This window comes from Sphingobium cupriresistens (genome assembly GCF_004152865.1).
GTDB lineage: Bacteria > Pseudomonadota > Alphaproteobacteria > Sphingomonadales > Sphingomonadaceae > Sphingobium > Sphingobium cupriresistens.
Window position 1 is genome coordinate 113230 of the sequence record NZ_SEOO01000001.1, and the last position, 56291, is coordinate 169520.

The following is a 56291-nucleotide window of genomic DNA, read 5'->3' on the forward strand; positions in this document are numbered from 1 at the left end:
GTCGGGGGCGATCTTCGTGCTCTATTGGGCGGTGACGGCCAGTCGCGCGACGATCGACGTGCCGCTGTCGGTTCAGAAAAGCCTGTCCGACGATTATGAGATGATGGCGGGCAGGAAGCCCGATGCGCAGGCCAAGGCCAAGCTGATCCACGATTATGTCGCCGACGAACTGCTGTTCCGCGAAGCGGTGGAGCGGGGGATGCACATGACCGACAAGACCACCAAGCAGCGGCTGATCGATCGGGTCCGTTTCATGATCGCGGGCGCGCCTGCCGAACCGAGCGAAGACCAGTTGATGGGCTATTATGCCGGTCATCGCGATCTCTATCGCGCCGAACCGCGCATGTCGCTCGACCATGTCTTTTTCGAGCGGAAGCCGGCGGATGCGCCCGCGATGCTGGCGACGCTGCGCGCGGGCGGCACGGTCAAGGGCGATGATTTCTGGATGGGCCACGACCTGCCCAACTACGGCGAATCCATGGTGCGCGGGATGTTTGGCCAGCCCTTCACCGATGCGCTGAAAAAGGCGCCGGCCGGGGCGTGGATCGGCCCGCTCCAATCGACCCGTGGCTGGCATTTTGCGCGGGTGCGCGATCGCGGCCCGTCCGCGATGCTGCCCTATACCGATGTGCGCGATCAGGTGAGCCAGGACTATCTGGCCGCGGAAACCGGCGCGCTGGTCGAGAAGGAAGTGCGCAAGCTTGAAAGCGCCTACCGCATCCAGGTGGAGCAATGATGGTGCGCCGCCTGCTGCTGATCCTGACGCTGTTCCTGGGCTTGGCCGCCCCGGCGCAGGCGGACGTGTTCCGCGTCGGCGATTTCAATATCCAGCAGGGCGCGGACCCCGGCAGTTTCGAATTGAGCGCGTCGGTCCCGTCGGTCCTCGCCAGCGACAAGCCGCTCGGCCTGCCCGAAGGGTGCCGCGAAACCAGCCGGGAGAGGCTGACCGAAACGGTGATGACCCGCTATGCGATCGGCATCGCCTGCGACCGGGCGCTGGGGGTCGACGATGCGATCGTTACCCCCTGGGCGGTCGATGGCGGCACATTTCTGTCCACCGCCACCGGCGCGCGGGTGCAGCAGGCGCTCCAGCCCGACGGCGACAGCCTGTCGCTGCCGATCGGTGAGACGGCGGCGCGGACGCGCGCCCTGCCCGAAATCGCGGTCGAATATACGGGACAGGGCATCGTCCACATATTGGGCGGCTGGGATCATCTGGCCTTCGTCCTGTGCCTCTGCCTGCTGGCGCGCGGGCACTTCCTGCTGGGGTTGGTGACGACCTTCACCATCGGCCATTCGCTCAGCCTGGCGCTGGCCTTCTTCGACATCGTCACCGTGCCGGTTCCGCCGGTGGAGGCGGTGATCGCGCTGTCCATCGCGTTCATGGCGCGCGAAGCGATCCGCGCGAAAGAGGAGGACAGGGCCGATCCGGCCAAGCGTCGCCGGCAACTGACTGTCGTGGCGGGCTTTGGTTTGCTTCATGGGCTGGGCTTTGCGACGGTGCTACGCGAACTGGGCGTCGCGCCGCAGGAAAGGCTGTCGGGGCTGCTCTTCTTCAACGGGGGCGTCGAGCTGGGGCAGTTGATCTTCGTCGCCTGCGTCCTGGGCGCGCTGAAGCTGGCGGCGATCTTCGATCGCGACCAATGGGTGCGGCAGGCCGCGCTTTATGGCGCCGGGATCGTCGGTTGTTTCTGGGTGATGGAGCGGGTGGCGGGCTTCACCTTGGGGATGGCATGAGCCTGGAGGCGCTGACTCGCGCGGCGCTGGCGCGGGGCGATTTGACCGCTGCGGCGCAGGCGGCGCAACGCCTGGCGATGGAGCAGCCCGAACGCCCCGCCGGTTTCTTCCTGCTGGGCATGGCGGCGGCCGAAGCGGGGCAGATGGCCAAGGCGCTGCCTATGCTGGAACAGGCGGTGGCGCGGGGTGGGCAGGCCGAGCATCTCGCCCAATATGCGCGCCTGCTCATCCTGCTGCGGCGCGATGGCGAGGCTGGCAGGGCGGCGCGCGATGCGTTGGCGGCAGCCCCGGACGATGCGCTGACGCTCGATACGATCGGCTGCGTGCTGGCGCGGCTGGGCGATCATGCGGCGTCGGTTGCGCCGTTCGAGGGGGCGGTGGCGGCCGAGCCGGATAATCTGAGCTATCGCTACAATCTTGCTGCCGCCTGCGGTTTCACCGGGCGGGTCGATGCGGCGCGGGATCATTATGAGGTGATATTGCGCGCCGATCCGGGGGACGCGCGGGTCCATTATGCGCTGGCCATTCTGTCGCGGCAGAGCGTACAGGCCAATCACGTGCCGCGACTGGAGGGGGCCTTGGCGAAAGCGCAGCGGTCCGAAGACAGGCTGCGCATTCGCTATGCGCTGGCCAAGAGCCATGAGGATATAGGGAACGCCGCCGACGCTTTCGCCCATCTTGCTGCGGCCAATGCTGCGCACAAACAGGCGATCGGCTATGATTTTGCGGCCGATGCGGCGATCTTCGACGCGATCGAACGGTTGTTTGCGGACGGCGCGCCCAAAGGTTGGGGCGCGGGACTGGACGATCCTGCGCCGATCTTCGTCACCGGTATGCCGCGCACTGGCACGACCTTGGTCGATCGCATCCTGTCGTCCCACTGCCAAGTCGGGTCGGCGGGCGAGTTGCAGGCGATGCCGCTGGCGGTGAAGCAATTGTCTGGCACGCGATCCCGGCTGGTGATCGACCCGGATACGATCGCGGCGAGTGGGGGGGCAGACCCGCTAGCGATGGGACAGGCCTATATGACGCGCGCCAGCCATCATCGGCCCGACGGGAAGGCGCGCTTTACCGACAAGCTGCCGGCTAATTTTCTTTATGTCGGCCATATCCTGCACGCGCTGCCGCAGGCGAAGATCGTCTGCCTGCGCCGCCATCCGATGGATACGCTGTGGAGCAACTATAAGAATCTCTTCGCCAGCCAGTCGGCTTATTACGCCTATAGCTATGACCTGATGGACATTGCGCGCTATTATGCGCGCTTCGACCGACTGATGGCGCTGTGGGATCGACTGTTTTCCGGCCGGGTGCTCCAGTTTTCCTATGAAGCATTGGTCGCCGATCAGGAGGGCCAGACGCGCCGCCTGCTGGACCATTGCGGGCTGGAATGGGACGCAGCCTGCCTGTCCTTCCATGAAAACAAGGCGGCGGTCGCGACGCCCAGCGCGGCGCAGGTGCGCCGTCCGCTCAATGCCGATGCGGTGGCGCGCTGGAAACGGCATGAAGGGGCGCTGGTCCCGGTCCGCGACTGGCTAGTGGCGCAGGGCATCGCCGTGGCCTGAGCGGCGCAGTCTCGGCGATCTTTCCAACATCGTTTTTGTATGTCAGGCACGGCGTGGACGGGACCAAAAAAGGGCGTCTTCCAATCTGGAAGACGCCCTTCTCCTATCCTGTAAACCGCGATCAGAACTTCAGGCGGCTTTCGACGCCGATCACGCGCGGCTGCGCGACCGACTGGGCATAGCCGCGATAGATGACGCCGTCGTTGACCAGGCCATAGCGGGTCAGGTCGTTGCCAATGCCCGTGATCGCATATTTGTCGAAGATGTTGTTGGCGAACACCCCGATTTCATAGGCGTCGGTCTTGTAGCTGATGTTCGCGCGGCTCATTGTGTAGGCCGGGATACGCTCGCCACCGCCACGCAGGCCCGGACGGCTGTAGATGCCGCCGGTGTAGGTGGTGGTCCAGCCCAGCACCAATGCGTTGTCACCCATGGGAATATCGTAGGTGACGCCGATGGCGCCGCTGTTCTTGGTCGAACCCGGCAGGCGGTCGCCAGCGAACACATCGACCAGATCGCCGCCCTGGACTGACAGAAGCTGTGGCACATCCTCGGTCAGCTTCGCGTCGAGATAGCTGTAGTTGCCGCGAATGGAGAGGCCTTGGATCGGCCGCGCATCGAAGGAGAATTCGATGCCCTTCGATTCCGCCGCGCCGCCATTGGTGATGATGCCGATCGCGCCATTGGCGGTCTGGCCATCCAGCTGGATACCGTTCCATTTGATCTTGAACGCCGACAGGCTCATCGACAGCTTGCGATCGAACAACTGGGCGCGAACGCCGATTTCGGCATTCTTGACCGCGTCCGGTCCATAAGACAGTTCGTTTTCAAGTGCGCAGAGATTCTGGCCAGGCGGCAGCGGCAGGACGCAGGGCGCGACGCGATTGACACCCCCGATGCGATAGCCCTTCGAATAGGTGCCCCACACCATCAGGTCCGGTGTGATGTTGTAGGAGCTGTTGAACTTCCAGACCGTGCCGTCCTTGCCGGTCGAACCGGCGCGCGAGCGGAAGTTGATCGCAGGAAAAGTTTGGAACAGTGGCAAGGCGGTGCCGCCCAGCACGTCGGCGGCATATTTGAAATAGCGGATGCCCGCCGTCACCTGCCATTGCGGCGTGATCCTGAAGCTGCCTTCGCCGAAGATCGCTTTCTCGTCGAGCTTGGTCTTTACATAGGACGCATACTCGACTTCGTCAGGCCGATTGATGCCCGCATAGGCCGGGTAACCAGGCACGATCTCACGATAGTCGGAATTGGTGCTCTGCCGATTCCAGAAGCCGCCCAAGACCCAGCTGAACGGGCCGCCATGGGTGGAAACCAGCCGCACTTCCTGATTATATTGCTCGTCCGTGCCACGCGATTGGGTATAGCCGGAGAAGGCCGGGAACAGTTCGTAATCATAGTCGAGGTCGAGCAGCAGATCGGTCACGTCGATCGAGCTGCGGCGTTTCTTGTTGGTGTATGCCGACACGAAGATCGCCTGCGCCACGTCGGCGATATTGCCCTGCACTTCGAGCGAAACGAGCTGCGAGGTGCGCTTGGACGGCTCGGCGGAGCGCCATGGCGCTTCATATCTGCCTTCGCCAATCACATTGCCACCGGTCGCCTGGCGGCCCTGGGTCTTGGTCTGCTGGAAGGCGTAAGTGAAATAGGCCTGGAAATCCGCGCCCGTGAAACCGAGCTGGTTGCGGCTGGTGAAGGTCTTTTCGGAGTTCAGATCCTTGCGGCCCGCGAAGTTCGCCGCCTTGTCGGCATCGGTGCCGGTGGGGTTGGCGACGCTGCCCGGTTGGGGCAGGGACGTGCCGGGCGATTTGAGGATGAACGGATAATCGATGAAGCCGGGATCGTAATAATAGCCGGTGACGGTACGGAAGGCGATCGCGTCCTTGACGATCGGGACGTTGAGCACGCCGTAACCAACATAGCCGATGCCCTTGCTATGGGCGACGTCATAGGCGCGGCCATAGACTTCGCCGCTGAATTGGGTCGGATCGGGGCGGTTGGGGATATAACGGATCGCGCCGGCCAGCGTACCCAGACCGTAAAGCGTGCCCTGTGGGCCGAGCAGCGTTTCGACGCGCTCCAGATCGATCAGCTTGTAATCGACATAGAGCGGCACATCGCCCAGATAGATGCCGATCGCGGTATCGCTGTTGCCGCCGGTGGAGCTGGTGTCGCTGGCCGAAAGACCGCGCATCACGATGTTGGCTGCGCCATAGGGGCCAGTATCGGTGATGGTGATGCCCGGCGTAAAGGCGGCGATGTCGCGGATGTCATCGATCTGCTGGCTGGCCAGCTGCTCGGCGCCCACGGCCGAAATATTGATCGGCGTTTCCATCAGCGTGGTGCTGCGGCGGGTGCCGGTGACGACGATGACGTCGCCGTCCGCTTCGGCCGCTGTAGCGGCGGGCGCGGTCTGGGCCATGGCGGGCATGGCCGCCGCGGCGCTGGATATGATCGTCGCGGACAATAGTCCCAGCTTGAGCTTTGCGCGATACGACATGGTGTTCCCCTTCTTTTTGCAATTCTTCCCCGGTCGTAATCCTCTGCCTGGATCGGCCATGGCGTGCATGTGACGCAGCCATGGCGCGGCGGGCGGCATGACCTGCCGCCTCTTGGCTTTTGGCATGGCGCAGAGGCTATGGAGCGCGCAGGCACTCAAACATGGGGCATTTGACGTAGCTTGTCCGTCTATCCCGCCATGGCGCGGTCCTACGTCAAACGCCCTATTGGGATCGAGGGGGCGGACCGCCTACCCATCGGGTCGAAGGCGGATTTTCCGCCCCCTTCCTGATGCCTATGCCCGCTTGCGGGGCTGGAGACTATGCATGTCGTCAATGACCGCCATCACGGGATGGAGCATGGCCGGGATCGCGGCGATGGGCGCTGCGATAGCGGGCGTGCCCGATCGCAATGCCGGCACCCCCGCGATGCAGACGCCGCTGGAAGATGATATGGGTCGGCCCAAGCCGCTGGAGCTGCCCAAGGATGTCGAGGCGAAGCTGGCGGGTGTCGATCAGGCGAAGATCGATTTCCTGAAAAGCGGCGTCACTGGCCGCTATGTCGAAAAGGACGCATTGTTCGACCGCATCCGCAAGGGCACACCGGAAGAGATCAGCGCCTATATCGATGCGATGCAGGCGCTCCACGCGCAGGTGGAATATAAGGCCGGGCGCGATCTGGCCGCCATTCCGCTCGACACCCGCTCGCCCTGGTTCAACGCCTGGAAGGCGAGGCGATCGGGCGCGCTCGATCCCAAGCGGGCGGCCGGCCCGATCGAACTGACCCGCTATGTCGGCGGCTGGGGCGGCGGCTTTGCCACCTTTGCCGGCGCGCCGGCGGCGATGACACCGGACGATCTGGTTGCGGGCAAGGTGGACGTCGCGATCGTCGGCGCGCCGCTCGACATGGGATCGGGCTGGCGCAACGCGATCGACGGGCCGCGTGCGATGCGCATGACCGGCGGCGCGGCCGGCAACGACATGTATTCGATGATCAACCCCAACGCCGCGCTCAAGATCGTCGACTATGGCGACATCGCCATCGACCAGAACAGCACTGAACGCAGCGTCGATCATGTGCGCGACATGGTGGGCGAGATTGCCAAGACCGGAGCGATCCCGATCGTCATTGGCGGCGACCACAGTCTGGAATATCCCAATGTCGCGGCAGCCGCAGACGTGCATGGGAAAGGCAATGTCAGCGTCATCCACTTCGACAGCCATTATGATATCGGGCGCGGGCGCGTGCATCTGCTCGATCATGGCCAGCCGGTCTATCGCGTCATCAGCGAAGGCCATGTTCGCGGCAGCGACTATATCCAGGTCGGCCTGCGCGCCCGTGGTCCCGACCTCGAAACCTTCGGCTGGATGCGCAACAAGGGGATGCGTTATCACACCATGGTCGAGGTCGAGAAATGGGGCTGGGACAAGGTGATGGCCCGCGCGCTCAAGGAAGCGCGGGAAAAGGCCAAGAAGCTGTGGATCAGCTTTGACGTGGACGTGCTGGACCCCGCTTTTATGCCCGGCACCGGCACGCCCGTTCCCGGCGGCCTGACGATGCGCGAAGCGCAGCCGATCATGCGCAACCTGTGCGCCCAGAACGACATTGCGGGTATCGATATCGTTGAAGTCGCGCCCTATCTCGACACCAGCTACAAGACCGCGCTCAACAGCAATTTCCTGCTGAACGCCTGCCTGGCCGGCATCGCCATGCGCAAGAAGGGGCTGAAGCCCGGCTATCTAAACCCTGTTTCGGTCGATCACGGGCTGGACGCTTATTATGGGAAGAAGAACTGATGGCACGCTCCATCCTGCTGGCGCGCAGCGCCGCCGTCTGCCTTGCCTTGGCGACGCTTGCCGCGCCGGCGCTGGCGCAAGGCAGCGACCCGCTCGCCAGCCTTTCGCCGGAAAAGAAAGCGTTCCTGTCCGATCCCGCAACGCTGGAACGGTTCGGCCTGACGCCGGAGAAGTTGCAGATCGCGCTGGCCGGCCGCCCGGCCGCCGACGTCGATGCCTATGCGACCGCGCTGATGGCGGTGGTGGAGGACAGCAAATATAAGGCAGGCCGCGATCCCGCGGAAATCGCGCTCAACCCGCAGGCGCGCGGCTGGAACGCCAGCACCACGGTTCGTCCCAAGATGTTCGACAAGCTGGCGCGTGAAGACGGCCCGTTCAGCCTGAAACGCTATATGTTTCAAAAGGGCGGTATCCCGACCTTTGCTGACGCGCCGGTGGCGATCCGCAAGGAAGATCTGGTCGCGGGCAAGGTGGAGGTCGCCTTCGTCGGCGTGCCGCTCGACTTCTCGTCGGGCTGGCGTGACGCGAAACATGCGCCGATGGCGCTGCGCGGCATGGATGGCCTGGTCGGAGCGGATGCCGATGGCGGGGTCGATCCGGGCCTTGTCCTCTCGATCGCCGATTATGGTGACCTGACCCCCGATTATATGGCGCCCGACCGGGGCCTGGACCATATCCGCGCCATGATCGCGGAAATGGCCAGTGTCGGCGTCGTTCCCTTCATCGTCGGCGGCGACCATACGATCATGTTCCCCGATGTCGCCGCGATGGTGGACGTCTATGGCGCGGGCAAGGTCGCGCTGGTCCAGTTCGACGCCCATGCCGATGCCGAACTGAACGGCGATCATCTGATTTCCGATAACCAGACGCTGACCCGCCTGCTGGAGCAGAATCTGCTCCGCGGGAGCGACGTGACGCTGGTCGGCCTGCATGGCCGCGATGCTGGCCCGGCGACGCAGAAGCGATTGACCGACGCAGGCGCGAAGATCGTGCCGACGGCGGCGATCCAGGAAAAAGGCTGGCAGGCGGTCACGACCGATCTGATCGCGGGCCTGAAGACGGGGCCGGAAAATGTCTTCGTCTCCTTCGACATGAGCGTGCTCGATCCGGGCGATGCGCCCGCGTCCGGTCGCCCGGTGCCGGGCGGCATAACGATGCGGGAGGCCATTCCGATGGTCCGCCAGATCTGCGCCCAGACCAAGGTGGTGGGCTTCGACCTGCTCGACGCCGCGCCGATCCTGGACCCGACCTATGTCAGCCGGATGAGCGCCAACTACATCCTGCACGCCTGCCTGAGCGGCATCGCGATACGCAAGACGGGCGCGACGTCGGTCCAGACCGCCAAGCGCTGAACCAGGGAGAACCGCCATGCCGTCGATCAATGCGATAAGCGGATGGGGCATGGCGGCGGCCGCGGCGGCCTCCGCCGTGGTGGCGGGCAATGGCTTCGACACGCCCAACCCGCCGCCGCCTTTGCCGCAGGAAGATATCATGGGAGAACCCAAGCCCATCGAGATTCCCGCCGATGTCATGGCGAAGCTTTCTGGCATTGCACCGGAGAAAGTGGCCCTCATCAAGCAGGGGCGCACCGGCCGCTATGTCGAGAAAGATGCATTGTTCGGCCGCATCCGCACCATGCCGGCGACCGAACTGGCCGCCTATATCGATGCGATTGCGGCGCTCCATGCGCAGGTCGAATTTCAGGAAGGGCGCGACGCCAGGACGATCCCGCTCGACACCCGGTCGGCCTGGTTCAACGCCTGGAAGGCGAAGCGGCCGCTGGTGATGGACCCCAGGCGCGATGCTGGCCCCATGGACCTGGGCCGTTACATCGGTGGGCGGCGTGGCGGTTTTGCAACCTTTGCGGGCGCGCCGGTGGCGATGACGCCGGAAGATTTGAAGGCGGGCAAGGTCGATGTCGCGATCGTGGGCGCGCCGCTGGACATGGGATCGGGCTGGCGCAACGCGATCGACGGGCCGCGCGCGCTGCGCATGACCGGCGGCGCGGGCGGCAACGACATGTATGCGATGATCAACCCCGGCTCCGTGCTGGAGATCGTCGATTATGGCGACATCGCCATCGACCAGAACAGCACCGAACGCTCGGTCGCCCATGTGCGCGAGATGGTGCGCGAAATCGCCCGCACCGGCGCGATCCCGATCGTCATCGGCGGCGATCATAGTCTGGAATATCCCAATGTCGCGGCGGCGGCGGACGTCCATGGCAAGGGCAATGTCAGCGTCGTCCATTTCGACAGCCATTATGATGTCGGGCGCAACGGCGTTCACTGGATCACCCACGGCTCGCCCGTCTATCGCGTTCTGCACGAAGGCCATGTCCGGCCGCAGGATTATATCCAGGTCGGCCTGCGCGCGCGCGGCCCGGATCTCGAAACCTTTGGCTGGATGCGCAACAAGGGGATGCGCTACCACACCATGGTAGAGGTGGAGAAACATGGCTGGGACAAGGTGATGGACCGCGCCATCGCCGAAGCGCGCCAGAACGCCAAGAAGCTATGGATCAGCTTCGACGTCGACGTGCTGGACCCCGCTTTCATGCCCGGCACCGGCACGCCCGTTCCCGGCGGCCTGACGATGCGCGAAGCGCAACCGATCATGCGGCGGCTCTGCGCCGAAAACGACATCGCCGGCATCGATATTGTTGAAGTCGCGCCCTATCTCGACACCAGCTACAAGACGGCGCTCAACAGCAACTATCTGCTGAACGCCTGCTTGACCGGGATCGCCATGCGCAAGAAGGGCCTGCCGCCCCGCTACTGGAATCCGGTGTCGTCCGAACATGGGCAGGATGCCTATTACGGTCCGAAAAAGAAATCGTGACACTCGTCAAGATTCTGATGGCGGATTGCGCAGCCGCCATACGTCATTTGGGCAATAGCGCCGTTCGAGCGCCTGCTTAGGCTTCGACATCCGCCCAAGGCAAATGGCTGGGCGCCAAGGGGGACATACAGGGTGAAGCGGCTTCCCGTCACGAAATTTGGCTTGGTTGCGCTCTTTTCCGCGTCGGTCGTGTTCGCCCAGGCGGATGGCGGCCCCGATGGCGCGACGATGAAGGAGACGGAAGCGGGCATCCCCGTCACCGATCCGCTCGTCACCGAAAAATGCAGCGCCTGCCACACCGCGGACGCCAAGGGCAATCTGTCGCGGATCAGTTGGGTCCGCACCACGCCGGAGGGCTGGGCGCAGGCGATCAAACGGATGGTGCGCCTGAACGGTCTGGCGATCACGCCGGAAGAAAGCCGGGCGATCGTGAAGTCGCTCTCCGCCTCGCACGGCCTTGCGCCCGAAGAGGCCCGTCCGGTCATGTATCTGCCCGAAAAGCGGATGCTGGACGAAACGATCATCCCCAACGAAACCATGCGCGGCGCCTGCGCGAGTTGCCACAGCTATGCCCAGCCCCTGTCCTGGCGCCGGTCGAAGCTGGAATGGAAGACGTTGCAGGACTTGCACGTCGCCCTCTATTCGCAGGCCGACGCCCAATATCGTCGCCCGGCCGAAGATGCCGAACAGCCTGTCGGACGCGATCCCAAGGACAAGCTGACCCGCGGCGACTATGCGCTGACCTATCTGCCCAAGGTCGCGCCGCTGCACACCCCCGAATGGGCCGCCTGGAGCGCGCGCCAGCGCAATCCGCGCCTGGCTGGCGAATGGCTGGTCGTCGCATCGGTGCCGGGCAAGGGCCGCTATGTCGGCGAACTTACCGTGGCGCCGGGCAAGCAAGCCGACGAATTTACCACCAGCGCGACGCTGCGATCCCTGACGGACGGTGGCACGATCGGCCGCACCGGCACTGGCATCGTCTATGCCGGCTATAGCTGGCGCGGGTCGTCCACCGGCGCAGGCGCTGCCAAGCCCGATGACCTTGGCAGCGCGGCGCGCGAAGCGATGTGGTTCGCGCCCGACCAGCAGAGCGCGCAGGGCCGCTGGTTCTGGGGCGACTATCAGGAATTTGGCTATGACGTGAAGCTGGTCCGCGCGACCGCCGCGCCCGCGATCCTGGCGGTGACGCCGGGGCCGGTGAAAGCTGGGAGCAAGGGCGTGCAACTGCGCATCCTGGGCCACAACTTGCCCGCTTCGCCCAGCGCCGCCGATATCGATCTGGGCGCAGGCGTGACGGTCGCCAGAATCGTGTCGGCCAGCCCCAAGGAACTGGTCGTCACCGCCGATGTCGCACCCGGCGCATCGTCCGGTCAGCGCGACGTCGCGATCGCCGGCGCGGTGCTGGAGCAGGCCTTCCCGGTATTCCACAAGATCGACTATATCAAGGCGACGCCTGAAACCGCGCTGTCGCGGCTGGGCGGCATCAAATTCCCCAAAGGCTATCAGCAGTTCGAGGCGATCGGCTACGAAAACGGCCTCGACGGCAAGCCTAACACGCCCGACGACATCGCCGTTGGGCCGGTTGCCGCCGAGTGGGCGATGCAGGAATTCCTGTCGGTCTATTATGACGACGACACCAAATATGTCGGGGCGCTCAGCCCCACCGCCTTCTTCACCCCCGCCGAGGAAGGGCCGAACCCGGCCCGCCGCTTTGGCCGCAACAATTATGGCGAAGTCTGGGTCGTCGCGACCGCCAAGACGGAAAAGGACAAGTTCGGCAAACCGCTGAGCGCCCGATCCTACATGGTGGTGACGGTGCCCGCCTATCAGAAATGGGATCAGCCGGAGGTGTCGCGATGACCGTCATGCAGGCGCCCGCCTATCGCCGGGCCGAATATCACGGCTTCCAGGCGGGCGGCGGCCACTTCGTCTATCTGGTCAGCGCGGGCGCGATCTTCGAGATCGACGCGGATGTCCGCGCGGTGTTGACCCGGTTGGATGGACAGGAACTGTCCCATGCTGCGCTGGTGCGCGAATTGTCGAGCGACGGGACCGATCCGGCCGATGCCGAAGCGCTGGTGCGCGAACTGCGCGCCGCCCGCCTGATCCAGCTTGGCGCAGCCGCCCCGGTTATGCCGCAGGCGCCACCGGCCGATTTTCCGCTCCAGGCGCTAGTGCTGAACGTCACCAACCAGTGCAATCTGGCCTGCACCTATTGCTATGAATTCGGCGCGGACAAGATCGCGACGCCTGCGGGCAAGCCCAAATATATGACGTTGGAAACGGCGCAGGCTTCGGTCGACCTGCTCATCAGAGAAGCGGTTGGGCGCAAAGCGGTGCATATCACCTTCTTCGGCGGCGAAACGCTGATGAACTTCAAGCTGCTGCGCGACGTGGTGGACTATGCGAACGCGGCCACGGCGGCGGCGGGGAAGGCGATCACCTACAGCCTCACCACCAACGCCACGCTGCTGACGCCGGAGATCGTGACATTCCTCTCCGATAATCGCATCGGCGTCACCGTGTCGATGGACGGCCCGCCGGAGTTGCAGGACAAGCATCGCGTCTACAAAAATGGCAAGGGCAGCTATGCGGTGATCGAGCCGCGCCTGCGCACGCTGATCGCGCACCACAAGACCCGCGCCATCACCGCGCGCGTGACGCTGACCGAAGGCGTCACCGACGTCGTGCGCATCTTCCGTCATCTGAAGGACGATCTGGGCTTCCACGAAGTCGGCTTCGCGCCAGTGACGACGGGCGAGGAAAGGGCCTATTCGCTGGATGACAATGGCATGGACAGCGTGCTGGCGCAGTTCAGCCTGCTCGCCGACGAATGGCTGGAATATGCGCTGCGCGGAGAATCCCACGGGTTCACCAATGTCAGCGAGACAATCAGCGAGCTGATTTCCGGGGTCAACAAGTCGCATCCCTGTGGCGCGGGTCTGGGTCTGATGGGGGTCAGTCCGTCGGGCGACCTGTCCCCCTGCCATCGCTTCACCGATGCCGACACGCACAGCATGGGTCATGTCTCCAGCGGTATCGACCGGGCCAAGCAGGGCGATTTCCTGGCCAAGGGCCATGTCGAGGCGAAATATGACTGCCAGAGCTGCTGGGCGCGTCCGCTGTGCGCGGGCGGATGCCATCATGAGGCGTTCGTGCGCTATGGCGACACCGGCCACGCCAACCTCCATTATTGCGACTGGATCCGGCAATGGACCGACACCTGCCTGCGCATCTACGGCGTGCTGGCCGTAAAAAATCCCGGCTTCCTCGAACGCTTCGCTGAACGAAAGGGCCTGTCATGAAGCATCTTCGTGCCATCAACAAAAAGGCGCGCGCGATCGGCGAAGCGGTGGCGCAGGTCGAGGCGGCGTCCGCCGGAACGCCTGCCGATATGGATGAGGATGTCGTCGCCCTCCAGCAGCAGCCGCGGCCCCATGTGCCGATGGGTTGCACTTTATCCTTTTCGCCCGGCTGGGAAGTCGATGCGGGCGGCGGCACGGCGGGCCTTTGCCAGCCGGTCGAGCGCGACATATACGACTGCTACGTCACTTGCTTCTGGCCCGTCCAGGTGCCCGACCATGTGAATTACTCGCCCGACTGGGCCAGCAACTGCGCCACCGCCACCAAGGATTGGCGCAGTCTCGATCTTGTTTTTCCATGAGGCGCGCCATGTCGATCCATCGCACCATCGTCGCAGCGGGGTTTGCCGCACTGGCCGCGCTCCCGGCGTCCGGCTCCACCCTCTTCATGGGGTCCTATCCCGACCAGCTGCTGATCTTCGACGAAGGCAAGGCGGCGGTGACGGGCAAGATCAAGCTCGACACCGGCCTGCCGACATCCATGCTGTTGTCCGACGACGGCAAGCGCATCTATGTCACCACGATCACCACCAGCGGGATCGAGGTGATCGACACCGCGACGCGCAAGGTGATCAACAAGTTCAGCCTGAACGACGGCGTCACCCGTTATCGCTTCTGGGGCGGGGCTGCGGACCCGACCGGCCGCTATTTCTACACCGTCATCAGCCGGTTCGACAAGGAAGCGGATCGCTACAAGGTCAGCAAGCCAATGTACAGCGTGATCGACTTGAAGCTGCAAAAGGTCATACGCACGGTCGATATCGACAAGGAAGATGAAAAGGCCGGTGGCTATCGCGCCGCCTATAAAGTGTCGCAGGACGGCAAATATCTCTACATCTTCGGCGACAAGGTGCTGATCCTGACCGTCGCCGACATGAAGGTCATCGACCGCATCGACCTGGCCAAACCCGAAGGGACGGGTCTGGAAAATGTCGGTTTCGGCGGCGCGATCGACACGATCCGCACGCCCGGCCAGTTCGTGTCGCTGTTCAACGCGGCGGACCCCTATATCCACAACAAGATGTTCGGCCTCGCCCGTTTCGACCTGAACAGCCGCCAGTTCGATTTCACGCCGATCGGCCCCGCGCCGGACAATATGGCCGGCCTGCAAATGACGCCCGATGGGAGCCAAGCCTACACCGTCGTGACCAACGGCAAGCTTGGCAACAAGCGCTGCGAATTCTGGCACATGGACATGAAAAGCAATGCGGTCGTCGACAAGGCGGAGTTCCAGTGCCGATCCCGCTTCCGCTTCGGCATGTCGATGGATGGGACCAAGCTTTACATTTACGGCGCCAGCTATGATGTGGAGGTTTATGACGCCAAGACGCTGAAGCTGGAAGCGACCTGGGATCTGGGCAACGACACCACCGGCGCGGGCATGGTCGCGGTGGAATGAGAATAGAGATTATCTGTTCCCCCTTCCTTCGTTCACTTCGAGCGAAGTCGAGAAGCAGCAAGCGCCGTGTTGGCGTTTCTCGAAACGCTCGAAACGAACGAGTGTCGCCACGATGACCATCATCGCCATCCGGGGCAGCGGCATCGCCGCCACGGGATGCGCGCATATATTGGCTGGCGCGGGCTTTCGGGTCGCAATCGAAGAACGCCGCCGCCCGTCCGTGCCGACGATCATGCTGAGCGATCCGGCCCTGCGCCTGATCCGCGGCGTGTTCGATCGGCCGGACCTGTTTGCCGACCAGCCGCGCGTGAAGCGACGGCTGGTCGCCTGGGGCGGGGCGCCGGTCATGCTGCCCCATGACGCGGCGCTGGCATCGGAGGAGCAGGTCCAGGCGGCCTTGCCATCCATCGCGGCATTCGAAGCAGGGCCGATCGATTTCACCATTCATGCCGCGTCGCCCGCGCCGCTGGGGGACATGCACATCTTTGGCGAACGCAACGCGATCGCGGCTAAGGTGACATTGCGCGATCCCGCCTGCATCGAAGAGGCGCGGATCGAGGCCGTGGCGGCGGGCTGGCTCTATCTGGTGCCGGCCGAACCGGGCTTTGGCTGGCTGCTGGGCGTGGGTGGCTCGGTAGATGGGTTGCTGGGCAAGAGCGCGCTGATCGCGCCGGTCGTGGACGCGATCGGCGCGACATCCACGGCTTTTCCGGCTGCGCCCCGCCTGCAATTGCCGCTCCATGGCGATGACTGGCTTGCCTGCGGCACGGCGGCGCTGGGCTTCGACCCGATTTGCGGCGACGGCGCGGCGCAGTCGGTGCGGGAGGCGATATTGGCCGCGGCGGTCGTGATTGGCATGGTCGATGGCGGGGATCGCGCCGCGCTGCTCACCCATTATCGATCGATGCTGATCGCGGCGATGCGCCGCCACCTGCTGCTGTGCGCGCAATTTTACGCCAATGGCGGGCAGGGTGACTGGTGGCGTGTGCAGCATGACGCGCTGATGGAGGGGCATCATATATGCACCGGCCTGCTGGCCAGGCTCCCCGAACCGCGCTTCCTGCTCGACGGTTTCCGGCTGGCGCCCCGGCAGGTGGCGGCATGAGCGCCCCGACCGCGCCGCCGATCGCCAATTGGGGCGCCTACAAGCGCCTCACGCCCTTCCTGCGCCCCTATCGCGGCGCGTTGCTGGCCGTGCTGGCGACCAGCCTCGTCTCGACCATGCTCGGCCTCGCCCAGCCCTATCTTTCCAAGCTGATGATCGATCAGGCGCTGCTCAAGCGTGATATGAGCGCATTGGTCGACATTGCGGCGATCATGATCGCCGTCACCATCGCGGGCTTCGCGGTCAACATCCTGGCCAGCTATCGTTATGTCGCGTTGTCGGCGGCGATGCTCTACGACATTCGCGCGGCGTTGCTGCGCCATCTCCAGACACTGTCGCCGCGCTTCTATGGCAGTTTCCGCCTCGGCGATCTCGTCTCCCGCATGAACAGCGACGTCAGCGACGTGCAGCGTATCGCCTCCGACACTTTGCTGTCCGTGGTCAGCAATTTGCTCTTCTTTGTTGGTTGCGTCGCGATGATGCTCTGGCTCGACTGGCGGCTCTTCCTGGTGAGCGTCGTGCTGGTCCCGGCCAGCCTGGCGACGTTCAGTTACTATCAGCGCCGCCTGACCGCGCTGACCCGCGACATGCGGGAACGGGGGGCGGACCTGGGTAGCCTGCTGGTCGATACGGTGATGGGGATGCGCGTCGTCGCCTCGCTCCGCGCGGGCGAGCATGAAGTGGGGCGTTTCAAGACCAAGAACGACGCCTTCGTCGCGTCGATGCTGCGGATGCAGGTGGCGTCCTTCATGACCGGGGCGCTGCCCGGCACGCTGATGACGGCGGCGACCTCGGCGGTGATCCTCTATGGCGGCTGGCGGATCATTCATGACGGGATGAGCATCGGCACGCTCGTCGCCTTCATGACCTATCATATGCGGCTGCTCTCGCCGATCCAAACGCTGATGGGGCTAACGTCCGGGCTGGCGTCGGCGCGGGTGTCGCTGGGGCGCATCTTCGAACTGTTCGACACAAAGCCTGATGTCATTGAGCGCAGCGATGCGCTGCCCATGGCGCGGGCGGGTGAGATGCGCTTCCAGCAGGTCGCGATGCGCTATGATCGCGATGCGGTGCTGCGCGATATCGACCTCACGATCCCGGCGGGCAGCCTGTGCGCTATCCTTGGCCCCAGTGGCGTCGGCAAATCGACCATGGCCGATCTGATGGTCCGCTATCTCGATCCCGACAGCGGGCGCATCACGGTCGATGGCCGCGACCTGCGCGACTATCGTCTGGATGATCTGCGGCGCGAGATCATCCTGGTCGATCAGGCGCCCTATCTGTTCAACGACACGATCGCGGCCAATATCGGCTTCGCCATGGCCGATGTGTCGCCCGATGCCATCGCGGCGGCGGCCCATGCAGCCGGGCTGGACGGCTTCATCGATAGACTGCCGGAAGGCTACGCCACGCGCGCGGGTGAGCGCGGCATGGCGCTGTCGGCGGGCGAGCGGCAGCGGGTGGTGCTGGCGCGCGCCTTGCTGCGTCAGCCCAGCATCCTGATTCTCGACGAGCCGACATCGGCGCTGGACGGGGACACCGAGCAGCTTGTGGCGGGACGGCTGCGCGATGCGCTGCCCCACGCCACGATCATCGTCATCACGCATAAGCCCGCGCTGGCGCGGATGGCCGACAGCATCATCACGCTGGAGCAGGGACGGGCGCAGATGACGTCGCGCGCAGAGCCGGTTGATGCCTGATCCGATCCATATCGCCGTCATCGACAGCGGCGCCCATCCCGATCATCCGCATATCGATCCCGCCCGGTTGTTGCCCGGCATTGCGATCGCGGGCGACGGCGCGATCAGCGAGTGCGACACCATCGACGCCCTTGGCCATGGCACCGCCGTCACCGCTGCCATCCAGGGGCAGGCGCCCGATGCGCTGTGCCTGCCGATCCGGGTGTTTCACGATGCGCTGCGCACCACCGCGCGCGCCTTGATGACCGCGATCGATTGGGCCGTGGCGGCGGAGGTGGACATCATCAACCTTAGCCTGGGTACGGTGAACCCGGCGCATCGCGAGTTGTTCGCGGGGGTCGCTGACCGGGCGCTATCTGCGGGCGTGCTGATCGTCGCCGCGCGGGAGGCGGAAGGAACGCCCTGCTATCCCGGTAGCCTGGCCCAGGTGCTGGGCGTGTCGCTCGACTGGCATTGCCCGCGCGATGATCATGTCGTGCGCGACGGGATCATCTTCGCCTCCGGCCATCCCCGGCCGATCCCCGGTGTGCCGCAGCGGCGCAACCTTCATGGTGTCTCGTTCGCTGTCGCGAATATGAGCGGCATCGTGGCGCGGGGCGGGCGACCGGCGATAGCCCGCTATCGCGATCAGGCGATGCCGAACCCCGCGACCCGCTCGACCATCCAGAAGCAGCCGATCGCGCCGACCGCATAGAGCGCGGCGACCCGCACCGGCGTTGCCAGCGACACCGCGCGTAATCCCGCCAGCGTCGCGACGATCGCGCCAACGAAGATCAACTGTCCCGCTTCCACGCCGATGTTGAAAAAGACCAGCGCCGGCAGCTTCTCGCCCGCCTGCACGCCCAGTTCGCCCAGCGCCGTCGCAAAGCCCAGACCATGGAGCAGGCCGAACAGCGATACGACGATCGCCTGCCGCCGGAAAGCGAAGGCCTGCTTGCCCTTGCCGATCAGCAGCGCTTCACGCGCCATGAAGGCGATCGACAGGGCGATGGCGGCCTCCACCGGCGGCACGGGCACGCGCACCAGTTCGAAAAAGGCGATGGCGAGCGAGATGGAGTGGCCGGCGGTAAAGGCGCTCACCAGCCAGAGCAGGTCGCGGCCGCGCGCCAGCAGCGCCAGACAGAGGACGAAGGCCAGATGATCCCAGCCCAGCCAGATATGCCAGACGCCCTGGGCCAGAAATTCCGGCGCGATCCGGGCGATCGGCCGCGCCGTTGCGGCGGTTTCGCCGACCGGCACGGCGATGCCTTGCGCGTCGCCGGTCAGGCTGCGATCGACCTGCGCGCCCATGACATTGGTGACGAAGCGGCCGCCATCGGCCTTCCACGGCGTCTGGATGACGTCGCCAGCGGCAAAAGGCCGGTCGCACGCCAGCTCAAACCCATATTGCGCCCGCCCGCCGCCGGTCTGGCGGCTCATGCCGGTCTGGCGGCAGCCGTCGGGCAGGATGAGCGGTGCTGGCTGTCCCACGGCTTCGGGAACGGCGGCGGTGAAGTCATAGGTGTTCGGGTCTTCGCCGCGCGTCAACGCGAAGTCGGCGGACAGGAAGATATCGGCCATCGCCGTGCCGGGCGCCAGCGCCGCCAGCGCGAGCAGCAGCAAGGCGAACAGCTTATTCTTCGACATCGAACTTCTCCTTCAGGCCCGCCAGCGCGTGTTGAATGGCGGCGTTGCTGTGGGCGATCATATAATCCTGCCGCACCTGATCCCTGATCGCGGGAAAGGGGATCATGGCGGACGCGATGCTCTCGCTCTTTTTCACGAAATGCCAACCGCGCGGGGATGCGATCGGGCCGATCCAGCGGCCTTCGGGCGCGGTCTTGAGCGTGTCGACGAAAGGCTGGCCGAAAATGCCGCGCACCATGGAATCGCCATAGCGGGGGAAGTCGCGGCCCAGCCAGAAATCCTCGCCGCCGATCGTCTCGCCCGCATTGAGCTGGGCCAGCAGGACGTCGGCGTCATCGGGCTTTTGCTGGCGGAAAATCTGGGTGAAGCTGGTGCGCGGTTCGGCGCGATACAGGTTCAGATGGTTCGAATAATGATCGACCAGTTGTTCTTCGTTCGGTTCGGGCGGGGCGCCGGCGATCAGGTAGCGGACCTTGTCGACCAGTCGCTTGCGGGTTTCCCCGTCGGTCAGGTGCATGTTGCGGTCGATCGCCTCGCGGAACAGCAATTCCTCGGCCAGATATTCGGCCTTCAGCCGGGCGCGATCCTGCGCCGTCGCCTTGCGTCCGGTCAGCGTCTCCATGTCCGCGACCTGCGCCTGTTCGATCTCCGCCGTGAAGATGACGGGCGGCTTTTCGAAATGCTGGACGACCTGATAACTGCCGAACAGCGCCACGCCGGCCAGCAGAAAAGCGAACAGCGGATCGCGCGCCACCCGGCCGATCCCCGACATCGGATTGCGCCATTGCCGCGGCGACGTCGCCGCCTTGCATGTCGCCATAATATCCATGGATTCCGCCCCGTTCGCCATGCCCGCAATATTAGGGGGAAGCGCATCGCCATAGCCTACGTCAAATGACGCATACGGGCGCTAGGCGGCTTTCCATAGCCTTTAAGCACGAGATTGCTGCAGCGCCGCATTCGGTCCTGCCCCAGGGAGACCTTCACATCATGATCCGTTCCAGGCTGCTTTTGCTTGCCACTTCCGCCTGCGCCCTGGCGCTCACCGCATGTTCGGGCGGCAACGGCAACGCCAGCGCGCCTGCGGGCGATACTGTCTCGGTCGGTGTTCTCCAGTCCCTGACCGGCACCATGGCGATCAGCGAGATCACGGTGAAAAATGCCGAGATGCTGGCGATCGAGGAGATCAACGCGGCCGGCGGCGTGATGGGCAAGCAGATCAACGCCCTGGTCGAGGACGGCGCGTCCGATCCTTCCACCTTCGCGCAGAAGGCGTCGAAGCTGATCGAGAGCGACGGCGTTTCGACCGTTTTCGGCGGCTGGACGTCGGCCAGCCGCAAGGCGATGCTGCCGGTGTTTGAACGCACCAAGAACCTGCTCTGGTATCCGGTGCAGTTTGAGGGCAATGAATGTTCGCCCAACATCATGTATTCGGGCGCGCAGCCCAACCAGCAGGCGCTGCCCGCGCTGGAATGGGCGATGGCGCAGGGGCATAAGAGCTTCTTCCTGGTCGGCTCCGACTATGTCTATCCCCGCACCGCCAACCTGATCCTGAAAAAACATATCGAAAAGCAGGGCATGAAGGTGCTGGGCGAAGCCTATGTGCCGCTGGGCGGCACCGATTTCTCCGGTGTCATCGCCAAGATCGCGCAAGCCAAGCCTGCCATGATCATCAACACGTTGAACGGCGACAGCAATGTCGCCTTCTTCAAGCAGTTGCAGGCCGCGGGCATCAACACCAAGACGATGCCGGTCATGTCCTTCTCGATCGGCGAGCAGGAAGCGCAGGCGATGGGCGCCGGCCTGGTTGAGGGCAGCTATGCCGCCTGGAATTATTTCCAGAGCCTGCCCGGCGACGCCAACGCCAGGTTTATCGCCGCCTATAAGGCGAAGTTCGGCAAGGATGCGGCGATCACCGACCCGATGGTCCATGGCTATCTCGATGTCTATGCCTGGAAGGCGGCGGTGGAGAAGGCCAAAAGCTTCGACCCGCAAGCGGTGCGCAAGGCCGCGGCGTCGCTGGGCGGCTTCGACACGCCGATGGGCAAGGTCAGCTTCGCGGCCAACCAGAGCCTGGTGCAGAAGGCCTATATCGGCAAGCTGAAGGGCGACGGGCAGTTCGAGATCATCGCCGACAGCGGCAAGGACATCGCGCCGGAGCCTTATGACGTGCTCGCCTTCCCCGGCAAGACCTGCAAGCTGTAACAATGTCCCACAACCCCGTTCGGGCTGAGCCTGTCGAAGCCCTTCATCGAATGGAGCGAGATACCTTCGCTTCGCTCAGGCAAGTCCTTCGACTTCGTTCAGGACGAACGGATTTTTAAGCGCATGGATGCCCTTTTCCTCAACCAGCTGTTCAACGGCGCCTCGCTGGCTTCGCTGTATCTGCTCGCAGCGCTCGGCCTTGCACTCTCCTTCGGGCTGATGCGCGTCATCAACATGGCGCATGGCGAAATGCTGATGCTGGGCGGCTATCTCGCCTGGATGACGCTGCTCGTGGTGCCGGGCGCGCTTGGGATCATCCTGGCCATTCCGGTCGCTTTCGTCGGCGCGGCGGCGATGGGCGGCTTCATTCAATCCACCCTGATCCGTCGGCTGTCGGCGCGGCCGCTTGATACTTTGCTCGCGACCTGGGGCGTCAGCCTGATCCTGCAACAGGGCGCGCGCGACCTGTTCGGCGCGGTCGGGGTGGAGGTGCGCGCACCCGAATGGCTGACCGGCAGCTTCGTGGCATTCGGCGTCACATTGCCATCGGCGCGCCTGTTCATCATCCTGATTGCGGCGCTTGTGCTGGGCGGCCTGGCGCTGTTGCTGCTCAAGACCCGGATCGGGCTGCTGGTCCGCGCCGTCAATCAGGACCGGATGATGGCCTCCGCGTCCGGCATTGATGTGAAGCGGGTGGACTTCGCTATCTTCTGCTTGGGGTCGGGCGTCGCGGGCCTGGCGGGCGTGATGCTGGCGCTGCTCGGTCCGGTCACGCCCAATGTCGGGCAAAGCTATATCATCCCGGCCTTCCTCGTCGTCGTGATGGGCGGCCTGGGCAGCATAGTCGGCACGACCGCCTCGGCCATCATCCTTGGCCTATTCGCTGCGCTCGCCCAGATTTTCGTCGATGTCAGCGTCGCGCAGATGCTGCTGCTCGTCTTCGTCATCCTCTTCATCCAGGTCCGCCCGCAAGGGGTGATCGCCGTAAAGACCCGCCAACTCGATGCCTGACCTGTCCCGCCTTGATCCGCTGAAGCCTGTCCTGCCCTGGCTGCTGCTGGCGCTCGGCCTCGTCGCGCCCTTCGCGCTGTCGGCTTATGACCTCAACCTGCTCGCCCGCTTCATGGCGATGGGCATTCTTGCGCTCGGCCTTGTCCTCATCTGGGGCCATGGCGGCATTTTGAGCCTGGGGCAGGGGGTCTTTTTCGGCCTGGGCGGTTACGCCATCGCCCTGCATATGAAGCTGGCGGACCTGCCTTCGGGCGAAATCCCCGACTTCATGGTGTGGAGCGGCCGGGACAGTCTGCCCTTCTGGTGGATACCCTTTTCCAGCCCCGCCTTCACCATCGCCGCGATCCTGATCGTGCCGACCTTGGTAGGCGCGCTCTTCTCCTGGGCGGTGTTCCACCGGCGCGTCGGCGGCACTTATTTTGCGCTCATTACCCAGGCGCTGGCGCTGGCCTTCTCCACCCTCATCATCAGTCGGCAGGATGTGACCGGCGGCTTCAACGGCCTCACAGACTTCTATTCCGTCTTCGGCTTCGGCCTCTCCAGTCCCGGCACCGGATCGGGCCTCTATTGGGTGACGCTGGTGGTCCTGTGCATTGCCTTTGTGGCGTTACGCTGGCTGCTCGCGTCGCGTTTTGGCATATTGCTGCGCGCTGCGCGCGATGGCGAGAATCGCGTGCGCTTCCTTGGCTACAGCCCCACGCCCTTCAAGGTCGTCGCCTTCGCCATCGCCGCGATGCTGGCCGGGATCGGCGGTGCGCTCTTCACTCTCCACGCGGGCGTCGTGTCGCCTGCCTTGATCGGCGTGGTCCCCTCGATCGAGATGGTCGTCTGGGTCGCGATCGGCGGCCGCTACAGCCTGGCGGGGGCGATCGTGGGCGCGCTGCTCGTCAATCTGGCGCGCGATGCCGTGTCGAGCGCCTTCCCTGAATTGTGGCTCTATCTGATGGGTGTGCTCTTCATCTTCGTCGTCACCCTGTTGCCACGCGGCCTTGCCGGGCTGGTCCAGGGGAAAGCGGCATGAGCGGCTCGGCGGTTTCCGACCTGCTGCTCAGCGTCGATGGCGTCACCATCGATTATAGTGGCTTCAAGGCGCTCGATAATTTCAGCATGACGCTCAATCGCGGTGAAACCCGCGTGGTGATCGGTCCCAATGGCGCGGGTAAATCGACGCTGTGCGATACGATCATCGGCCGCGTCCGCCCCAGCCAAGGGCGCGTCCTGTTCAAGGGCGAGGAAATCCAGCGCCTGCCCGAACAACAGATCGTCGCGCGCGGCATCTGCCGCAAGTTTCAGGCGCCCGGCGTGTTGCCGACGCTCAGCGTGCGCGACAATCTGGGGCTCGCCGCGCGGAAGGACCGGCGCTGGTGGAAGAGTTTTGGCGCAGGCATCCCGGCGGACGAAAAGCGGGCGGTGGAAGAAGCGCTGGAAAGCGTCGGCCTGACCCATCGCGCCGGGGTGGAGGCCGGCACACTCGCCCATGGCGAGAAGCAATGGCTGGAGATTGCGATGGTCATGGCGACCGGCGCGGAACTGTTGCTGCTGGATGAGCCGACCGCGGGCATGGGCCCGGCCGAAACCAGCCGCACCGCGCAGTTGATCCTGGGGCTGGGCGACAGCCGCACCGTTCTGGTGATCGATCATGACATGAGCTTTGTCGAACAACTCGCCGCGCCCGTCACCGTCATGCACCAGGGCAAGTTCTTGAAACAGGGTAGCATTGCCGAAGTCCGCGCCGACGCAGAAGTCGCCGCCGTCTATCTGGGCCACACCGCATGAGCGCGCCGCTGATCGAAATCGCCGCCCTGTCCAGCGCCTATGGACAGAGCCAGGTTTTGTGGGACGTCGATCTGACCTTGGAGCGGGGACAGGTGATGGCGTTGATCGGCCGCAACGGCGTCGGCAAGACGACGCTGCTGCACGCGATCATGGGCACGCACCCCACGGTTGGCGGCACGATCCGTTTCGACGGGCAGGAGATTGCGAAGCTGCCCGCCCACAAGCGCTCGCGCGCCGGCATCGGCTTCGTGCCGCAGGGGCGGCATGTCTTCCCGCAGCTGACCGTCATGGAAAATCTGGAGACGGGCCGGTCCGCGCTCGCTGGGAGGGGCAAAGGCGCGGCAAAAGTGCCCCAGCATATCTTCGACTTGTTTCCCAAGCTGTACGATATCCGCGGCCGCGCCGCCGGCTTCCTGTCCGGCGGCGAGCAGCAGCAGCTCGCCATCGGTCGTGCGCTGGCCGGGGAGCCCAGCCTGCTGCTGCTGGACGAACCGACGGAGGGCATACAGCCCAATGTCGTGCAGCAGATCGAGGCGGCGCTCGTCCATGTCCGCGACGAACTGGGCATGACCGTGCTGGTGGTCGAACAATATCTCGACTTCGTCTGGCGCTTCGCCGACCGCTACTGCGCTATGCAGAACGGCCGGATCGTCCGCCAGGGAAGCATCGCCGAAGAGAGCGCGAAGGATGTCGCGCATCTGGTCCAGATTTAGCGGACCGGTGTCCAGGTCTGGGTCTTGCAGAAGAAGGCGATGCAGCCCTGCACCTTGAGCGTGCCGTTGCCGTTGCGGGTGAGCTTGGACGTATAGCTTTTACCGCTTTCGGGATCGTAGATCGTACCCTTCCAATGATCGCCGGCATCCTCGAACCCCGACAATAGCGCCAAGCCGACGAGCGGCTTCGATCGTAGCGCGGGATCAGGATTCTTGATGTCAGTGTGCGGCCGACCCGGTGTGGGCTTGACGATTTTTTCGATCCTGCCGCACACATCCCCGCCGCATGGCGCAATCTGGACGATCGCCTTGCCATCCACGGTTGCCCATCGGCCGGTAACCGGCTGGGCCGCCTGCGCGGGCATAGCGGCAAAGGCGGCGGTCAGGGTTGCGGTGGCGAAAATGGCCAGTTTCATGCGATCCACTCCTTGTGTTTGATGCAAGGATAAGCATGAAAAAGCCTGGCCGCCACCGCCTTTTTGAGGCGTGGCGGGCAGGCTTTTCGGGCGACGCTACGGCAGCGTCTGTCCCGCTCTCCAAAGTTTTTAGAATGCGGTGCTGATCGAACAGGCCGCCGGACCCAGGATGACGACGAACAGGGTCGGCAGGATGAAAAGGATCAGCGGCACCGTCATGATCGCGGGCAGGCGCGCGGCCTTTTCTTCGGCGCGCATCATACGTTCATGGCGGAATTCGGCTGACAGCACGCGCAGCGCGGAGGCGAGCGGGGTGCCGTATTTCTCGGTCTGGATCATGGTCGTGACCACGCCCTTGATCGCGTCGAGCTTCACGCGGGTCGCCAGATTTTCGAATGCCATGCGTCGTTCGGTCAGGAAGCTCAGCTCGATCGCCGTCAGCTGAAACTCGTCGCCCAGTTCGGGATAGGCCTTGCCCAGTTCGCGCGACACGCGATTGAAGGCGGCATCGACGGTCAGGCCCGCTTCGGCGCAGATGACCAGCAGGTCAAGCGCGTCGGGCAGCCCTTTGCGGATGGCGGCCGAGCGCTTTTGAACCTTGTTGTTGATATAGAGATCGGGCGCCTTGTAGGCGAGCAGCAGCGCTGCTGCGAAGGCGAAGAAGCGCTTCATCGGACCCCATTCGGGTTCGATGCCGACGCCATAGAGCATGATCGCGGCAAAGCCGCCGATCACGATCGGCAGGATCATCCGGCCGAAGATGACCGCGACGGCCCAGTCCTTGGATCGGATCCCGGCCTGCGCCAGGCGGATCTGCGCGTCTTTCAGTTGGTCGTCCTGGAGAACCTTCAGGCTCGACAGAAAGGACCGCATATTATCGGTCGTCTGATTCTTGCGGACCAGTTTTGCGCGGCGCTTGGCCGTCGATGCGGTGATGCCCGCTTTCAGCTGTTCGCGCCGATCGTTGAGCGCCTTGACGCGCTTGGCCATGGGGTCGCGCACGGTCATGACCGCATAGAGCGCGAACAACACGGCCAGGGTGGCCAGCGCGGCCAGCAGCGTGCCGAAATCGGTTGCCGTCAGGCCAAAGAGCGTGCCGGCTGGGGCAGGGGCGTCCATATTTCTTATCCCTTCCCGATCAGATTTCGAAGTTGACCATCTGCGCCATGATAAAGGCGCCGATGCCCATCCAACACATGCCGCCAATGCCGATCACCTGCATCGTTCCTAGCCCGAAAATGCCCGCCGGATCGGGGGTGAAGAAGGGACTCATATAGTTGAAGTTGATGTAGCAAATCATGCCGAACACGAGGAAAGGCAGTACGCCGATGATATAGGCGGACGCCTTCGATTCCGACGACATGGCCCGGATCTTCAGCTTCATCTGCGCACGCTGGCGCAGCACTGTGGCCAGGTTGGAAAGTGTTTCGGCCAGGTTGCCGCCCGTTTCCCGCTGGATCGCCAGGGTGATGACGAAGAACTGGAATTCGGGCGTGCCCAGACGGTCAGCGGTTTCCTGGAGCGCCTGCTCCATGGTCCGGCCGATCTTGATGCGTTCAGTAATCAGCTTGAATTCCTCGCCTACCGGTCCGGGAATTTCGCTTGACACGATGCCCAGTGTTTCGGCGATCGGCAGACCCGACCGCAAGCCGCGGGTCAGCAGTTCCAACGCATCGGGAAATTTGGCATTGAATTTCTGGACGCGCTTGTTGATCAGCCGCCCGACCCACCAGTGCGGCAGGCCAAGCCCGGCGGCGAGGCCGAACATGACGGCGAACAGGAAGGGGAAGCCGCGAATCATCAGCAACGCCGACAGCAGCAGGAATATGCCTGCGCTCGCCGTCATATATTGGCTGAGCGTCCATTTCTTGCCGGTCATCTTCAGACGCTTGGTCAGATTTTCCGGGTTCGGGATCAGCGACACCAGCATCTTGGCTTCGACGCCGGTCGCGCGATTGGAAATGACCTTGCGCATCCGCGCTTCCAGCAGCGCTTCGGCGGATTCGCTGTGACGGCCGCGGATCATCGCGACGCGGCGTTTGCGCGCCTTGTCCGGCGACGGACCGGCGAACGCGACCACGCCCAACCCCAGCAGGGTCGCGATCAGCACCGTTATCAGGATGAAATTACCGTCCATCTCGTCGCCTGTCTTTTAAGAAGCCGCGCCGCCGATGAGCGGCGGCGCACGCGATCAATTGTCCAGCGCAGCTTTTTCCTTGCGGCGCGACGGCATCATCGACCGGAAGTCGCCGATCTTGCCGAGCAGGGAGTCGCCCTTCCTGCGTGCGCCCTTCGGCGCCGCGGGCTCATCCTCGCGGTCGGCAGCGCCGAGCACCTCGTCCAGCAAGCTGGCGCAGGCCGCACCGACCTTGCTGCCCTTGGCAGTTTCGGCCAGCGTCTTGCCCAGCTTCGCCGCCTGCGATGCGATCCGCAGGTCGAACGGCACGATCACGTCCACCTTGCGTTCGATCGATTGCTCGAAATCCTTGCGGCTGATCTCAGGCGCGCCGGGATGGACCCGGTTGGCGACTACCAGCACGCGCGTCTGCGGCGCGTTGGTCTTCAGCCAGGACAGAATGCGAATCGTGTCGCGCGCCGCCGCCAGCGTCAGTTCCGTCACGACCAGCGTCACGTTGACGTCGGCCATCAGGTGCGGATGCTGGATCAGCATGTTGCGCGGCAGGTCCATGACGCTGCATTCGAAGGCGAGGCGGAATTCTTCCAGCAACTGGTAGAAAGCGCCGCCATCGGTCATCATCGGCTGGCTGATTGGCGCCTCTGCCGACAGGATCGCCAGCGTGTCGCTCGCCCGCACCATGGCGCGTTCGATGAACAGGCCGTCGATGCGGCTTGGGTTTTCGATCGCGTCGGTCAGGCCGCGGCCCGGCTCCAGGTCCATGGCCAGCGCATTGGTGCCGAAATGAACGTCGAGGTCGAGCAGCGCGGTCGGGCGCTTCTTCTTTTCCGCCAGCATCCAGGCGAGCGAGGTTGCGATGCTGGACGCGCCCACGCCGCCGCGGGTGCCGATCACGGCCATGGTGGCGTGCGGGCGTTCCGGCGCGGCGTCGCGCGGCGCCATGAACACGGCCTGCGCCTGCGCCAGCGCGTCGCGGAGCTGGTCTGCACCGAAGGGCTTGAGCAGATAGTCCTGAATGCCGCTGGCGACGAGGTCGCGATAGAGGCGCACGTCATTGACCTGCCCCGCCGCGATGACCACCGTGCCGGGCTCGCAGACTTCCGCGAGGCTGTTGATATCGTTCAGCGGATCGCCGCTTTCGGACATGTCGACGAACAGAATCTGTGGGCTGGCGGTGATTGACAGGCTCTGCACCGCGTTGCGCATTCCGCCCTTGTTCACCTTTTCCGGCGCCCAGCCCAGTTCGGCGGCGACGGCGCGCAGCATGTCGAAGCTATGATCGTCGCAGACGAAGGCATGGAAGGGGTCGCGTGGCCCGGTAGCGCCGGGTTTCCAGGGTGCGTTCATCTTATTGCCCTCCCGCCGTCATCTGCTTGAGGTCGCCAGCGCCGGTCGGCGCCTTGTCGCGATATGTAGAAATGGCGCGGTTCGATGTCGCCGTGCGCAGGTCGCTGTCGGTGCCCTGGCCACGGACCAGATCTTCGGGATTGGCGACCATGGCGGCCAGGTTGCTGTTGACGCCGCAGCCGAAATTGGAGCTGGTGCCGAGACTCGGATCGGTTTCCTGCTTGCCGCTCCAATCGGGGCAACCCGGCACGCTGGCCGTGGCGCGGCGAACGATCAGGCGGACGCTGCCTGCCGGCGCGGCGCCGGCGACGGCCGAACTGTCTTCGGTCACCAGCAGGCCGTGGCGGGCGACGACATCGGCGACCCCATCCCGCATCGTCGGACTGAAATAGGCGCCGTCGGTGACGATCGCCACCTGGTCGCCATAGCCAAGGCCGATCGAGCCGAACCAGTCGTTCAAGCGGCGCGCTTCATAGGCGGTCATGCCGCCGTCCGATCCCGCCTGCACATCGAACGTGTAGGCGGCGTAGCTGACGACCGGCTGATGAAGCGATTCCACGCTGCGGTTCGGCGTGTCAGTGACGCATCCGGCGAGCGGCAAGGCCAGAACGGCCAGGGCGCTCAGCATTTTCATGGATAGACGGGTCTGGAGATGGGAGGTCATGTCGTGTCGTCCTTCCGTCAGAAACTGAAACCGGGGGCCACGGCGCCGGGCTTGCCCGGTTTGGCGGCGACCGGGGGCAGGGCGGCGGCGGCTTGCGGGCCGGGCGTCGGCATCGGCGAACCGGGTGCGCGGGTCGGCATCTTGCCGCGTGCGCCGCTGACGCCATCGCTGCCCTGCTGGATGAACAGGCCTTGCGCTTCGGTGGCGGCGCGGAAGCCGTCTGTCGGCAGGCGCACGTCCGATGCATTCATCGGTTTGACCAGATAGGGGGTGACGACGATGACCAGTTCGGTTTCGGACCGCTGGAAGCTGCGCGATTTGAACAGGCTGCCCAAAATCGGCAGTTCGCCCAATAATGGCACCTTATTGACGGTGTTGCCCGTTTCGTTGTTAAGCAGGCCTGCGATCATGAACGCCTGACCCGAACCCAGCTCGACGGTGGTTTCCGCAGTGCGGCTTTTGAGCGCGGGCACGTCGGTGTTGATCGAAAAGTCCAGGCTCGACACGGTCGGGCGGACCCGCAACGAAATGCGGCCGTCAGCCAGCACCGTCGGCGTAAAGGCCAACTGCACGCCATATTGCTTGAATTCAATGCTGTTGCCGTTGTTGGCGCCATTGTTGATCGTGTAGGGATATTCGCCGCCGGCCAGGAAACTGGCGGTCTCACCCGACAAGGATGTAAGGTTGGGCTGCGCGAGCACCGTTGCAAGGCCGCTCGATTCCGCGAGGTCCAAAGCGCCGGCAATGTCCAAGCCAAACAGCCTCGCCACGCCGCCCAGGCTGTAACCACCGTCGGCCGGCGTCGTGAAGGTTCCGCCGCCATTTTCGTTAAATTCAACGAAATTGCGCGAGCCGCCACCGATAAAGCCAGCGGTACTGCCGCCGCTGCGGTCAATGCTTGAAAAGTTGGTGCCGATCTTGTGGCCGATATCCTTGCTGACTTCGGCGATCTTGACCTGCAGCATCACTTGCAAGGGGGTCGCCATCCGCAGGCGGCTGACCACGGTCACTTCCTTGCCGACGAAGGCCTGCGTCAGACGCTCGGCCTCAGCCGCGTCTTCCGGCGCCTTGATGGTGCCGGTCAGCAGGACCATGCCGTTCATCTTGTTGACCGCGATGTTTGCGTCGGGCATCGCCAGGCGGAGCATATCATCGATGCTGGTCAGGTTATTGCCGACGCGGACCGTCCCCGAAAACAGCACCTTGCCGTTGGGCGCGGTGGCGAAGACGGTGGTTTCTCCGGCTTTCTTCGCGATCAGATAAAGCTGGTTCTGCGAACGGACATGAACGTCGACCACATCGGGGTCGGCGATCACCACGTCCGACATTTTGGACGGCAGGTTGACGACCCGGCTGCCACCGACCGACATCAGGATCGCATTGTCCTGATTGCTGGACGGCGCGGCGTTGAGGGCCGTGGTGGGCGCTGCGATCGTAGCGATCGCAAGGCCAAAGGCGATCGCGGGAGCGGCAAGCCGCGGAGCGCGATTGTGCAGGCTCTTCATCTTACTTCCCCCCGACCGGAACTTCGGTCACGTTAGTGCCGCGGGCCACGCGGATCACCGGCCCCTTGAAGGCGACGGTGCCTATGGGCGCACCATTGGCGGCCACCATCGGCGACATCGGCGCTTCGGCCTTTGCCGGGACCGAGCTGCGCTGGTAGCGCGACACGTCGGCGCCGGTCGAATAGGTGGAGCCGCGATCGACGGGGCGCGAGGCGAGCTTCGCAATGATCGATTTTTCGGCATTGGGATTGGCGCCGTCGGGCAGATCCACGTCGGTTCCCGCAATGGCGGCATCCAGATCCGACGCGGTGTCCGCGATCGACCGGAGCGACATCGACAGCGATCCGATGGTCTGCGAAACCGCGATCTTCTCGGCGATCTTGGGCGTCACTTCGATGGTGACGTTGGAATAGGTGCGCACTTCGGGTTTGCCGTCGGCGCCCATCGCATCCATGCGCTGGTCGGTGGCGAGCACGCGCAGGTTGCGCAGGATGGTTTCGGAAACCCGCAGCGGATCGCCATCGCCGCCGCCATTGACGCTCTGCGTCAGGACAAGGTCGATGCGGTCGCCCGGAAAGACGAAGCCTGCGACCGAGCTTTGCGCCGACACGGGCACCGTCACGGCGCGCATGCCAGGGCCGAGCGCAGCGGCCAGGAAGCCGCGATCGCCGGGCTTGACGATGCCGCCCTGCGTCAGCGGTTGTCCGGCCGTGATGGCGGAGCGCACGACGCTGCCGGCCAGCTTGGCGGGATCTGCCTGACCCTTGAGATAATAGGCCTGTTCGATGAGATCTTTCGGCCAGGGCTGAAAACGGAAGCTTTCCGCGTCCAAAATGGTGCCCACGGGGAGAGCCTTGGTCGCCACCAGCACATGGGGCTGGTCGGCTTCATTCGGCATCGCCGCAGCGTTCACCTGTGGCGCGCTCGACGAACTCAACATGCTGCGCGCAAGCAAGGCTGTAGTGACCGCTATGATAAGCGCCCCCACCAGCAGCACGATCTTCTTAGCATCCATGACGAAATTCGCCTCCCTCAAATGGGTGCACTGCCCCCAGTGCCCCACTCATCACGCAAAATGGTTAAGATATCGTTCGCCAAGCAACCACAGGGCTGCGATCGAGATGGCGACGCCATAAGGAATTTCAGGCTGTCCCAGCCTTTTGGTCATCCGGTGATGGATGACCGTGACGATCGTCACCAGGCCGCCCAGCATCGCCATCAGGACGATCAGGGACAGCACGGCCTGCCATGGGAACCATAGCGCCAAAGCGCCAAGCAGCTTGACGTCGCCGCCACCCATCATGCCGGCTGCGAACAGCGCGGCGAAAAGGGCGAAAACGATCGCGCCGACCACCAGTTGCACGGCGACGCCGGGCCAGAGGTCGAGGCCGCTGGCCAGCCACCACAGGGGCGCCAGCGCCGCGACCGTCAGGTTCAGGCGGTTGGAAATGATGCGGGACCGCAAATCCGTGATCGCCGCCGCGATCAGCAGCGCGCCCAAAGCGCCTATCAGCGCCAATCGGAAAATTTCCCCGTTCATGGGGCTTATCCCCTAGACCATATGGCTTACCAAAGCGTAACCATGGAACAGATGGATTCACCCGACTTCCCCGTTGCCGCATTCGACCGGCGGGCCTGGCCGATAGGCGGGCGGCTGGACTATTGGACCGCGCCCGATGGCTGGCCGATCCGTCGCTATCGGCTGGGTTCGGGCGCGCGCGGGCGGATGCTGGTGATGGGCGGCCGCGGCGACATGATCGAAAAATATCTGGAGGTCATCCATCACTGGGCGGCGCGCGGCTGGGCCGTGACCAGCTTCGACTGGCGCGGGCAGGGCGGATCGGGCCGACTGACCGACGATCCCCTATGCGGTCATATCGACGACTTTGCCAACTGGATCGTGGATCTGAACGCCTTGGCGGCCGACTGGCGCGCGGAAGGCGACGGGCCGACCGCGATGGTGGCGCACAGCATGGGCGGCCATATGCTGTTGCGCGCGCTGGCCGAAGGGATGCCGTCGCCCGACGCGGCGGCCGTGGTCGCGCCGATGCTGGGCGTCCATAGCGCGCCTTTGCCGCGCTGGCTGGCGGTGGCGATCGCCCGTTTCATGGTGGGGACGGGTCGGGGAGAATTGCCCGCCTGGACGCAGAAGGAGCAGTCGGAACGCCAGCGGCGAATGCGGCAGAAAAGACTGACGCATGATCCTGACCGCTATGCCGACGAAATCTGGTGGCGCGATCATAGCCGCGACATTGCGCTGGGTCCGCCGAGCTGGAACTGGGTGTTGCAGGCGCTGGACTCGACGCAGGCGCTGGCGCAAGGCGACGCCATCGCCCGCATCGCGACGCCGCTGTTGGTGCTGGCGACCAAGGCGGACCAGCTTGTGTCCACGCCCGCCATCGTCAAGGTCGCGAGCCGGATCGCGAGCGCCCGGCTGCATATTTATGGCCGGGAGGCGGCGCACGAGATATTGCGCGAGCTGGACCCGGTGCGCCTTGACGCGCTTCACCGGATCGACGCTTTTCTGGACGAGGCCGCGCGTTGAATAACCCGGATATCGTCATCATCGGCGGCGGCATGGCCGGGGCCAGCCTTGGCGCGCATCTGGCGGCCGACGCCCGCGTGCTGATTCTGGAGATGGAGGATCGGCCGGGTTATCACGCCACCGGCCGTTCGGTCGCCTTTTGGGAGGAGACTTATGGCGGGGCGGAGGTGCAGCCGCTGACCACGGCATCAGGGTCTTTCCTCGCCACGCCCGATGCCGATTTTCACGACGGCGGTTTCCTGTCGCCGCGGCGGACGCTCCATATCGGACGGGCAGGGGATGAAGCGCGGCGCGATGCGCTGCTCGCGCAATTTGCCGGCAAGGTCGATTTGCAGCTTGTCGATCCCGCGGCGCTGGTGCCGGGTTTGCGGCCGGATTGGACGCTGGGTGTGCTGGAGGCGAGTTGCCAGGATATCGACGTGGCGGCGCTCCATGCGGCCTATTTGCGCCGCTTCCGCCGATCGGGCGGCGAGATTCGGCTCGGCACGATGCTGGTTGCGGGTCGGGTCGACGGACATGGCTGGCGGATCGAGACGAGCGAGGGGACGATCCGGTGCCGCCTGCTGATCGATGCGGCGGGGGCATGGGCCGATGCGGTCGCGGTCGCCTGCGGCGTTGCCCCTATCGGCATCCAGCCTTTACGACGAACCGTGGCGCAACTGCGCGTGCCCACGATGCCCTCGGCCGATCTGCCGCTGGTCATGGACCTGTCCGAACGCTTCTACTTCAAGCCGGAAGGGCAGGGGCGGTTGTGGTTGACCCCGCATGACGAATCATGGTCGCCGCCCTGCGATGCCGCGCCGGAGGAACTTGCGGTGGCGGAGGCGATCGCCCGGTTCGAGGAAGCGGTCGATTGGCCGATCGCGGCGGTCGAACGGAAATGGGCGGGGCTGCGCAGCTTCGCGCCCGATCGCGCGCCTGTCTATGGCTTCGACCCCGACGTGCCGGGATTCTTCTGGTTCGCCGGGCAGGGCGGTTTCGGTATCCAGACCGCGCCTGCCGCGGCGTTGCTGGCGAGCGCGTTGATCCGGGGCGAAACGCCGCCCTTCGCCAGCCTTGATCCGGGCGCTTATTCGCCAGCCCGGTTTCGCTAACGCCTTCAACCGCGCATGGCGCGTCGGCTGGCCAGTCCCATCATCGCAAAACCGGCGAGCGCGGCGGCGACATTGGCCATTGCCGCGCCCCGCGTGCCGTAAAGCGGCAACAGCGCCGATTGCAGCCCCAGCAGCAGCAGGGTCGAAACGAAGGTGATGCGCAGCGACAGGCCGGCCCGGTCGGTCGCCATCAGCAACGGGCGATAGCTGACCCCCACCAGGTCGATGCAGGCCGCGATCCCCAGCAATAGCAGCAGCGGATAGGCGGGCACGAAATCCTTGCCCGCGATCAGCCCCAGCAGCGGATGGCCGATCGTCACGATCAGACCGATGATGACCGCGCCCGCCACCAGCGCCAGCCGGTTTGTGCGGCGGAACAGCGCGCCCAGCGCGTCCTTGCCATGCGTGTTGGTGCGGGACAGTTCGACGAAGATGCTGCGCGAGAGCAGGCTGGAAATCTTGGTCAGCGAATTGGCGAGCTGGTTGGCGAGGCGGTAGAGGCCCGCGCCCATCGGGCCGACGAAGCCGCCGACGATCAGCACCGCGACCTGCTGCCCGATGGAGGACAGGCTGGTCTGGAGATTGGTGGCGGTCAGGAAGCCGATGATGCCGGGATTTTCGCGGCGCGCGTCCAGCGCCCGGCCGGTGCGCCAATTACCGATCCGTCCGCGTCCGACCTTCAGCGCAAGATACCAGTAGCTTATGGCGCAGAGCAGTTCGGCAAAGGCCCAGGCGATCAGGAAGCCGCTGATGTCGGGCATGACCGCCAGCGCCACGCCTGCGCCGATCATCCGCCCGACGGGGATCATGGTTTCGGCGAAGGCGGCCGAATCGAACCGGTCGAACAGGCGCAATATGCCGGTCGGGCTGGATCGGATGGTGATCATCATCACCATGCAGAAGGCCCAGACCTGCCATCCCATGTCCGGCCCGCCCATCCCTGAATCCAGGCCCAGCAGATCGCCGAAGAGCAGGATGATGGCCGCGGCGATCAGGCCGCCGGCGACCGCCGAGGCAAGGTCGATCAGAATGCAGAAGCGCAGCACGCGGTTGAGGGCGTCGCCATTCCCGTCCGTCACATGCGGCTGGCCATAGCGCACGACGATCTGCCAGCTGTCGAAGCTCACCAGCGTCTTGATGACGTTGGCTGCGCTCAGCACAAGGGCGAAACGGCCGAAATCCGCGACGCCCAGCGTGCGGGTGACGATGGCGAGATAGGCGAGGCTCAACACCGCGCCCACGCCCTTGCCGCCCAGCAGCCAGCCGGTATTGGCCAGGATGCGGGCGAAACCGTCGCTTGTCTGCCCCGATCCGCGTTTGAACATCACCGACGACTGGTCCTTCATTTGCGCAGGAGCACGCCGCGCTTTAGGCGAGCGCAGGAACGAGTGCAAATGCCGCCTTTTTTTTGGCAAGATTGCCGACTAATGCCGCCCCCATGACGATCACCAAAGCCATCATCCTGTCCGCCGGCCAGGGTTCGCGCCTGCTTCCACTGACCCGCGACGTGCCCAAATGCATGATCGAGTTCAACGGTCGCACCCTCATCAGTTGGCAGATCGCCGCACTGGTCGCCAATGGCGTGACCGATATCGTCGTCGTCACCGGATTCCGTACCGAGCGGGTCGAGGATCATGCGCTGCAATTGTATCGCGAAACGGGCGCGCGCATCCGTTGCGTGTTCAATCCCTTCTTCCAGGTCGCCGATAATCTGGGCACCTGCTGGATCGTGCGGGAGGAGATGGACTGCGACTTCATCATCCTGAACGGCGACACCATCATATCGGACGAGATCGTCGCACGCCTGATCGCCGGGGCGCAGGACGCCATCACCGTCACCGTCGATATAAAGGCGGACGGTGATTATGACGATGACGACATGAAGGTGAACCGGGACGCAAGCGGCCGGTTGCATCATATCGGCAAGCGGCTGTTGCCGCCCGACACCAATGCCGAATCGATCGGTATGCTGGCCTTCACCGGCGAAGGCCCGGCGATTTTCCGCAACCAGATCGACCAGATGATGCGCACCCCCGAAGGCGTCGAACGCTGGTATCTGCGCGCCATCGACATCATCGCCAAGGGCAACCGCGTCGGCACCGCCTCGATCGAGGGGCTGGAGTGGCAGGAGGTCGATTTCCACCAAGATGTCGAGGCGGCCAAGGCGCTGACGGCGAAGTGGGTAGCGCAGGGGCGGTACGGAAAATAGGCGGCGCACCGGGCGAGAGGCAGAAGTTCACTCCGTTGTCGGGTGAAATCGGCCAATAGTGGCGGTGACGTAGGCGCGGAGCGCGTGTTAAGCCGGCATGGGGCCACGACGCCTGCGCGACTCGCACGCGACGCTGATGCGCCAGCGACGCGCCACCTGCGCAATCTGCGTGCATCCGCATTGGGCAGCCATCGCCCCTTAAGGCCCGCTATCCTCGCCCTCATCCAACTGCGTCGGCGCTATCCTCGGTGGTGGCGTGCCTGAAGGGGCGATCGGCAAACGTATTGGCCCGCCGCCGATATTCACCGTCATGCCGCCTTCGTCCACGCCCAGCCCGACATTGCCGATGCCGGTTTCCACCGTCACATTGGCGATGGCGTTGACCAGGTCGGCGTCCTGCGTCTCCTCCGGCGCGTCCTCGACCGGCTCGTTGATCGCGCCGCTCATGAAATTGCGCCAGATGCGCGCAGGCACGCCGCCGCCAGCCGCGCCGCCGGGCAGGGGGGCGTTGTCGTCATTGCCGATCCATACCGCGGTCACGAGGCCCCCGGCATAGCCGACGAAGATGGCGTCGCGGCTGTCCTGCGTCGTACCCGTTTTCCCGAACGTGCTGGTGCGCAGCGCCGCCGCGCTGCCGGTGCCGCGATTGGCGGCGGAGGAGAGGAGGTCGCGGATCATGTCGAGCTGATCCTGGCTGAATTGCCGCTGGCGCTGCATCAGCTTTTCGAACCAGCCCTGTTCCTCGGGCGGCAGGCCATGGGCGAGCACCGGATAGGCGCCGGCAGCGACCGCCGCATAGGCCTCGGCCAGTTCGACCAGCGGGATTTCCGATGTGCCGAGCGCGAGGCTGAGATCCTCGGTCAGCGGCGCCGTGACGCCCAGGTCGCGGGCGACCTTAATGACGTTGTCGACGCCAACCTTTTGCGTCAGGCGGACGGCCGCGACATTGCTCGATGCTGCGAACGCCTGGCGCAAGGTGATGCGGCCGCGATATTTGCCGCCATGATTGGCGGGGCGATAGGCGCCGGTGGTGATGGGCGTGTCGTCGATCATGTCGTCGGGCGTCATCCCGGCGCGGAAGGCGGCGAGATAGACGAACAGCTTGAATGTCGATCCCGGTTGACGCTTGGCCTGCACCGCGCGGTTGAAGCTGCTCTTGGCGTAATTTTTGCCGCCGACCATGGCGACGACGCTGCCGTCGGGCTTCATCGCCACCAAAGCGGCCTGCGCGCCGCCAAGGGGCGCGCGGCGGATGGCGGCTTCGGCAAGGCGCTGGATGCGCCAGTCGAGCGTGGTCTCGATCTTCTGTTCGCCATAGACGGCCCCGGCGCGGTCGCGCGCGTCGGCAAGCACCCAGTCGGCGAAATAGGTGCCGGTGGTGGCGTCGGGCGTGTCATGGACGTTGAGCCGGGCGGGGGGCAGGGCGTTGCGCTCCGCTTGGGCGAGATAGCCCGCATCGACCATCGCCTGCGTCACCAGCGCGGCGCGCGCGCGCGCGCCTTTCAGGTTGCTGGTAGGGGCGAGGCGGGAGGGCGCCTTCAGCAGCCCCGCCAGCATCGCGGCCTGCGGGATGGTCAGCCGTTCGGGCGCGCGGTTGAAATAATGGAGCGCCGCGGCGCGCAGGCCGTACACATTGTCGCCGAAATAGACGTTGGAGAGATATCTCTCCATGATCTGGTCCTTGGTCAGCCACGCTTCCAGCCAGAGTGCGATCAGCGCCTCGCGCGCCTTGCGGCCGAAGGTGCGGTCGCTGGACAGGAAGACGCCCTTGGCGAGTTGCTGGGTGATGGTGCTGCCGCCCTGCGACGATCCGTCCGACCAGAGATTATGCCACATCGCGCGGGCGATGCCGCGCGGATCAACGCCCCAATGGGTCATGAAGCGGCGATCCTCGATCGCCATGAACGCCTGCGGCACATGGGCGGGGAGTTCGGCCATCGTCACCGGACGGTCGATCACCGCGCCGCGCCGGGCGATCAGGTGGCCGTCCGCCGACGTCAGGCTGATGCTGGGCGGGGCGATGGGCTTGAGCGAGCGGGAGAGCGGTGCCGTGACCGCGAGCCAGGCGACCAGAATCATCAGCACGGCGAGGCTTGCGGCGATCACCCATCCGGTGATCTGAAGCCGGCGACGCCAGGGCGTGGGCCGCGCGAAGGCGCTGGGCGGACCCGCGCCGAACTCGCGCGGGGGTTGCGCGAAGGGATCGAGTGGGGCGGAATCGGGCATGTCTTGGGTCATACTGTGTTATTCATATCATACAGTCAAGCCTGTCCCGCACCGGGACAGCGCGAAATTAGCCGCGATCGGGACTGGTCCAAATGGTAAATTTCGCGTTAACCAATCATCATGCGAAACCGACCCCTCGTCCTCACCACCGAATCGGCCCGCCATCCCTTCCGCCAGCGGCTGCCCGCCCATGTGCTGCGCGTGGCGGACCATATGTCCGCGCGCAAAAAGCGCGTCAGCGACGACGACAGCGACTGGAAGCTTTTCGGCCTGAGCTTCGCGGCCTTCTTCACGGCCTTCTACAGCTTCATTTTCTGAACGTCCGACCGGGTGTCCGGTCAGTGGCATAGAGGGCCGTCGCAGGCCTTGTGCAGCTTCCACGCCATCGCCGCGCAGGGCAGCGTCAGGAAGGCGACCAGCAGCAGTTGCATCACCACCGATACGCCGGCGATGCTCAGGCCGATGGCGCAGAGCGATCCGACCACCATCGCGCCCGAATTGACGATATTATTGGCCGCCACTGTGCGCGCCGCTTCGCATTTTTCGACCGTCGTGGTCAGGAAGGCGTAGAGCGGAACCACGAACATGCCGCCGAAGGTCGCGACGCCGAGCAGGCAGAACGACAGGGGAATCGCCAGCGGATGGGCCAGGAAGCCGGTCAGCGAGAGCATTTGCCCGTCCGGCGAGGGCGTCCACAGGTCGCACACGATGTGAAAGGCGACGATGCACAGCCCCATGCCGATCACTGACGCGGGCGCATATTTGGCCGAGACATGGCCCTGCAACAGCCGGTTGATCGCCACGGAGCCGATCGCGATGCCGATCGAGAAGATGGCCAGGAACAGGCTGGCGACCGGCTTGTCGGCGGTCAGGACATTCTTCACCAGCGGCGGGAACTGGATGAACAGGATCGATCCGACCGCCCAGAACAGGCTGATCGCCATGATCGCTAGAAACAGGCGGCGGATATGCATCGTGCCACGCACCAGCGCGACGGACGAGCGGATGATGTGGAAGTCGATCGGCTGCTGTTCCAGCAGCGACGGCGCGGAAGGCACTTTGCGACCGGCGACATAGCCGATCAGCGCGGTGATGATAATGCCGATCGCGGCGATCTCCACCGGGATCAGGCCGGCCAGGATCGTGCCGGCCAGGATTGCGATATAGGTGCCCGCTTCGACCAGGCCGGTGCCGCCCAGCACTTCGTCGTCATGCAGATGCTGGGGCAGGATCGCATATTTGATCGGACCGAAGAAGGTCGAATGGATGCCCATGGCGAACAGCGCGATCAGCAGCAGCGGAATCGCCAGCGTGTGGACCGCAATGCCGCTCCAAATGAGGCCAAGGCCGATCGCGCCCACGCCCATGATGCCGATTTCGGCCGCCTTTACCCAACGGATGATGACCGCCTTGTCGCGCTGGTCGGCCAATTGGCCCGACAGCGCCGACAGCAGGAAGAAGGGCAGGATGAACAGGCCCGTGGCCAGCGCGCTGAACCAGGTTTCCGACTTCTCGTCATTATACACCTGATACACTACGAACAGGACCATCGCGTTCTTGAACAGATTGTCGTTGAACGCGCCGAGCAGTTGAGTGATGAAAAGCGGCAGAAAACGGCGCTTGTTCAAGAGCCTGAGAGAGGCTTGCATGGATAGGGGCGTCTTCTTTTCCGTGAGCGACCGGGGCGGGGTCTAGCGGTTGCCGACGTCTGTGTCCAATGGGTTGGGCATGGGCGTACAGCTTTGCTTGTATGCCGCGCCGGACTGTGGCAGTTCGCGGCGATGCTCACGCTGCCCAATTTGCTGACGCTTTCGCGGATCGTGACGGTGCCGTTGCTGGTCGCTCTGCTGTGGCCGGCCGAACAGGGCGCGCGTTGGACGACCGGCTATGCGCTGGCCTTCGCCCTCTATTGCCTGATGGGCGTGACCGATTATTTCGACGGCTACCTCGCCCGCGCGCAGGGCACGGTGTCGAAGCTGGGCGTGTTTCTGGACCCCATCGCCGACAAGATCATGGTGGGCGCGGTCATCCTGATGCTGGCCGCGACCCGCGACATAGCGGGCATCCATATCGCCGCCGCGATGATCATCCTGCTGCGCGAGATCGCGGTGTCGGGCCTGCGCGAATTTCTGGCCGGGCTGCAGGTGTCGGTGCCGGTGTCGCGCCTGGCGAAGTGGAAGACCACGTTTCAGATCATCGCGCTGGGTGCGCTGATTCTCGCCGGGGCGGTGCCTCATATCCCCTTCGTTCAGACGGTCGGCATATTCACCCTGTGGGCAGCGGCGATGCTGACGCTGGTCACCGGCTGGGACTATCTGCGCGTCGGCATCAAGCATATGGACTGACCGGCGATGGCGGAACTGACCATCGTCTATTTCGCCTGGGTGCGCGAAGTCATCGGCCGCGACGAGGAGCAAGTCGAGCGGCCCGCGCCGGATAGCAGCGTGGCCGATCTGATCGCGACGCTGGCCGCGCGGGGTGGTGGCTATGCGCAGGCTTTGGAAGATCCGACCCGGCTGCGCGCGGCGATCGACCAGCGTTTCGCGCCGCTGGACACGCCAATCGGCGATGCGCGCGAAGTGGCGCTGTTTCCCCCGGTGACGGGCGGATGAAGCGGATCGCCATCCAGACGGCGGATTTCGATGTGGCCGCCGAACTGGCCGCGCTGGAGGCGCTGGGCGGTGGCGGCGTGGCGAGCTTTACCGGAATAGTGCGCGGGGAGGAGGGCGGTCTGATTGCGCTGGAACTGGAACATTATCCGGCGATGACGCAGGCGCAGGTCGACCGGATCGTGGAGGAGGCGCTGGCCCGCTGGCCGCTGCTGGGCGTCAGCGTGATCCATCGTTTCGGGCGGCTGGAACCGGGCGCGCGCATCGTGTTCGTCGGCACGGCGTCGCGCCATCGCGCCGCTGCGCTGGAAAGCTGCGCCTTCCTGATCGATTGGATGAAGTCCGACGCGCCCTTCTGGAAGAAGGAGCATTTTGGCGACGGTGCGACTCAATGGGTCGAGGCGCGGGCCGAGGATGAGGCGAAGGCGCAGGGTTGGCGTAGCTGACAACCTCCGTTCGCTTCGAGCGACGTCGAAAAGGAATAGCCCTGTGCCAGCTTTTCTCAACTTCGCTCGAAACCAACGATTATTTGCAGTTAAGCCGCTTCGGGCAACCGGCAGTTCAGCGCCGCGGCGTCGCGCAAGATGCCGGCCAGCAGGTGAAATTCCTTTTCGCGCGGGCTGTTCTTGCGCCACACCAACGCGATGTCGCGCCAGGCGCGATCCGACTGCAACGGCCGCGCGACGATCCGAGTGTGTTCCAATATGCCGCTCGCGATAGCCATTTCGGGGATCATGGTCATGCCCAGGCCATTGTCGACCATCTGGATCAGAGTGTGCAGCGATGTGCCCATCATGGTCGCGCTGGCGCGCAGGTCCGGGCGGTTGCAGGCGGCCAGCGCATGGTCCTTCAGGCAATGGCCGTCCTCCAGCAGCAACAATTTGCTCTCGTCGATCATGTCGGGGCCGATCCATTCGGGCGGATCGCGTGGTTCGTCATGCGGGAAGGCGACATAGAGCCGGTCCTGGAACAGGATTTCGCTGTCCACCTCGCCCATGGTGAAGGGCAGCGCCATCAGCACGCAATCGACATGGCCGTGGCGTAGCGATTCGATCCCCGCCTGGGTCGTTTCCTCGCGCAGATAGAGTTTGAGGTCGGGCCGGTCGGCGCGCAGCCTGGGCAGCATCCGCGGCAGCAGGAAGGGCGCAATGGTCGGGATCACGCTCATCCGCAACTCGCCGGTCAGCGGCTTGCCCGACGCCTCGGCGATGGCGGCCAGCTCCTCCGCCTCGCGCAGCACGCGATGCGCCTTGACCACGATGCGATCGCCCAGGGCGGTGAAGCGCACCACCCGGCGGGTGCGTTCGACCAAGGTGACGCCGATCAGCGATTCCAGTTCGCGGATGCCCGCCGACAGGGTCGATTGGGTGACGAAGCAACTGTCGGCGGCCTTGCCGAAATGCCCCTGTTCCTTGAGCGCAACCAGATATTGCAGCTGTTTGAGCGTGGGCAGGTAACTGGACATTTATCGGATTCCTCGATCAGAAATCCGAATATAAGCGTTTTAGCCGATATATCCAAGATATTTGGCGACACCGAACAGCGATGTGATGGTCAGGATCACGCCGACGGCGGTGAAAATGATGCGGGGGGCGACCCGGCGCGCCAGCATCGCGCCGAAGGGCGCGGCGATGACGCCGCCGATCAGCAGGCCCAGCGTATAGGTGGTGAAGGCTTCCCAGCCCAGATGGAGGAGAAAGGTCAGGCTGATCGACAGGGTCAGGATGAATTCGACCGTATTGACCGTGCCGATCGTGTGCCGCGGGCTGGATCCCTGGAGCAGCAGGTTCGACGTCACGATCGGTCCCCAGCCGCCGCCGCCGCTGGCGTCCATGAAGCCGCCGATCAGGCCTAGCGGTCCGACCCATTTGGGATCGCGCGGCTTGGGCGGCAGATGGAAGCCGCGCCAGATGAGGTAAAAGCCAATCGCGGCGAGATAGGCCAGAACGAAAGGCTTGATCACCGCGCCGTCGATATTGGACAGAAAATAGGCGCCGCTGACGCCGCCGATCACGCCGGGAATGATGAGCCGGGCGAAGAGTTTCCAGTCGACATTGCGGTGCAGGATATGGCTGATCGCCGATACGCCGGTGGTGAAGGTTTCGGCGACATGGACGCTGGCGGAGGCGCGGCTGGGCGACACGCCCAGGGTCAGCAGCAGGGTGCTGGAAATGACGCCATAAGCCATGCCCAGCGCGCCGTCGATGATCTGCGCGCCGAATCCGACGAGGATGAAAGGCAGGATTTCGCCGAAATGGGCGATAAAAGTGTCGATCATCCGCTACCCCTCACTGGAATTGTCTACTTCCATGATTGGTATATCGCGTGCCGCCAAGCAAGTTTCTATTTGCAGCGAAAAAGCGCGGTTAGCGCGCCATCTGGAAAAGCCGGGCAATCCCTCTTATATAGGGTGTTCACAACAAGTCTAGGAACGGTCAGGGACGTCTGGATGGTGCGCAACCTCATTTCCTATCTGGATTCGATAAAATCCCGCGATCCGGCGCCGCGGTCCCGTGCGGAAATCCTGCTCTACCCCGGCGTCTGGTCGCTGGCCTTTCATCGGGTGGCCCATCGCCTCTATCGCGCGCGGCTCTTCTTCCTTGCGCGCGCGGTAAACCATCTGTCGCGGTTCCTGACCGGCAACGACATCCATCCGGGCGCGAAGATCGGCAAACGCTTCTTCATCGACCATGGCTTTACCGTGATCGGCGAGACGGCCGAGATCGGCGACGATGTGACGCTCTACCAGAATGTCACGCTGGGCGGCACCGATCCCGCAAACGGCATCGCCGGCAAGCGTCACCCTACGCTGAACGACGGCGTGATCGTGGGGTCGGGTGCGCAGGTGCTGGGACCGATCAATGTCGGCGCGCGGGCGCGGGTCGGCGCGAATGCGGTGGTGACCAAGGATGTCGCCGATGGCGCAACCATGGTCGGCATTCCGGCGCGGGCGATGCTGGTCGATGTAACCGCCTATCAGCGTGACTTCATGCCCTATGGCACGCCTTGTTCGGACTGTTTCGACCCGGAAAAGCAGAAGCTGGAAATGCTCCAGTGCGAGGTTGAGCAATTGCAGAAGCGTCTTGCCGAACTGATGGCGGAGCGCCAGAGGCCCGTGCTGGCCGATGATGACGATGCGCCGCTGTTCAAGGAGCGCGGCCGGGCCTGATGACCAATGTGACGCCGTTTCCCCATCAAGGAGCGGGGCCGAAGGACGGTCAGGTCGGGTTCGAGCGGCTGGAACTGCAACGGATCATGGATCTGTACGGCCGCATGGTGTCGGCGGGCCATTGGCGCGACTATGCGATGGATATGGGGCAGGAGGCGGCGATCTTCAGCGCCTTCCGCCGTTCCGCCGAACGCCCCGAATATCGGATCGAGAAGCGCCCGGCGCTGCGCCATCGGCAGGGCATGTGGGCGCTGGTAGGGGAAAGCGGCCAGATATTGAAGCGCGGCCAGGAGTTGCAAGGCGTGCTGGCACCGGTCGAACGCAAATTGCTGCGCATTGTCGAGGATTGACCATCACGCTGGCTGTCCCCCGCCGCCAAGCAGGGGACAGCCTTTGCCGTCACGCGACGGCGCGATCCAGATAGGGCAGGCGTTCCGAAAGGCGCGGCGGCAGGCCGCCCACAATCAGCGCGCGGGCATGGTGCCATAGCGCCGACAGCAGCAGCAGCGCCGACCCGATCACCAGAGCGGTGAGCGCCCAGGACATCTCCACCGCACCGGCCTGGCGAAACAGGCCGTAGAGGGCGAAGAGGACGTAGGCGAGGCTGGAGACGAGCAGCGCCCGCCGGTCGATCGCCAGCGCGACCAGGCCGAAGGCGACGTAGAGGGCGATCACCAGCGCGGCGCGCGCGGCGCTGATCTCGTCGCCGTTCATCACGCCCAGCAGGTGGAACAGCGAATGCGCGATCATCGGCGCAGCGGCCAGGTGCAGCCAGAAGGCGACATCGGACCGGCGCGTGGTGCGGGCGCGGTCGCTCATGTCCCACCACATGGCGAGCGCGAAGATGGCGAGGCCAGCGACCAGCAGAAGGGTGAAAGGCAGGGTCATGCTGCCGGGCATGGCGGCCATGACCAGGCTGACGCCCACGCCCGCGGCCGCCGCCGCGCCGACCGCTACGGTGATCGGCACCATGAAGCGCCGCCAATGCGCCCATGCCGCCAGCACGCCGGCGCCAGCCGCGACGCACAGGATCATCGAGGCGAGGCTGTCGCCCGCATCGGGAAACATCTGCGCGCCCAGGGCGCCGATAGCAAAGACGATGCCGCCAACGAAGCCGCCCAGCAAAAGGATGGAGGGCAGCGCCATATGCCGGCGCCGGGTGAAATATTCGGCCAGGCCCCAACTGACCGCCGCGACCAGCAGGCCGGCCATGAAGGCGGGATGATGGTCCGGCGCGCCGAATCGCAGGCCATTGCCGAGCCAGCCTACGGCCAGAAGCAACAGGACGCTGGCGATCGCGACGAAAATGTCGTTGAAGCCCGTCAGCAACCGGAAATGTTCTTCATCGACCATCGGCGAAGCGCGCCGCGCCGCCACATGATCGCGCAACGCTTGCGCCGCCTGCGCGGGCATCGCACCCGCCGCTACGGCATCCTGTAGATCGCTCTCGCTATACATCGTCCTGCTCCCGACTTCGTCTGGAAACGCCGTTATAACATTGCTGTATTAATACATCAATACAGTTGTTTTTGGCCTTTTTCCGCGGGTCGAGCGGTGTTAGCGCGGTGGCATAATAGAGGAGACGCCTGTTCCATGACCCTGCCGACATTGCTGGAAGGCCGCCTTGCGCTGCCGCTGATCGGGTCGCCGATGTTCATCATCTCGCAACCCGCCCTGGTCATGGCGCAATGCCGCGCAGGGATCGTCGGCGCCTTTCCCTCGCTCAATGCGCGGCCGTCGGGCATGTTCGAGGCGTGGTTGCAGCAGTTGCAGGCGGAACTGACCGACGCCGATGCGCCCTTCGCCGTCAACCTGATCGTCCATCGCAGCAATGCGCGGCTGGAGGAGGATCTGGCGCTGTGCGTCCAATATCGCGTGCCGCTGGTCATCACCTCGCTCGGTGCGCGCGAGGATGTGAATGCGGCGATTCACAGCTATGGCGGCATCGTCTTGCATGATGTCATCGACGACATGTTCGCGCGCAAGGCGATCGAGAAGGGCGCCGATGGCCTGATCGCGGTGGCGGCGGGGGCGGGCGGCCATGCCGGCACGCTGTCGCCCTTCGCGCTGATCCAGGAAATCCGCCAATGGTTCGACGGGCCGTTGGCGCTGTCGGGATCGATCGCCACCGGCCGCGCCATCGCCGCCGCGCGGATGATGGGCGCGGACCTCGCCTATATGGGATCGCCCTTCATCGCCACGGCGGAGGCCAATGCCGACCCCGCCTACAAGCAGATGATCGTCGACAGCCATGCAGCCGACATCGTCTATTCCGACGTGTTCACCGGCGTCCATGGCAATTATCTGCGCCCCAGCATCGTTGCTTCAGGGCTGGACCCCGACAGCCTGCCCAAGGCGAAGGACATGGATTTCGCGGCGATGACCGGTGGCGAGAAGAAGGCGTGGCGGGACGTCTGGGGTTGTGGCCAGGGCATCGGCGCAGTCGACAAGGTGCAGCCGACCGCCGATTTCGTCGCGGGGTTAAAGGCGGACTACCGTGCGGCTGTCGCCGGCTTCACCCTCTAGGAAGCCGCGAACCTCGCCGATGAAGCGGTCAAACTGGTCATGGTGCAGCCAGTGGCCGGCATCGGCGAACTCGACCAGCCGGGCGTCGCTGAAATGGAGGATGCGACCGTCCTTTTCCGGGTTGGATGCCCAGCTATCCTGGCCCAGGCACAGCAGGGTGGGACAACTGATCCGCTTCCAGAAGTCGGGCAGTTCCTCATCGGTGCCCGCTTGCGGCGCCATGCCCTTGAGATACGGATCGAATTTCCAGCCGTAGCTGCCGTCTTCATTGCGATTGACGCCGTGGCTGGTCAAGTGCAGCGCCTGTTCGACCGTCAGATGTTCGTTGCGTTCGCGCATCCGGCCGATCGCCGCCTCGATCGTGGGATAGCGGCGCGGCGTGCGACGGGCGCCAGCGCGGCGGGTGTCGATCCATTCGCGCCAGGCGTCGGGCGCCGACTCCTCGGCCTTTTCCTTCAGACGTTGCGGCGACAGGCCAAGTCCTTCGATCGCGACGAGCTTGCGTATTTTATATGGGAAAAGACCCGCATAGCGCAGGCTGATCGCGCCGCCGAGCGAATGGCCCACGATCGTCACGGGCGACCGGTCGAGCAGGTCGACCAGCTGCGCCAGGTCGTACACGAAATTGGCCATCATATAAGAGCCGTCGGGCGACCAGTCGCTGTCGCCATGGCCGCGCAGATCCGGGGCGATGACATGATAGTCCCGCGCCAGCGCCCGCGCCGTCCAGTCCCAGCTACGCGCATGGTCGAAACCGCCATGCACCAGGATCAGCGTCGGCGCTGACGGATTGCCCCAGTCGAGATAGTGTAGCCGAGTCCGCAAAGACGTGAAGAAATGCGAAGTCGGGGTCGGCGCGGTCAAGATGTCCATGCGATCCTGCGGGCTGGGAACAGATATGGACCCCATCAGGGAACTGCACCGGTGTTGCAAGCAAAGAGCGACGAAAAATGCCGCCTTTCCAATATTTCAGCCGAGCTTTTCGAAAAGTGGATCAGCCGCCGGGAAGGGAAGGATCGGGTCCGTGCTCCACGATCGCCGCCGTCAGCGCAGCGCGCATGGCGGTCGCGACCGTGCGCGCCAGCTCCGCCTGCCTGAAGGGCTTGTCGAGGCGCAGGCGCTGCGTGGCGTGCGGCGGCAGCTCTGCAAAGCCAGTGATAATGACGACCGGCAGGCCGGGCTGCATCTGCTCGATCGCGTCGGCCAGTTGCGCGCCGGTCATGCCCGGCATGGCATGATCGGTGACGACCAGGTCCACGCTGCCGCGCTCCAACAACCGCAGCGCATCGGCGCCGGAAGACGCCTGAAACACGGTATGACCCAGATCCTCCAACATGCCGGCGGTGTTCGTCAGCACCAGATCGTCGTCATCCACCGCCAATATGACCAGAGGCGTATCGGGGTCGTGCATATCCTCCACCACCATGGCGATGTGCCGGGCATTCGCGTCGACCTGCGCCATCGGCAGCCATAACGACACGCTGGTGCCGACGCCGGGTTCGCTGGCGATCGTCAGCGATCCGCCGCATTGCTGGGCGAAGCCATGCACCATCGACAGGCCAAGGCCGGTGCCTTTGCCCACGCCCTTGGTAGTGAAGAAGGGTTCGCGCGCGCGCTCCAACGTCGTGGCGTCCATGCCCTCGCCCTCGTCGATCACGGACAGGCGGATATAGTCGCCAGCGCCCAAATCCGGCCTTTCGTCCTGCGCGACGATCATCTGCGCCGCTTCGACGATGATCCGTCCGCCGTCCGGCATGGCGTCGCGCGCATTGACCGCCAGGTTGAGCAGCGCCAGCTCCAGTTGCGAAGGGTCGGCATGGGCCGCGCCCAGCGCCGGCGGAAAGCGCATCTCTATGGCCACCGCCGCGCCCAGCGTGGTACGGAATAATTCGGTCATGCCCTGCACCAATGTGATGCAGTCGATGCTCTGCAGCTTCAGTTCCTGCTTGCGCGCAAAGGCCAGCATCCGCTGCGTCAGGGTCGCTCCGCGCTCGGCCGCGGTCATGGCATTGTCAAGATAGCGGGCGATGTCGCCGCCGGTGGCCAGCCGTTGCCGGGCAAGGTCCAGGCTGCCCACGATCACCGCCAGCAAATTGTTGAAATCATGCGCCACGCCACCGGTCAGCTTGCCGATCGCATCCATTTTTTGCGTCTGGATGATGGCGTCGCGCGCTTCGTCGAGCGTGCGCTGCGCCTCGCGCCGTTCGGTCAGTTCGCGGGTGATCTTGGCAAAGCCCAGCAATGTGCCGTCCGGGGTGCGGATCGGGTCGATCACGACATTGGCCCAGAAGCGCGATCCGTCCTTGCGGATGCGCCAGCCTTCCGCTTCGAACCGGCCCACGCTCTGCGCGGTATGGAGCGCGCGGGAGGGGAGGCCCGCCAGCCGATCCTCCTCGCTGTAGAAGCGGGAGAAATTCTGGCCCAATATCTCCTCGGCCCTGTAGCCCTTGAACCGTTCCGCGCCCATGTTCCAACTCGTCACCGTGCCAACGGGGTCCAGCATGTAGATGGCGTAATCGGTCACGCTCTGGACCAGCAGCCGGAAGCGTTCCTCGCTCGCGCGCAAGGCGTCCTGCGCGGCGCGACGCTCAGTCAGGTCGCGCGTCACCTTGGCGAAGCCCAGCAGGCGTCCGTCGGGCGCGCGGATCGGGTCGATCACCACGCTGGCCCAGAAACGTCCCCCATCCTTGCGGACGCGCCATCCCTCCGACTCGAACCGGCCTTCATGCTCGGCGGCGTAGAGCGCCATGGCGGGCACGCCGCTCGCCAAATCCTCCGGCGTGTAGAAGCGCGAAAAATGCTGGCCGATAATCTCATCCGCCTCATAGCCCTTGAAGCGGCGCGCGCCCGCGTTCCAACTGGCCACGATGCCCGTGGGATCGAGCATGTAGATGGCGTAGTCGGTAACGCTTTGAACCATAAGTTCGAAGCGATTGCCTGTTTCGTCAGTGGAGGCGGTAATCATGATGTCCCCGAATTAAGCGCCGGCGGACGGTGCTCTCTTTGCCATTGGCAAAACGGCGCTGCGACGCAATCGTTCCATGGCCTTGCACGGCCCGCCCCCTTGACTTGAAACGCCGCGCTGCGCACCACGCCGGCTCTATTGCGCAGGGAGCGGGCATGGCGACGAAGGCGACGATCACGGTCATTGGCGAAGCGATGCTGGAACTGAGCCGCGGCGATGGCGACAGCTGGAACCTGCGCTATGGCGGCGACGTCATCAACACGGCGATCCATCTGGCGCGGGCGGGCGACACAGTGCGCCTCGCCAGCGCGCTCGGCGCTGATCCGATGAGCGCGCAGCTGTGCGCCCAGTGGGAAGCGGAGGGCGTGGACACGTCGCTGGTGATCGCGGCGAAGGGCAGGCTGCCCGGTCTCTACGCCATCGAGACGGATGCGGCGGGCGAGCGCAGTTTCCATTATTGGCGCAGCGAGGCGGCGGCGCGGCGGATGTTCGACCTGCCGCAAAGCGCGGCCATGGTGGCGCAGGCGGCGCGATCGGACCTGCTCTATTTTTCGCTCATCACCCTGGCGATCCTGCCCGATGCCGGGCGGGAGGCGCTGCTGGACCTGTGCGCGCAGGTGCGAGCGCAAGGCGGCCGCATCGCCTTCGACGGCAATTATCGCGCCCGGCTGTGGGATGATGCTGCGACCGCGCGCCATTGGCGCGACCGGGCGATCGCGATCAGCGACGTGGGTCTGCCGACCCTGGCGGACGAAGTCGAGATGGGCGAGGCGGACGACGCCCGCGATGCGGCTGCGCGCTGGGGCGTGGGTGAGGGCAAGGACGTGGTCGTCAAGCTGGGCGGCGACGGCTGCCTGGTCGCGGGCGAGGTCGTGCCGATCCCGCGCCAACTGGACGTCATCGATTCGAGCGGAGCGGGGGACGCTTTCAATGGCGGCTATCTCCACGCCTGGCTTGCCGGCGCCAGCCCGCATGAGGCGGCGCTGGCCGGGCATCGCCTTGCCGGCTGGAATATCGGCCACCGCGGCGCGATCCCGGCGCGTGATGCAGAGGCGCCTTACGGCTGATCCCCGTTGACAGCAGGCCATAGCTTGCGCCATGGGCGGGAACCGGCGCGCGGGTGTAGCTCAATGGTAGAGCTTTTGCTTCCCAAGCAAGTGACGAGGGTTCGATTCCCTTCACCCGCTCCATTTTCAGATATGCCGTCAGCCGACCTGACGCTTCGCCAGTTTGCGGGCCAGGGTGCGGCGATGCATACCCAGTCGCCGCGCGGCTTCGGAAATGTTGAACTCGCTGTCCTTAAGCACTTCATGGATATGCTCCCATTCCAGCGTCTTGATCGAGGTCGGCCGAGGGGCGAGCGGCGCTGCGGGATCGCCGCCGGAGCGGGCGAAGGCGGCCTCGATATCGTCGGTGTTAGAGGGCTTGGCCAGATAGTTGGTCGCGCCCAGCTTGATCGCCTCTACGGCCGTCGCGATGCTGGCGAAGCCCGTCAGCACCACGATCAGCATGGCCGGATCATGGGCGTGGAGCGCCTGGACACAGGCCAGGCCCGATTGCGGGCCAAGCTTGAGATCGACGACCGCGAAGCCGGGGCGGTTGTCGGCCAGCACGGCCATCACCGATTCCAGGCTGTCGGCCGACAGCACGCTATAACCGCGCCGTTCGAACGAGCGTTTGAGCGTGCGGGCGAAACCTTCGTCATCCTCGACGATCAGCAATTGCCGTTCATCCGTCATCATTCGCCTCCTCCAGCGCCAGCGTTGCAAGCGGCAGGCGCAGCAGGATCATCGCGCCGCCCTCAGCGCCGTTGCTGGCATCGACCCGCCCGCCCAGCTTGCGCACGACATTGACGACGAGAAAGAGGCCAAGGCCGCCGCCCTGCTTGCCCTTGCTCGACCGGTAGGGTTTGCCGACATCGGCCAGCATCGCCGCGTCGAAGCCGCGGCCATTGTCGCGCACCGCGATGTGCAGCCACTGGCTGTCGCGGCTGACCATCATGTTGATATAGGTCGCGCCCGCCTCGCGCGCATTGTCCAGCAGGTTGGTCACCGCCTGGCGGATCACCGGATCGGCGATGATGCGCGGATATTCATGCGGGCCGAAATCGCAGCGCAGCGGCATACCCGGATTGGCGATCCGCCAGTCGCGCGCGATGTTGTCGATGAAATCGCGGACATTGGTGACTTGGGGCGCTTCGCCGCGCGCTTCGCCGGCGGACATCAGGATGCCGGTCAATATGGTCTTGCAGCGTTTGACCGCCGCTTCCATCTCGCCCACTTCCTCGACCAGCGCGGGGTGCGCCTTGATTTCGAGCATGTGCCGCCAGTCGCCCAGCACCACGGCAAGCTGGGCAAGGGGGGTGCCCAGCTCATGCGCCGCGCCCGACGCCAGCAGGCCCATGCGCACGATATGCTCTTCCTCGACCGCCTGCTGCCGCAGTTCCGCCAGATAGGCCTCCCGCTGTTGCAGGTTTCGGGTCACGCGAGTCATGAACAGCACCAGCAGCACCGCGATCATCGTGATGCAGATCCAGGTGCCGACGATATGCAGGTCGAACAAATGCCCTTCCAGCGTTTCGCTGAGGTCGAGCGGACGATAGACGAAGGCCAGCATCGCCGTGCATAGCGTCGATACCGCCACGATGCCCCATACGCTCCACCGGTGCAGCAGCACCGCGCCCAGCGCCACCTGCACCAGGTAGAGGGACACGAACGGATTGGTCGCGCCGCCGCTCAGGTAAAGCTGGGTGGTCAGCGCGAACACGTCGAACAGCAGCGCCAGGAACAATTCGGCATGGGTGATGTCGGTGCGCCGGCGCAGCACCATCAGGCTGCCGATGTTCATCGCCGTCGCGATGCAGGGCACGACCAGCATGGATGGCAGCGGCAGGCGGATGTCCATGGCGAAATGGACGAACAGGATCGTCGCGACCTGCCCGGCGATGGCGATCCAGCGCAGCTGCACCAGCAACGCCATGTTGCGACGGCCGGCTGCGTCTGCAGGCCACCGGCCGGGCAGCCAGCGCATACGTCTTGCAGGCGGTGCGGTCATTCCCGGCGATCTTTTCCCGACTGGCGCATGACCAGGCTATAGGCCCCGGCGACCATCGCCGCCAGTATGAACCAGGTGATGGCATATTGCAGATGGCTGTTGGGGAAACGGACGACGGTCAGCCCGCCGACCGGCAGGGCGTCGGGCGAAGGCCCCGCCTGCGCGTCGATGAAATAGTTGGCGATCGGCATGAGCCTGCGCGTGGCGGCGATGGCGGCGACGTCGCGTGAGTACCAGCGGTCGGCGACGGGATCGTTGCTGCGCAGGAAGCCGCCGCCCGGTTCGGTCAGGCGCAGCAGGCCGGTCACGCGCACCACGCCCTGGGGCCGGTCGTAACGGGTCTTGGCTTCGGGCGGCACGAAACCACGGTTGACGAACAGGATCGCACCGTTCGCCTGGCGCAGCGGGGTGAGCACCCAATAGCCCGCGCCGCGGACCGTGGCGGCCTGCACCAGCGCGGCCTTGTCATGCAGGAAGATGCCGGTTGCGGTGACGCGGCGATATTCGTCGGCTTTGTTCGCTCTGGCCGGGGCCGATGCCGGCGCGGCGTGGATACGGGCATCAACGCGGGCGATCAGGTCGCGCTTCCATGCCAGCCGTTCCACCTGCCAGACGCCAAGCGCCATGAGGCCGACGAACAGGATCAGCGCGGCCAGCGTCAGGCCGACCGGGAACCCCGCCTTTTGGGGGCGGGGGTCCATGTCTGTCACGGCATCTGGCTCATGTCATGCGACATGGTCGGCATCATATTATGGTTCAAATGATACATGACCCAGGTCGATCCCGACAGGGTGATGACGACCAGCACCAGCGTGAAGATCAGCGCCATCATCGACCAGCCGCCTTCGGAACGGGTGTTCATGTGCAGGAAGTAGATCATATGCACCACGATCTGCACGATCGCGAAGGCCATGATGATGATCGCGGTGGTCTGCGGATTGGCGAAATAGCCGGTCATGACCAGCCAGAAGGGGATGGCCGTCAGCAAAACCGACAGGCCGAACCCGATCATATAGCTGCCCATGCTGCCATGTGCCCCGGCATCATGATGATCGTCATGGCCATGCCCGTGATTGGCGTGCCCATGATCGTTTTGGGCGTGATCGTGCGCGCTCATCGCAGCATTCCCATCAGATAGACAAAGGTGAAGACGCCGATCCAGATGACGTCGAGGAAGTGCCAGAACATGCTGAGGCACATCAGGCGGCGCTGGTTGGCGGGGATCAGGCCATGTTTGGCGACCTGCACCATCAGCGTCACCAGCCAGATGCAGCCGAAGGTGACGTGAAGTCCGTGGGTGCCGACCAGCGTGAAGAAGGCAGACAGGAAGCCCGACCGCATCGGCGTCGCGCCCTCATGGATGAGGTGCGCGAACTCGTACATTTCGATGCTGAGGAACGCCAGGCCGAACAGGCCGGTGATGGCCAGCCAGCCCTGCGTCGCGCCGACCCTGTTCTTCTCCATCGCCAGCATGGCGAAACCATAGGTGATGGAGGAGAAGAGCAGCATGGCGGTGTTGAGGGCCACCAGCGGCAGGTCGAACAAATCTTTCGGCCCCGGCCCCGCCGCATAATTGCCGCCCAGCACCGCATAGGTGGCGAACAGGCAGGCGAAGATGAGGCAATCGCTCATCAGGTACATCCAGAAGCCCAGCATGGTGCTGGAGCCTTCGGGATGATGCGGCTCATGCGCCAGGTGAAAGAGCGGGTTGCCGTCCTTGTCGAGGAAGGCGGGGTCGATCGGAGATGCGCTTGCCATGACGATTTAACCCTGGGTCGCGAGCAGCGCGGTGCGCTCGCCCTCGGTGCGCTCGACCACATCCTTGGGGATGTAGAAGTCGCGCTTATAGTTGAAAGTATGGCCGATCGCGACGGCCAGGATGCCGACGAAGCTGAGGCCAGCGAGCCACCAGATGTACCAGATCATGCCGACCGAGAAGGCGATGGACAGCCCCGCGATGATGATGCCGGTGCCGGTGTTGGACGGCATGTGGATCGCTTCATAACCCGTCAGCGGACGCTGATAGCCGCGCTTCTTCATGTCGGCCCAGGCGTCATTGTCGTGAATGACGGGCGTGAAGGCGAAATTATAGTCTGGCGGGGGCGAGCTGGTCGCCCATTCCAGCGTGCGGCCGTTCCACGGATCGCCCGTCGTGTCGCGCAGCTTCTCGCGGTTGATGATGCTGACCGCGAACTGGACGAACATGCAGGCGATGCCGGCCGCGATCATCAGCGCGCCGAAGGCGGCGATCTGGAACCAGATTTGCAGCGAAGGATCGTCGAACACGCGCATCCGGCGGGTCACGCCCATCAGGCCGAGGATGTAGAGCGGCATGAAGGCGAACCAGAAGCCCACGACCCACAGCCAGAAGCTGCGCTTGCCCCATTTGGTATCCAGCGTGAAGCCGAACGCCTTGGGCCACCAGTAATTGATCGCCGCGAACAGGCCGAACAATACGCCGCCGATGATGACGTTGTGGAAATGCGCGAT

54 protein-coding genes and 1 tRNA gene (2 of these 55 only partly in view) are annotated in these 56291 nt (G+C 64.6%); 30 read left to right on the forward strand and 25 right to left on the reverse strand.

The window, feature by feature from the left end:
- The 3 genes in view from EWH12_RS00550 to EWH12_RS00560 are tightly spaced (each overlapping or abutting the next) and all read left to right on the forward strand, a layout consistent with a single transcriptional unit that may run on beyond the window.
- Positions 1-736 carry the 3' portion of a peptidyl-prolyl cis-trans isomerase gene (locus tag EWH12_RS00550; protein ID WP_165363552.1) on the forward strand. Its footprint begins 68 nt before the window's first position, so 736 of the gene's 804 nt are visible here — the last part of the coding sequence; its start codon lies off the left edge, out of view; the stop codon is at positions 734-736.
- Positions 733-1737, forward strand: coding sequence for a HupE/UreJ family protein (locus tag EWH12_RS00555; RefSeq protein ID WP_242495911.1), 1005 nt, complete (start codon positions 733-735; stop codon positions 1735-1737). The genes EWH12_RS00550 and EWH12_RS00555 overlap by 4 nt, the downstream gene beginning before the upstream one ends.
- Complete coding sequence (locus EWH12_RS00560) at positions 1734-3299, forward strand: tetratricopeptide repeat-containing sulfotransferase family protein (RefSeq protein ID WP_129925363.1); 1566 nt, start codon at positions 1734-1736, stop codon at positions 3297-3299. The genes EWH12_RS00555 and EWH12_RS00560 overlap by 4 nt, the downstream gene beginning before the upstream one ends.
- A 121-nt stretch (positions 3300-3420) precedes the next feature.
- Here the strand turns inward: EWH12_RS00560 and EWH12_RS00565 are convergent, their stop codons facing one another.
- On the reverse strand, positions 3421-5802 hold the full coding sequence (locus EWH12_RS00565) for a TonB-dependent receptor (RefSeq protein ID WP_129925364.1): 2382 nt from the start codon (positions 5800-5802) through the stop codon (positions 3421-3423).
- Positions 5803-6127: 325 nt separating this feature from the next.
- On the opposite strand from EWH12_RS00565, the gene EWH12_RS00570 reads away from it, so the two are divergent.
- The 10 genes from EWH12_RS00570 (at position 6128) to qhpE (ending at position 18698) form a co-directional block, all read left to right on the forward strand.
- Entirely contained in the window at positions 6128-7597 is a 1470-nt protein-coding gene (locus tag EWH12_RS00570) for an agmatinase family protein (protein ID WP_242495912.1), read from the forward strand.
- Positions 7597-8949 carry an agmatinase family protein gene (locus EWH12_RS00575; RefSeq protein ID WP_129925365.1) on the forward strand — a complete coding sequence of 451 codons (1353 nt, stop codon included), beginning with the start codon at positions 7597-7599 and terminating at the stop codon, positions 8947-8949. The genes EWH12_RS00570 and EWH12_RS00575 overlap by 1 nt, the downstream gene beginning before the upstream one ends.
- Positions 8950-8965: 16 nt before the next feature.
- Entirely contained in the window at positions 8966-10438 is a 1473-nt protein-coding gene (locus EWH12_RS00580; RefSeq protein ID WP_129925366.1) for an agmatinase family protein, read from the forward strand.
- 132 nt (positions 10439-10570) lie between these two features.
- Positions 10571-12298, forward strand: a complete 1728-nt coding sequence (gene peaA / locus EWH12_RS00585) for a quinohemoprotein amine dehydrogenase subunit alpha (protein ID WP_129925367.1) — start codon at positions 10571-10573, stop codon at positions 12296-12298.
- Positions 12295-13743, forward strand: coding sequence for a quinohemoprotein amine dehydrogenase maturation protein (peaB, locus tag EWH12_RS00590; RefSeq protein ID WP_129925368.1), 1449 nt, complete (start codon positions 12295-12297; stop codon positions 13741-13743). Before peaA ends, peaB begins: the two co-directional genes overlap by 4 nt.
- On the forward strand, positions 13740-14102 hold the full coding sequence (gene qhpC, locus EWH12_RS00595; protein WP_129925369.1) for a quinohemoprotein amine dehydrogenase subunit gamma: 363 nt from the start codon (positions 13740-13742) through the stop codon (positions 14100-14102). The genes peaB and qhpC overlap by 4 nt, the downstream gene beginning before the upstream one ends.
- 8 nt (positions 14103-14110) lie before the next feature.
- Positions 14111-15199 (forward strand): YncE family protein, encoded by a 1089-nt coding sequence (locus tag EWH12_RS00600; RefSeq protein WP_129925370.1) that lies wholly within the window; start codon positions 14111-14113, stop codon positions 15197-15199.
- Between the two features lie 112 nt (positions 15200-15311).
- Complete coding sequence (locus EWH12_RS00605) at positions 15312-16304, forward strand: hypothetical protein (RefSeq protein ID WP_129925371.1); 993 nt, start codon at positions 15312-15314, stop codon at positions 16302-16304.
- Positions 16301-18004: an ABC transporter ATP-binding protein gene (locus EWH12_RS00610; RefSeq protein ID WP_129925372.1), complete on the forward strand. Its 1704-nt coding sequence runs from the start codon at positions 16301-16303 to the stop codon at positions 18002-18004. The genes EWH12_RS00605 and EWH12_RS00610 overlap by 4 nt, the downstream gene beginning before the upstream one ends.
- Entirely contained in the window at positions 17997-18698 is a 702-nt protein-coding gene (qhpE, locus tag EWH12_RS00615) for a subtilisin-like serine protease QhpE (RefSeq protein WP_129925373.1), read from the forward strand. The genes EWH12_RS00610 and qhpE overlap by 8 nt, the downstream gene beginning before the upstream one ends.
- Here the strand turns inward: qhpE and EWH12_RS00620 are convergent.
- Together EWH12_RS00620 and EWH12_RS00625 are read right to left on the reverse strand one after the other, a co-directional pair.
- Positions 18632-19630: a HupE/UreJ family protein gene (locus tag EWH12_RS00620; RefSeq protein WP_129925374.1), complete on the reverse strand. Its 999-nt coding sequence runs from the start codon at positions 19628-19630 to the stop codon at positions 18632-18634. The genes qhpE and EWH12_RS00620 overlap by 67 nt on opposite strands.
- The gene (locus tag EWH12_RS00625) at positions 19617-20450 is read right to left on the reverse strand and encodes a peptidyl-prolyl cis-trans isomerase (protein ID WP_129925375.1); all 834 of its coding nucleotides are present in this window, start codon (positions 20448-20450) and stop codon (positions 19617-19619) included. Before EWH12_RS00625 ends, EWH12_RS00620 begins: the two co-directional genes overlap by 14 nt.
- Positions 20451-20620: 170 nt before the next feature.
- On the opposite strand from EWH12_RS00625, the gene urtA reads away from it, so the two are divergent.
- From urtA to urtE, 5 genes are all read left to right on the forward strand, one after another.
- Positions 20621-21835 carry an urea ABC transporter substrate-binding protein gene (gene urtA / locus EWH12_RS00630; protein WP_066600905.1) on the forward strand — a complete coding sequence of 405 codons (1215 nt, stop codon included), beginning with the start codon at positions 20621-20623 and terminating at the stop codon, positions 21833-21835.
- 123 nt (positions 21836-21958) lie between these two features.
- On the forward strand, positions 21959-22846 hold the full coding sequence (gene urtB, locus EWH12_RS00635; RefSeq protein ID WP_066600906.1) for an urea ABC transporter permease subunit UrtB: 888 nt from the start codon (positions 21959-21961) through the stop codon (positions 22844-22846).
- Positions 22839-23867: an urea ABC transporter permease subunit UrtC gene (gene urtC / locus EWH12_RS00640; protein WP_129925376.1), complete on the forward strand. Its 1029-nt coding sequence runs from the start codon at positions 22839-22841 to the stop codon at positions 23865-23867. Before urtB ends, urtC begins: the two co-directional genes overlap by 8 nt.
- The gene (gene urtD / locus EWH12_RS00645) at positions 23864-24622 is read left to right on the forward strand and encodes an urea ABC transporter ATP-binding protein UrtD (protein WP_129925377.1); all 759 of its coding nucleotides are present in this window, start codon (positions 23864-23866) and stop codon (positions 24620-24622) included. Before urtC ends, urtD begins: the two co-directional genes overlap by 4 nt.
- Complete coding sequence (gene urtE / locus EWH12_RS00650) at positions 24619-25335, forward strand: urea ABC transporter ATP-binding subunit UrtE (protein ID WP_066600910.1); 717 nt, start codon at positions 24619-24621, stop codon at positions 25333-25335. The genes urtD and urtE overlap by 4 nt, the downstream gene beginning before the upstream one ends.
- Here urtE and EWH12_RS00655 read toward each other — a convergent pair.
- From EWH12_RS00655 to EWH12_RS00690, 8 genes are all read right to left on the reverse strand, one after another.
- Positions 25332-25751, reverse strand: coding sequence for a DUF2147 domain-containing protein (locus tag EWH12_RS00655; protein WP_066600911.1), 420 nt, complete (start codon positions 25749-25751; stop codon positions 25332-25334). The genes urtE and EWH12_RS00655 overlap by 4 nt on opposite strands.
- Positions 25752-25880: 129 nt before the next feature.
- Positions 25881-26870 (reverse strand): type II secretion system F family protein, encoded by a 990-nt coding sequence (locus EWH12_RS00660; protein WP_129925378.1) that lies wholly within the window; start codon positions 26868-26870, stop codon positions 25881-25883.
- Between the two features lie 19 nt (positions 26871-26889).
- Positions 26890-27888, reverse strand: coding sequence for a type II secretion system F family protein (locus tag EWH12_RS00665; protein WP_066600915.1), 999 nt, complete (start codon positions 27886-27888; stop codon positions 26890-26892).
- Between the two features lie 54 nt (positions 27889-27942).
- Entirely contained in the window at positions 27943-29235 is a 1293-nt protein-coding gene (locus EWH12_RS00670) for a pilus assembly protein CpaE (protein ID WP_129925379.1), read from the reverse strand.
- A 1-nt stretch (position 29236) separates the two neighbouring features.
- Positions 29237-29899, reverse strand: a complete 663-nt coding sequence (locus EWH12_RS00675; RefSeq protein ID WP_129925380.1) for a CpaD family pilus assembly protein — start codon at positions 29897-29899, stop codon at positions 29237-29239.
- 17 nt (positions 29900-29916) lie between these two features.
- Complete coding sequence (locus tag EWH12_RS00680) at positions 29917-31404, reverse strand: type II and III secretion system protein family protein (protein WP_129925381.1); 1488 nt, start codon at positions 31402-31404, stop codon at positions 29917-29919.
- Between the two features lies 1 nt (position 31405).
- Entirely contained in the window at positions 31406-32419 is a 1014-nt protein-coding gene (cpaB, locus tag EWH12_RS00685; RefSeq protein WP_129925382.1) for a Flp pilus assembly protein CpaB, read from the reverse strand.
- Between the two features lie 51 nt (positions 32420-32470).
- Complete coding sequence (locus tag EWH12_RS00690) at positions 32471-32944, reverse strand: A24 family peptidase (protein ID WP_066600921.1); 474 nt, start codon at positions 32942-32944, stop codon at positions 32471-32473.
- 42 nt (positions 32945-32986) lie between these two features.
- On the opposite strand from EWH12_RS00690, the gene EWH12_RS00695 reads away from it, so the two are divergent.
- The gene (locus tag EWH12_RS00695) at positions 32987-33949 is read left to right on the forward strand and encodes an alpha/beta fold hydrolase (protein WP_242495913.1); all 963 of its coding nucleotides are present in this window, start codon (positions 32987-32989) and stop codon (positions 33947-33949) included.
- On the forward strand, positions 33946-35043 hold the full coding sequence (locus tag EWH12_RS00700) for an NAD(P)/FAD-dependent oxidoreductase (RefSeq protein WP_066600922.1): 1098 nt from the start codon (positions 33946-33948) through the stop codon (positions 35041-35043). The genes EWH12_RS00695 and EWH12_RS00700 overlap by 4 nt, the downstream gene beginning before the upstream one ends.
- A gap of 5 nt (positions 35044-35048) precedes the next feature.
- Here the strand turns inward: EWH12_RS00700 and EWH12_RS00705 are convergent, their stop codons facing one another.
- Positions 35049-36368: a lipopolysaccharide biosynthesis protein gene (locus tag EWH12_RS00705; protein ID WP_129925447.1), complete on the reverse strand. Its 1320-nt coding sequence runs from the start codon at positions 36366-36368 to the stop codon at positions 35049-35051.
- A 113-nt stretch (positions 36369-36481) separates the two neighbouring features.
- Here EWH12_RS00705 and EWH12_RS00710 point away from each other — a divergent pair, with 113 nt between their 5' ends.
- Positions 36482-37252 (forward strand): phosphocholine cytidylyltransferase family protein, encoded by a 771-nt coding sequence (locus tag EWH12_RS00710; protein ID WP_066600924.1) that lies wholly within the window; start codon positions 36482-36484, stop codon positions 37250-37252.
- 198 nt (positions 37253-37450) lie between these two features.
- Here the strand turns inward: EWH12_RS00710 and EWH12_RS00715 are convergent, their stop codons facing one another.
- Positions 37451-39478, reverse strand: a complete 2028-nt coding sequence (locus EWH12_RS00715; protein ID WP_422917704.1) for a transglycosylase domain-containing protein — start codon at positions 39476-39478, stop codon at positions 37451-37453.
- A 120-nt stretch (positions 39479-39598) separates the two neighbouring features.
- On the opposite strand from EWH12_RS00715, the gene EWH12_RS00720 reads away from it, so the two are divergent.
- The gene (locus EWH12_RS00720; protein WP_066600926.1) at positions 39599-39796 is read left to right on the forward strand and encodes a hypothetical protein; all 198 of its coding nucleotides are present in this window, start codon (positions 39599-39601) and stop codon (positions 39794-39796) included.
- A gap of 20 nt (positions 39797-39816) precedes the next feature.
- Here EWH12_RS00720 and EWH12_RS00725 read toward each other — a convergent pair whose 3' ends face one another.
- Positions 39817-41127: an MFS transporter gene (locus EWH12_RS00725; RefSeq protein WP_066600928.1), complete on the reverse strand. Its 1311-nt coding sequence runs from the start codon at positions 41125-41127 to the stop codon at positions 39817-39819.
- A 132-nt stretch (positions 41128-41259) separates the two neighbouring features.
- On the opposite strand from EWH12_RS00725, the gene pgsA reads away from it, so the two are divergent.
- The 3 genes from pgsA to EWH12_RS00740 are packed head-to-tail and all read left to right on the forward strand — an operon-like array spanning position 41260 to position 42533.
- Positions 41260-41823, forward strand: coding sequence for a CDP-diacylglycerol--glycerol-3-phosphate 3-phosphatidyltransferase (gene pgsA, locus EWH12_RS00730; RefSeq protein WP_066600929.1), 564 nt, complete (start codon positions 41260-41262; stop codon positions 41821-41823).
- Between the two features lie 6 nt (positions 41824-41829).
- Positions 41830-42090, forward strand: coding sequence for a MoaD/ThiS family protein (locus EWH12_RS00735; RefSeq protein ID WP_066600931.1), 261 nt, complete (start codon positions 41830-41832; stop codon positions 42088-42090).
- Positions 42087-42533 (forward strand): molybdenum cofactor biosynthesis protein MoaE, encoded by a 447-nt coding sequence (locus EWH12_RS00740; RefSeq protein WP_066600933.1) that lies wholly within the window; start codon positions 42087-42089, stop codon positions 42531-42533. Before EWH12_RS00735 ends, EWH12_RS00740 begins: the two co-directional genes overlap by 4 nt.
- 89 nt (positions 42534-42622) lie before the next feature.
- Here the strand turns inward: EWH12_RS00740 and EWH12_RS00745 are convergent, their stop codons facing one another.
- Together EWH12_RS00745 and EWH12_RS00750 are read right to left on the reverse strand one after the other, a co-directional pair.
- Positions 42623-43552 (reverse strand): hydrogen peroxide-inducible genes activator, encoded by a 930-nt coding sequence (locus EWH12_RS00745; protein WP_129925384.1) that lies wholly within the window; start codon positions 43550-43552, stop codon positions 42623-42625.
- A gap of 39 nt (positions 43553-43591) precedes the next feature.
- Complete coding sequence (locus tag EWH12_RS00750) at positions 43592-44365, reverse strand: sulfite exporter TauE/SafE family protein (protein ID WP_066600937.1); 774 nt, start codon at positions 44363-44365, stop codon at positions 43592-43594.
- A 171-nt stretch (positions 44366-44536) separates the two neighbouring features.
- Between EWH12_RS00750 and epsC the strand changes: the two genes are divergently transcribed.
- Positions 44537-45256 carry a serine O-acetyltransferase EpsC gene (gene epsC / locus EWH12_RS00755; protein ID WP_129925385.1) on the forward strand — a complete coding sequence of 240 codons (720 nt, stop codon included), beginning with the start codon at positions 44537-44539 and terminating at the stop codon, positions 45254-45256.
- The gene (locus EWH12_RS00760) at positions 45256-45606 is read left to right on the forward strand and encodes a DUF2794 domain-containing protein (RefSeq protein WP_066600939.1); all 351 of its coding nucleotides are present in this window, start codon (positions 45256-45258) and stop codon (positions 45604-45606) included. The genes epsC and EWH12_RS00760 overlap by 1 nt, the downstream gene beginning before the upstream one ends.
- Positions 45607-45655: 49 nt before the next feature.
- Here the strand turns inward: EWH12_RS00760 and EWH12_RS00765 are convergent, their stop codons facing one another.
- Positions 45656-46714 (reverse strand): hypothetical protein, encoded by a 1059-nt coding sequence (locus EWH12_RS00765; protein ID WP_129925386.1) that lies wholly within the window; start codon positions 46712-46714, stop codon positions 45656-45658.
- Between the two features lie 135 nt (positions 46715-46849).
- Here EWH12_RS00765 and EWH12_RS00770 point away from each other — a divergent pair, with 135 nt between their 5' ends.
- Positions 46850-47782, forward strand: coding sequence for an NAD(P)H-dependent flavin oxidoreductase (locus EWH12_RS00770; RefSeq protein WP_129925387.1), 933 nt, complete (start codon positions 46850-46852; stop codon positions 47780-47782).
- On the opposite strand, the gene EWH12_RS00775 is transcribed toward EWH12_RS00770, so the two are convergent.
- Together EWH12_RS00775 and EWH12_RS00780 are read right to left on the reverse strand one after the other, a co-directional pair.
- A complete protein-coding gene (locus EWH12_RS00775) occupies positions 47738-48655 on the reverse strand; it encodes an alpha/beta fold hydrolase (RefSeq protein WP_129925388.1) in 918 nt (305 codons plus the stop codon). The genes EWH12_RS00770 and EWH12_RS00775 overlap by 45 nt on opposite strands.
- Before the next feature lie 121 nt (positions 48656-48776).
- Positions 48777-50747 carry a hybrid sensor histidine kinase/response regulator gene (locus EWH12_RS00780; RefSeq protein ID WP_129925389.1) on the reverse strand — a complete coding sequence of 657 codons (1971 nt, stop codon included), beginning with the start codon at positions 50745-50747 and terminating at the stop codon, positions 48777-48779.
- A 155-nt stretch (positions 50748-50902) separates the two neighbouring features.
- On the opposite strand from EWH12_RS00780, the gene EWH12_RS00785 reads away from it, so the two are divergent.
- Positions 50903-51814 (forward strand): sugar kinase, encoded by a 912-nt coding sequence (locus tag EWH12_RS00785; RefSeq protein WP_129925390.1) that lies wholly within the window; start codon positions 50903-50905, stop codon positions 51812-51814.
- 49 nt (positions 51815-51863) lie between these two features.
- Positions 51864-51937, forward strand: a tRNA-Gly gene (locus EWH12_RS00790).
- Positions 51938-51952: 15 nt separating this feature from the next.
- Here the strand turns inward: EWH12_RS00790 and EWH12_RS00795 are convergent.
- The 6 genes in view from EWH12_RS00795 to cyoB are tightly spaced (at most 6 nt apart) and all read right to left on the reverse strand, a layout consistent with a single transcriptional unit that may run on beyond the window.
- Complete coding sequence (locus tag EWH12_RS00795) at positions 51953-52486, reverse strand: response regulator transcription factor (RefSeq protein WP_066605003.1); 534 nt, start codon at positions 52484-52486, stop codon at positions 51953-51955.
- Positions 52476-53801, reverse strand: coding sequence for an ATP-binding protein (locus tag EWH12_RS00800; RefSeq protein WP_129925391.1), 1326 nt, complete (start codon positions 53799-53801; stop codon positions 52476-52478). The genes EWH12_RS00795 and EWH12_RS00800 overlap by 11 nt, the downstream gene beginning before the upstream one ends.
- Positions 53798-54502 carry an SURF1 family protein gene (locus EWH12_RS00805; protein WP_129925392.1) on the reverse strand — a complete coding sequence of 235 codons (705 nt, stop codon included), beginning with the start codon at positions 54500-54502 and terminating at the stop codon, positions 53798-53800. The genes EWH12_RS00800 and EWH12_RS00805 overlap by 4 nt, the downstream gene beginning before the upstream one ends.
- 5 nt (positions 54503-54507) lie before the next feature.
- Positions 54508-54918 carry a cytochrome o ubiquinol oxidase subunit IV gene (gene cyoD, locus EWH12_RS00810; RefSeq protein WP_129925393.1) on the reverse strand — a complete coding sequence of 137 codons (411 nt, stop codon included), beginning with the start codon at positions 54916-54918 and terminating at the stop codon, positions 54508-54510.
- The gene (cyoC, locus tag EWH12_RS00815) at positions 54915-55559 is read right to left on the reverse strand and encodes a cytochrome o ubiquinol oxidase subunit III (RefSeq protein ID WP_129925394.1); all 645 of its coding nucleotides are present in this window, start codon (positions 55557-55559) and stop codon (positions 54915-54917) included. The genes cyoD and cyoC overlap by 4 nt, the downstream gene beginning before the upstream one ends.
- Before the next feature lie 6 nt (positions 55560-55565).
- Positions 55566-56291, reverse strand: partial view of a cytochrome o ubiquinol oxidase subunit I gene (gene cyoB / locus EWH12_RS00820; protein WP_066600962.1) — the 3' end only. Its footprint extends 1293 nt past the window's final position; only the last 726 of its 2019 coding nucleotides appear in the window; the start codon falls outside the window, past its right edge — the gene reads right to left on this strand; it ends in the stop codon at positions 55566-55568.

Excerpts from the sequence above, each read along its gene's own strand:
- EWH12_RS00555 (WP_242495911.1), top strand. The coding sequence starts at position 733 with ATGATGGTGCGCCGCCTGCTGCTGATCCTGACGCTGTTCCTGGGCTTG.
- EWH12_RS00560 (WP_129925363.1), top strand. The coding sequence starts at position 1,734 with ATGAGCCTGGAGGCGCTGACTCGCGCGGCGCTGGCGCGGGGCGATTTG.
- EWH12_RS00565 (WP_129925364.1), bottom strand. The coding sequence starts at position 5,802 with ATGTCGTATCGCGCAAAGCTCAAGCTGGGACTATTGTCCGCGACGATC.
- EWH12_RS00570 (WP_242495912.1), top strand. The coding sequence starts at position 6,128 with ATGTCGTCAATGACCGCCATCACGGGATGGAGCATGGCCGGGATCGCG.
- EWH12_RS00575 (WP_129925365.1), top strand. The coding sequence starts at position 7,597 with ATGGCACGCTCCATCCTGCTGGCGCGCAGCGCCGCCGTCTGCCTTGCC.
- EWH12_RS00580 (WP_129925366.1), top strand. The coding sequence starts at position 8,966 with ATGCCGTCGATCAATGCGATAAGCGGATGGGGCATGGCGGCGGCCGCG.
- peaB (WP_129925368.1), top strand. The coding sequence starts at position 12,295 with ATGACCGTCATGCAGGCGCCCGCCTATCGCCGGGCCGAATATCACGGC.
- qhpC (WP_129925369.1), top strand. The coding sequence starts at position 13,740 with ATGAAGCATCTTCGTGCCATCAACAAAAAGGCGCGCGCGATCGGCGAA.
- EWH12_RS00600 (WP_129925370.1), top strand. The coding sequence starts at position 14,111 with ATGTCGATCCATCGCACCATCGTCGCAGCGGGGTTTGCCGCACTGGCC.
- EWH12_RS00605 (WP_129925371.1), top strand. The coding sequence starts at position 15,312 with ATGACCATCATCGCCATCCGGGGCAGCGGCATCGCCGCCACGGGATGC.
- EWH12_RS00610 (WP_129925372.1), top strand. The coding sequence starts at position 16,301 with ATGAGCGCCCCGACCGCGCCGCCGATCGCCAATTGGGGCGCCTACAAG.
- qhpE (WP_129925373.1), top strand. The coding sequence starts at position 17,997 with ATGCCTGATCCGATCCATATCGCCGTCATCGACAGCGGCGCCCATCCC.
- EWH12_RS00620 (WP_129925374.1), bottom strand. The coding sequence starts at position 19,630 with ATGTCGAAGAATAAGCTGTTCGCCTTGCTGCTGCTCGCGCTGGCGGCG.
- EWH12_RS00625 (WP_129925375.1), bottom strand. The coding sequence starts at position 20,450 with ATGGCGACATGCAAGGCGGCGACGTCGCCGCGGCAATGGCGCAATCCG.
- urtA (WP_066600905.1), top strand. The coding sequence starts at position 20,621 with ATGATCCGTTCCAGGCTGCTTTTGCTTGCCACTTCCGCCTGCGCCCTG.
- urtB (WP_066600906.1), top strand. The coding sequence starts at position 21,959 with ATGGATGCCCTTTTCCTCAACCAGCTGTTCAACGGCGCCTCGCTGGCT.
- urtC (WP_129925376.1), top strand. The coding sequence starts at position 22,839 with ATGCCTGACCTGTCCCGCCTTGATCCGCTGAAGCCTGTCCTGCCCTGG.
- urtD (WP_129925377.1), top strand. The coding sequence starts at position 23,864 with ATGAGCGGCTCGGCGGTTTCCGACCTGCTGCTCAGCGTCGATGGCGTC.
- urtE (WP_066600910.1), top strand. The coding sequence starts at position 24,619 with ATGAGCGCGCCGCTGATCGAAATCGCCGCCCTGTCCAGCGCCTATGGA.
- EWH12_RS00655 (WP_066600911.1), bottom strand. The coding sequence starts at position 25,751 with ATGAAACTGGCCATTTTCGCCACCGCAACCCTGACCGCCGCCTTTGCC.
- EWH12_RS00660 (WP_129925378.1), bottom strand. The coding sequence starts at position 26,870 with ATGGACGCCCCTGCCCCAGCCGGCACGCTCTTTGGCCTGACGGCAACC.
- EWH12_RS00665 (WP_066600915.1), bottom strand. The coding sequence starts at position 27,888 with ATGGACGGTAATTTCATCCTGATAACGGTGCTGATCGCGACCCTGCTG.
- EWH12_RS00670 (WP_129925379.1), bottom strand. The coding sequence starts at position 29,235 with ATGAACGCACCCTGGAAACCCGGCGCTACCGGGCCACGCGACCCCTTC.
- EWH12_RS00675 (WP_129925380.1), bottom strand. The coding sequence starts at position 29,899 with ATGACCTCCCATCTCCAGACCCGTCTATCCATGAAAATGCTGAGCGCC.
- EWH12_RS00680 (WP_129925381.1), bottom strand. The coding sequence starts at position 31,404 with ATGAAGAGCCTGCACAATCGCGCTCCGCGGCTTGCCGCTCCCGCGATC.
- cpaB (WP_129925382.1), bottom strand. The coding sequence starts at position 32,419 with ATGGATGCTAAGAAGATCGTGCTGCTGGTGGGGGCGCTTATCATAGCG.
- EWH12_RS00690 (WP_066600921.1), bottom strand. The coding sequence starts at position 32,944 with ATGAACGGGGAAATTTTCCGATTGGCGCTGATAGGCGCTTTGGGCGCG.
- EWH12_RS00695 (WP_242495913.1), top strand. The coding sequence starts at position 32,987 with ATGGAACAGATGGATTCACCCGACTTCCCCGTTGCCGCATTCGACCGG.
- EWH12_RS00705 (WP_129925447.1), bottom strand. The coding sequence starts at position 36,368 with ATGTTCAAACGCGGATCGGGGCAGACAAGCGACGGTTTCGCCCGCATC.
- EWH12_RS00710 (WP_066600924.1), top strand. The coding sequence starts at position 36,482 with ATGACGATCACCAAAGCCATCATCCTGTCCGCCGGCCAGGGTTCGCGC.
- EWH12_RS00715 (WP_422917704.1), bottom strand. The coding sequence starts at position 39,478 with ATGCCCGATTCCGCCCCACTCGATCCCTTCGCGCAACCCCCGCGCGAG.
- EWH12_RS00720 (WP_066600926.1), top strand. The coding sequence starts at position 39,599 with ATGCGAAACCGACCCCTCGTCCTCACCACCGAATCGGCCCGCCATCCC.
- EWH12_RS00725 (WP_066600928.1), bottom strand. The coding sequence starts at position 41,127 with ATGCAAGCCTCTCTCAGGCTCTTGAACAAGCGCCGTTTTCTGCCGCTT.
- pgsA (WP_066600929.1), top strand. The coding sequence starts at position 41,260 with ATGCTCACGCTGCCCAATTTGCTGACGCTTTCGCGGATCGTGACGGTG.
- EWH12_RS00735 (WP_066600931.1), top strand. The coding sequence starts at position 41,830 with ATGGCGGAACTGACCATCGTCTATTTCGCCTGGGTGCGCGAAGTCATC.
- EWH12_RS00740 (WP_066600933.1), top strand. The coding sequence starts at position 42,087 with ATGAAGCGGATCGCCATCCAGACGGCGGATTTCGATGTGGCCGCCGAA.
- EWH12_RS00745 (WP_129925384.1), bottom strand. The coding sequence starts at position 43,552 with ATGTCCAGTTACCTGCCCACGCTCAAACAGCTGCAATATCTGGTTGCG.
- EWH12_RS00750 (WP_066600937.1), bottom strand. The coding sequence starts at position 44,365 with ATGATCGACACTTTTATCGCCCATTTCGGCGAAATCCTGCCTTTCATC.
- epsC (WP_129925385.1), top strand. The coding sequence starts at position 44,537 with ATGGTGCGCAACCTCATTTCCTATCTGGATTCGATAAAATCCCGCGAT.
- EWH12_RS00760 (WP_066600939.1), top strand. The coding sequence starts at position 45,256 with ATGACCAATGTGACGCCGTTTCCCCATCAAGGAGCGGGGCCGAAGGAC.
- EWH12_RS00765 (WP_129925386.1), bottom strand. The coding sequence starts at position 46,714 with ATGTATAGCGAGAGCGATCTACAGGATGCCGTAGCGGCGGGTGCGATG.
- EWH12_RS00770 (WP_129925387.1), top strand. The coding sequence starts at position 46,850 with ATGACCCTGCCGACATTGCTGGAAGGCCGCCTTGCGCTGCCGCTGATC.
- EWH12_RS00775 (WP_129925388.1), bottom strand. The coding sequence starts at position 48,655 with ATGGACATCTTGACCGCGCCGACCCCGACTTCGCATTTCTTCACGTCT.
- EWH12_RS00780 (WP_129925389.1), bottom strand. The coding sequence starts at position 50,747 with ATGATTACCGCCTCCACTGACGAAACAGGCAATCGCTTCGAACTTATG.
- EWH12_RS00785 (WP_129925390.1), top strand. The coding sequence starts at position 50,903 with ATGGCGACGAAGGCGACGATCACGGTCATTGGCGAAGCGATGCTGGAA.
- EWH12_RS00795 (WP_066605003.1), bottom strand. The coding sequence starts at position 52,486 with ATGACGGATGAACGGCAATTGCTGATCGTCGAGGATGACGAAGGTTTC.
- EWH12_RS00800 (WP_129925391.1), bottom strand. The coding sequence starts at position 53,801 with ATGACCGCACCGCCTGCAAGACGTATGCGCTGGCTGCCCGGCCGGTGG.
- EWH12_RS00805 (WP_129925392.1), bottom strand. The coding sequence starts at position 54,502 with ATGGACCCCCGCCCCCAAAAGGCGGGGTTCCCGGTCGGCCTGACGCTG.
- cyoD (WP_129925393.1), bottom strand. The coding sequence starts at position 54,918 with ATGAGCGCGCACGATCACGCCCAAAACGATCATGGGCACGCCAATCAC.
- cyoC (WP_129925394.1), bottom strand. The coding sequence starts at position 55,559 with ATGGCAAGCGCATCTCCGATCGACCCCGCCTTCCTCGACAAGGACGGC.